Here is a 57,671-nt window from a genome sequence, read left to right on the forward strand (position 1 = left end):
TCGTCGGGCAGGGAGGTGACGTGGAAGAAGAGCGCGTGGTTGAACCAGGTCCGTTCGCCGGTGACCGGGTGGCGGCGGACCGCCGGGCGGACCTGCCGGGTGCGTAGCTGCCGGTCACCGACCCACTCGACGTCGACCAGCGCGCGGGCGCAGTACGCCTCGACGTCCTCGCGCCGCTCGGTCTGGAACGCGGTCTGCCAGGTGAGGCTGATGCCGGGCAGGTAGTTGCGCCGGTAGAGCACCCCGCGCCGCTCAAACTCGGCGACGGTCTCCGGGCGGAGCCGGGCGAGCACGCGGCGACTGTCCGCCAGCGGCGTACGCCCTCCCGCGGCCGGTTCCACCTCGCAGTGGAACACGATCCGCAGCGGCCAGTTCACCGTGTACGACTGCTCGTTGTGCAGCACGATCGGCTGGTCGGCCGGGTGCTCGGTGGAGGTGTAGACGCCCTCGGTGACCTCGCTGCGCGGCGAGGAGCGCTCGCCGTAGGAGAGCACCTCGTCGGAGAGGGCGGCCATCACGGTGCGGAAGTCGGCGGCGCCGGCCACGGCGAAGCCGCGGAACAGCACGGCCCCGTGCCGACGGGCCAGCTCGTCCACCTCGTCGCGGTGTCCGGCCAGCCAGCCGGCCAGGTCGACGTCGGGCACGTTCGCCCGGACCAGCGCCGGCAGCGGACCGCCGGGCCAGTCGGGGCGGACGTCCACCAGGTTCCGTTCGCGGCCGCGACGGGGAATGGTCCGCGCGACCCGGGTCTGCTCAGTCATCGGATTCTCCCAGGGTGTCGACGCAGTCGGCCAGACCGCGTCGGGGGTCGGCGGCGGCGGTGCGCAGCAGCGCCGTGAACCGGCGGTGCCAGGCGACCACTCCGTCGCGGTCGAACAGGTCGCTGCGGTACGTCCAGAGCGCCGCCAGCCCGTCCCGCCGCTCGTCGAGCCAGAGGGTCAGCTCGAGGCGGGCGGTGTCCGGGGTCAGTTCCACGCCGGTGAACCCGACGCCGGACGCGGCGCGGTGCCGGGCCGGCGGGGCGTTCTGCACGCCGAAGGCGACCTGCACCAGCGGGGTGCGGTCCGGCCGGCGGGTCGGCCGCAGCCGTTCCACCAGCACGTCGAAGGGGACGTCCTGGTGGGCCGCGGCGAAGAGGGTGACCCGGCGGGCCTCGTCGAGCAGGTCGGCGAAGGTGCGTCCGGGTGCGGGGCGCAGTCGCAGCGGCACGGTGTTGACGTGACAGCCGACGCTCTCCTCGGCGGCGACGCTGGTCCGGCCGGCGAAGGCGACCCCGACCAGCAGGTCGGGCCGACCGGTGGCCGCGCCGAGCAGGGTGGCGAAGGCGGCCAGCCCGACCATGTGCAGGCTGACCCGTTCGGCCCGGGCCAGCGCCCGGACCGCGTCGGCGGTGGCGGGGTCCACGGTGGTCCGCAGCGCCCCGCCGCCCGGCCGGCCACCGGGCCGTGGCGCAGCCGGTCCCGGGTGGGGCTGGTCCACGGAGCCCGACCCGGCGAGCCGAACGTGGTCGGTCCGCTGCCGATCGGGTGTCGAGGCGCCGACGGACGCACCCGGATCACGAGCGCCGGCCTTCGAGCCGGGTGGGACGGCGGGCAGGTCGAGCAGGTCGGGTGCGCCGCGCAGCTCGTCGAGCACGTCGGCCAGTGCCCGCTGCCCCGCCGGCCCGGCCAGCCACTCCCGCTGGGCCAGGGCGAACGCCGCCGGCCCGACCGCCGGGGACTCCGGCGCGGCGGGGTCGTCGTACGCCCGGGCCAGGTCCCGGACGATCAGGCCGAACGACCAGTCGTCGCAGACGATGTGGTGCACGACCAGCAGCAGCGCCACCGCGCGACCGGTGTCGTCGGGCACCAGGTGGGCGCGCAGCAGCGGCCCGGTGGCCAGGTCCATGGGGGCCCGGGTGGCCTCGGCGGTGAGCCGGGCGAGCCGCTCGTCCAGGGACGTGCCCGGTGCGGGCGGCGCGACGACCGGCGGTGGGCCGACGGCGGGCCGGACGAGCTGCACCGGCCCGTCCGGCCCGGACGGGAACACCGTGCGCAGGGCCGGATGCCGGTGCACCACCCGACGCAGCGCCCGCGCCAGCCGGTCCGGGTCCAGCGGCGCGTCGAACCGCACCGCGAAGGCCAGCAGGTAGGAGGTGTCGTCCGGGTCGAGCCGGTGCAAAAACCACAGCCGGGTCTGCGCGGCCGACAGCGGCGCGGGACCGGCCGGTGCCGGCCCGGCCCATCCCGGTGTCGCCCCGCCGGTCAGCCGGCCCGATCCGGCTGCCGGCCCGACGGGCGCGGTGGCCGTGGCGTCGCCGGGCGCGGTCGGCGCGTCGAGGTGGGCGGCGAGCGCCGCGACGGTCGGGTGGGCGAAGAGGTCGCCCGGTCCGACCGGCCGCCCGGTCGCGACGGCCAGCCGGGTCGCGCAGCGGACCGCGAGCAGCGAGTCGCCGCCGAGAGCGAGGAAGTCGCCGTCGGCGGTCACCGGCACCCCGAGCACCTCGCGCCACACCGCCGCCACCGTGCCGGCCGTCCCGTCGAGCGCTCCAGCGTCGGGCCCGGCGTCGGCGCCGAGGGTGGGGGAGGGCAGTGCCGACCGGTCCACCTTGCCGTTGGGCAGGGTGGGCAGCCGGTCCAGCCAGACCAGGGTCGCCGGGACCAGCGGCGCGGGCAGCACCTCGGCCAGCCGGGCCCGGACGTCGTCGCGCCGCTCGCCGACCAGGTAGCCGACCAGCAGCGGGTCGCCGCTCGGTCCCTGCCGGACGGCGGCGGTCGCCTCGCGTACGTCGGGCAGGGCGGCGAGGCGGGCGGCGACCTCACCCAGCTCGATCCGGTAGCCACGCAGCTTCACCTGGTCGTCGAGGCGACCCAGGTAGGTCAGCTGCCCGTCGGGGCGCAGCCGGACCCGGTCGCCGGTGCGGTACATCCGGTCGCCGGGGCGGAACGGGTCGGGCCGGAAGCGGGCCTCGGTCTCCGCCGGCCGGTCGAGGTAGCCGCGGGCCAGGCCCGCCCCGGCCAGGTGCAGCTCACCCGGTTCGCCGGGTGGCACGGGTCGCCCGTCGGCGTCGAGGACGTACGCCCGGGTCTGCGGCAGCGGGCGGCCGATCGGCGGGTCTCCGCTGTCGGGCGGCACCTCCGCCCAGGTGGAGTAGGTGGTGTCCTCGGACGGGCCGTAGAGGTTGCAGAGCCGGCGTACGTGCGGGCGGGCCCAGACCCGGGCCGCCAGCGCGGCGGTGAGCGGCTCACCGGCCAAACAGACCGTCCGTACGCTCGCCGGCAGGGCACCGGCGGTGAGCAGTTCCCCCATCGCGGAGGGCACGGTGTTGACCAGGGTGACGGGCAGCCGGTCCGCCCCGGGGGCGGCGAGGGCCAGCACGTCGTCGACGAGCAGCACCCGGCCGCCCCAGCAGAGCGGACCGAAGATCTCGAAGACCGACAGGTCGAAGCAGACGGAGGTGGCGGCGAGCATGCCACCGAGTTCGGTGTCGTCGAAGGTCTGCCGGGTCCAGTGCAGCAGCACCGACGCCGAGCGGTGTTCGATGGCCACGCCCTTGGGGCGCCCGGTGGAGCCGGAGGTGTAGATGACGTACGCCAGGTCCTCCGGCGTCGCGGGCACCGCCGGGTCGGTGCCGTCCCCGCCCGCGTCGAGCCGGTCGATCGGGACGGCCAGCTCGCCGAACCGGTCGGCGAGGTCGGTGCGGGTGAGCACCAGCCGGGTCCCGGAGTCGGCGGTCATGAACGCCACCCGGGCCGGTGGGTACGCCGGGTCCAGCGGCACGTAGGCGGCGCCGGCCTTGAGCACCGCGAGCAGGGCGACCACCAGCTCGGGCGTACGCGGCAGGCAGACGCCGACGCGGTCCTCCCGGGCCACCCCGCGCGCCAGCAGCACCCGGGCCAGCCGGTTCGCCGCCTCGTCCAGCTCGCGGTACGTCAGCACCCGGTCGGCGTGCCGTACCGCCTCCGCCTGCGGGGTCCGGGCGGTCTGCGCGGCCACCATCCGGTGCAGGCACTCCACGGTGGCGGGTGCGGCGGCGCGTCGGCCGCCGCTGCGGCGGGTGGGCCCGGCGGGGCGGGCGGGTGCGCTCATCGGCGACCACCGCGCCCGTTCGCCGGAGCCGGGCCGGACGCGGCCTTCGCCGCGCCGCGGTGCAGCGCCAGCCGGCGGTCGGCTTCGGCCTGGAGGCGGTCCTTGTCGGCGACGATGATCGTCCCGGGGTCGTTGTCGGGCAGCTCGTCCTCCACGTCGCGGATCGGTCGGTAGGCGATGCCGACGGCCGCGAGGGCGAGGGCGCAGAGGCCGGCCACGATCGCGGCGAGGGCCATGCCCCGGCCCGGTCCGGTGCCGACGACGGCGGCCAGCGCGCTGCCGGGCGACGCCAGCGGGGCGAAGACGTGCTCGGCGAGCGGCCCGGCGGAGAGGAAGCCGGCCGGCACCATTAGCCAGGACAGCATCTGCCCCATGGACAGCACCCGGCCCTGCAGTTCCAGCCCGACCTTGGCCTGCACGATGGCCAGCCAGTGGGTGTTCACCAGGGCGGTGGCCAGGCCCATGCCGAACAACCCGAGGGCCGGGAAGAGCGGGTCGGGGCGCAGGCCGACCGTGAGCAGCGACGCGCCGAGGAGCACGACGCTGGCCAGGATGCCGGTGGTACGCCGGGCGGTGCCGCCCCACACGCCCATCAGGACCGAGCCGACGAGCATGCCGACGCCGCTGGCGGCGAGCACCCGGCCGAGCACCGCCGGGTCCCCGAAGGACAGGGTCAGCGGGGTGACCAGGACCTCGACCATCGCGAAGAAGTAGTTCAGCGACGCGGTCAGCACGACCAGCGCGACCAGGCCGTGCCGGCGGACGATGAACCGCCAGCCACCCAGGACGGCCCGCCGGAACGACTCCTCGCGCTTGACGAAGAGCGCGTCCGGGAAGCGCACCGACAGGGTGACGACCACCGCGAAGGCGAAGGTGAGCAGGTCGATGACGACGATCCCGCGCAGCCCGACCGCGATCACCAGCGCCCCGCCGAGCAGCGGCGCCAGCACCGTGCTGGTGGCGGTGCCGAGGGAGACGATGCCGTTGGCGCGCCCGTAGTACCGCTTCGGCACCAGTTGCGTGACGGCCGCCAGGTAGGCGGGTTGCTGGAAGGCGGTCGCCACCGCGCTGACGGTGATGGCGGTGAAGACGTGCCAGAGGTGGAGCTGGCCGAGCCAGAGCAGCAGGGCGAGGCTCACCGTGCCGGTGGCGGCCAGACAGTCCGCGACGATCATGATCAGTCGCCGGTCCCACCGGTCGGCCAGCGCACCGGCGACGGGGGAGAGCACCACGGCCGGCAGCAGCGCCAGGACGGTGGCCGTGGCGAAGAGCGAGACCGACCCGGTCCGCTGGTAGACCCACAGGCCCATGCCGAAGCCGGTCAGTCCGCTGCCGATCAGCGACACGAGCTGACCGATCGCGATCAGGTAGAACACCGTGAGGCTGGGCGCCGCCCGCCGGGCGACCGGCTCCGGCTCCCGTACCGCGGCCGGGGCGGCCTCGGTCGGCGGGGGCGGGTCGGCGGCGGCGGTGGCCGGGGCCGACGGGTCGCAGTTGGCGAGGATGATCCGGGCCACCTCGTCGGGCTGGTGCTTGGCGAAGTAGTGGCCGGCGCCCTCGATCACCTCCAGGGACACCCGGTCGGAGAAGAACTCCCACTCCAGGTAGCGCTCCTGGTACAGCTCGGTGGCGCGGTCCCCGCCGCCGACGACGCAGACGATCGGGGCGGACAGTTTCCGGGCCAGGCCGTCGGCGTAGACGTCGGTGTAGTAGTCCTCGCCCATCATCGCGTCGGCGAGGACCACGCGCATCACGAAGTCCTTCTCGCGCTCGTCGAAGACCTCGGTGAAGAAGCCCATCGCGCGCAGCGCCTCCAGGGTGCGCCGCTTCGACGTCCACCGCTCGGTCGGGAACCACCGGCGCAGCCAGCTGAACAGCCGGCCGGGCAGCCGCGGGGCGGGGAAGTGCGCGCCGATGACCACGCCGGTCAGCTCGACGCCGGCCGCTTCCAGCCGGCGACCCAGCTCGACCGCTTCGGCGCCGCCCATGCAGTGCCCGTACACCGCGACCGGTCCGCTGATCCCGGCGACGACCTCGGCGACACAGCCGTCGACCAGCTCGTCCAGGCCGAGCAGGGGTTCGTCGGGGCGGTTCAGGTCGTGTCCGGGCCGCTCCAGGGCGAACAGCCGGACCCCCGGTGGGAGGGCGTCGGCGAGGGGCTGGAAGGTGATCGCGCTGCCGGCGGCGAAGGGTACGCAGACCAGCGTGAGCCGGGTCGGCGTCGCCGGTCGTGCCGGGGTCAGCTCGTGCAGCAGCCGCCCGGCGGAGCCACCCGTGCTGTCCAGGTGCTCGGTCAGCGCCCGGATCGTCGGGTGGCGGAACAGGTCGAGGACGCTGATCGGCGGGTCGTTCCCGGCGAGGGCCTTGATCGCCTTGAAGGAGTCACCACCGAGGGCGAAGAAGTCGTCGTCGATGCCGACGCTGTCGTAGCCGAGCACCTGCGCCCAGCGTGCGGCCAGCGCCGTGCGCAGCGGTGTGTCGGGTGGCGCCGCGCCGACGGCGGTGCCGCCGCGGACCGGGGCCGGCAGGGCGGCCCGGTCGACCTTCCGGTTGGCGCTCAGCGGCATCCGGTCGAGCACCACGAACGCGGACGGGATCATGTAGTCGGGCAGGTAGGTGCGGGTGAACGTCCGCCACGGCGTCGGGTCGACGTCGAAGTCCGGCACCGGCTCGGGTGCCGTACCGGCGTCGGGTGACTCGGGAGCGGCACCCAGCGTCAGGTAGGCGACGATGCTCTTCTCACCGTCGTCCTCGCGGACCACCACCGCGGTGTCCCGGACCTCCGGGTGGCGGCGCAGCACCGACTCGATCTCGCCGAGTTCGATGCGGAAGCCGCGCACCTTGACCTGCGAGTCGCCGCGGCCGACGAATTCGATCCGGCCGTCCGGGAGCCACCGGGCGAGGTCGCCGGTGCGGTACAGCCGGCCCGGACCGTCCGGGTCCGGCACGAACCGCTGTGCGGTGAGGTCGGGGTCGCCGAGGTAGTCCCGCGCCAGCCCCGCGCCGCCGAGGTACAGCTCACCCAGCACGCCCACGGGGACGGGGGCCAGCCGCGGGTCGAGGACGTAGGCGCGTACGTTGCCGATCGGGCGGCCCACGGTGACCCGGGTGACATCGGGACCCAGCCGGTCCATCGTGGACCAGACGGCGGCCTCGGTCGGGCCGTACAGGTTCCACACCGTGCCGACCCGTTCGGCGAGCTGCCGGGCCAGCGGCGCGGAGACCGCGTCGCCGCCGCAGACGGCGGTCAGGCCGGGCAGGCCGGTCCAGCCGGACTCGATCAGCAGCCGCCAGGTCGCCGGGGTGCCCTGGGCGAGGGTGACCCGCTCCGCGGCGAGCAGCGCCGCCAGTCGCGGCGCGTCGTAGCCGACGTCCCGACCGACCAGCAGCATCCGGGCGCCGACCACCAGGGGCAGGAACAGCTCCGGTACGGACATGTCGAAGGCGAAGCTGGCCATCGCGAGCATCGTGTCGTCGCTGGTCAGGCCCGGCCGCTCGCGCATCGCGGCGAGGGTGTTGACCACCGCGCCGTGCGTCACCCGGACCCCCTTGGGGCGACCCGTCGACCCGGAGGTGTAGATGACGTACGCCAGGTGGTCCGGCCCGGCCAGCGGCTCGGGATCGGTCTCCGGCTCCGCGTCCGACGTCGCGCCGGGCAGCAGCACCTCGCCGGCGTACCCGGCGAACCGGTCGGCGAGCTCCGGCGCGGTGACCAGGACCGTGGCGCCGCTGTGCGTCAGCACGTACCGCTGCCGGTCGATCGGGTAGTCGGGGTCGACCGGGACGTACCCGCCGCCGGCCTTGAGCACGGCCAGCAGCGTGACCGGCAGCTCCTCGGAGCGGTGCAGGCAGACGGCGACCGTGCGGTCGGGCCCGACGCCGGCCCGGCGCAGCCGGTGCGCGAGCCGGTTCGCGCGGGCGTTGAGCCGGGCGTAGCTGAGGGTGGTCGCGCCGAACGTCACGGCCGGTCGGTCGGGGTGCGTGGCGACCTGGTGGGCGAACAGGTCGACCAGGGTCGGCGTCCCCCCGTCGCGGCCGGGCACGGCCCAGCCGAGCGGGGTGGCGGTGTCGTTCCACTCGGCGACGCGGGCCAGCTCGGCGGGGGTGAGGACGGTCAGGTCGGCCAGCCGGACGCCCGGGTCGGCGACGGCGGCGGCGAGCAGCGTCTCCAGGTGCCCCATCATCCGCTCGGCGGTGCCCGGGTCGAAGAGGTCGGTGTTGTACTCCAGCCGGAACCGCAGCCCCTCGTCCACCTCGTACGCGTACAGCGCCAGGTCCTGCTGGGCGATGCCGGGCTCGACGGCGAACGGGACCATCCGCAGCCCGGTGCCGCCCAGGTCCCGCTGCTCGGGGAGGTTCAGCAGGTTGAACATCACCTGGAACAGCGGGTTGCGGCTCAGGTCGCGGGGCGCGTCGACGAGGTCCACGAGTCGTTCGAACGGCACCTCCTGGTGGTCGTACGCCCCCAGCGCGGTGTGTCGCACGTGCCCGAGCAGCTCCGCGAAGGTCCAGTCGCCGTCGAGGGTGGTCCGCAGCGGCAGCATGTTGACGAAGAAGCCGACCATCGGTTCCAGTTCGGCGCGGACCCGGCCGGCGACCGGGGTGCCGACGCAGATGTCCCGCTGGCCGGTGTAGCGCCACAGCAGCGTCTTCAGGGCGGCCAGCACCGTCATGGCCAGGGTGGCGCCGTGGGCCTGGCTGAACCGGCGCAGCTCGTCGGCGACCGCCGGGGGCAGCACCCGGGCGTGGACCGCGCCGTGGAAGGTCTGCACGGGGGGCCGGGGCCGGTCGGTCGGCACCTCCAGCACGTTCGCCACCCCGGCGAGCTGCTCCCGCCAGTAGCGCATGTCGGCGCTGTCCGGGTCCGCCAGCCGGCTGCGCTGCCAGCGCGCGTAGTCGCCGTACTGGACGGCCAGTTCGGGCAGCGGTGAGGGGCGACCGGCGCGGGCGGCATCGTAGATGGTGGCGACCTCGCCGGCGATGATCCCGAGCGACCAGCCGTCGGAGACGTTGTGGTGCATGGTCAGCGACAGCACGTGCCGGTCGTCGGCGATGCGCAGCAGCACGGCCCGGAACAGCGGCCCCTCGGCCAGGTCGAACGGGCGGCGGACGTCGGCGGCCAGGGCCGCGTGGGCCCACTGCGGGACCGCGTCGGCGACGGCCGACTCCACGATGCTGCCGGCGACCGGTGGCGCGTCGTGCGCACCCGCGGGCGCGGTGACGATCGGCAGGTCGACCGGGCCGGGCGGCAGCACCCGCTGGACGGGGTCCCCGTCGGGCCGGAGCGGGAAGACGGTCCGCAGCGACTCGTGCCGCCGCACCAGCTCGGCGAGCGCCCCGCGCAGCGCGTCGACGTCGAGCGCGCCGTCCAGCAGCAGGGCCGTGCCGACGGTGTACGCGTTCTGCCGGTACGCCTGGTCGAGGAACCACAGCCGGTGCTGCCCGGAGGAGAGCGGCGCCGGCCCGGCGTCGGGGTCGGCGCGGGGAATGGTCGGCGCGGGGGCCTGCGGCGGGGCGGCGGGCTCGACGACGGCGACGGCGGTGGGGGTGCTGTCGGTCGCCGGCAGCGCCGCCGCGATCCCGGCGACGGTCGGCGCGGCGAAGATCGCCTCCAGCGGCAGCGTGACGCCGAGCCGGGCCCGCAGCCGGACGACGAACTGGGTGGCCAGCAGCGAGTGCCCGCCCAGCTCGAAGAAGTTGTCGTGCGCGCCGATCGGCCGGATGCCGAGCAGCTCGCTCCAGAGTTCGGCCACCCGCTCCTGCGCGGGGGTGCCCGGGGCGACGTAGCTGGTGCTGACCGCCGGTCGGTTGCCGGCGTCGACGGGCGCGGGCGCGTCCGGCGCGGCGTCGAGCGGGGCCGGCGCGGCGGCGACCGGGCCGGTACGCGGCACCGGGTCCACCCAGTAGCGGTGCCGCTCGAACGGGTAGCCGGGCAGGGCCAGGCGGCGGCGCGGCCCGCCGTGGAACCGATGCCAGTCGACGGGTACGCCGGCCAGCCACAGCCGGCCGACCGCGTCGAGCATCGTGCCGAGGTCGTCGGCGTCGACGCGGGGGTGCCGCATCGCCGCCACCGCCTGACCGGGGCGCAGTCCGGCCAACCGGGCCAGGCCGCCCAACGCGTGCCCGGGGCCCAGCTCGGCCAGGACCACGTCCTGCTCGGCCAGGAGCGCGGCCGACTCGGCGAACCGGACCGGCTCCCGCATGTGCCGCACCCAGTACGCGGGGTCGGTGACCTGCCCGGGGGTGACCGGGCCGCCGGTCAGGTTGCTCAGGTAGGGGCGGTCCGGCTCGTGGTAGGTGACCTGGCGGGCGTGGGCGGCGAACTCGTCGAGCACCGGGTCGAGCAGGGCCGAGTGGTAGCCGCGGCTGACCCGCAGCGGCCGGCACTCGACCCCGTCGTCGGTGAGCCGTCGGCGCAGCTGCTCGACGGCCTCCTCGGTGCCGGAGAGCACGCAGAGTTCGGGGGCGTTGACGGCGGCCAGCGACAGGCCGTCGGTCAGCAGCCCGGTGACCGTCGCCTCGGGCAGGCTCACCGCGAGCATCGCCCCGGCCGGGGTCCGTTCGACCAGCGCGCCGCGGGCGGTCACCAGGCGCAGCGCGTCGGCCAGGGAGAAGACGCCGGCGAGGCAGGCGGCGACGTACTCGCCGAGGCTGTGCCCGACCATCAGGTCGGGGGTGACGCCGCGGGCGAGCAGCGTCCGGGCGAGGGCGTACCCGGTGACGAAGAGCGCGGGCTGGATCAGTGCGGGCCGCGCGAGCAGCCGCTCCGCCTCGGCCTCGCCGCCCGCTTCGGGGCAGAGCAGCGTACGCAGGTCGAGGCCCAGGTCGTCGCGGAGCAGGTCGGCGCACTCGTCCACCACGGCCCGGTAGGTCGGCTCCGCGCGGTAGAGGCCGGCACCCATCGCCACGTGCTGGGCGCCGTGCCCGGGGAAGGCGAACACCAGGGCCCGCCCGCCGCCGGGATGGCTGCCGCCGAACTGCCGCTGCGGCGCGTCGAGGGCGGCCAGCGCGTCGGCGTGGTCCGCCGCGACGAGGAACCGCCGGTGGGTCATCGGCTGACGCCGACCCAGGTTGGCCGCCACGTCGGCGAGGTCGACCCCGGGGTGGGCGTCGAGCCAGTCGCGGAGCTGACGCGTCTGCCGGTCCAGCGACTCCACCGTACGGGCCGACACCACCAGCAGCTGCGGTCCGGCGGCCGGCGGGGCCGGCGTGCGGTCCACGGTGGCGGGCGGCTCCTCCAGCACGACGTGCGCGTTGGTGCCGCCCATGCCGAACGAGCTGACCCCCGCCCGGCGCGGGCCGTCACCGGGCCACGGCCGGGCGGTGTCGTTGAGATAGAACGGGCTGTTGTCGAAGTCGATCGCCGGGTTGGGCCGGCTGACGTTGATCGTCGGCGGCAGCGTACGGCTGTGCAGTGCCATGATCGTCTTGAGCAGGCCGGCGATCCCGGCGGCGGCGTCGGTGTGCCCGATGTTGGCCTTGGCCGAGCCGAGCGCGCAGAAGCCCCGGTCGTCGGTGCCGCGCCGGAACGCCTCGGTCAGCGCGGCCACCTCGATCGGGTCGCCGAGGCTGGTGCCGGTTCCGTGCGCCTCCACATAGCTCACCGAGCGGGGGTCCACCCCGGCCGAGGCGAGGGCGCTGCTGACCACCGCGACCTGCCCGTCGACGCCCGGTGCGGTGTAGCCGGTGCGGCGGGCGCCGTCGTTGTTGACGGCGGAGCCGCGGATCACGGCGTAGACGGTGTCGTGGTCGGCGACCGCGTCCTCCAGCCGCTTGAGCGCGACGATGCCGACCCCGCTGGAGGCGATGCTGCCGCGCGCGTCGGCGCTGAACGGGCGGCAGTGCCCGTCGGGGGAGTAGACCCCGCCGTCGTGGTAGAGGTAGCCGCGCCGTTGCGCCGGGAAGACGCTGACCCCGCCGGCCAGGACCAGGTCGGACTCGCCGGTCAGCAGGCTCTGCCGGCCGAAGTGCACGGCCACCAGCGAGGTCGAGCAGGCCGTCGCCACGGTGACGGCGGGGCCGGTCAGGTCGAGCTTGTAGGCGACCCGGCTGAGCAGGAAGTCCTTGTCGTTGCTGATCGACAGCTGGTGCTCGCCGATGGTGTGCAGCAGCTCCGGGTGGCTGCTCAGGTGGTCGAGCAGGTACGTGCTGCGCCCGGAGCCGGCGAAGAGCCCGATCCGGCCGGGGTGGGCGGCGGGGTCGTAGCCGGCGTGCTCCAGCGCGTGCCAGGCGCACTCCAGCAGCATCCGGTGCTGCGGGTCGAGGGTCTGCGCCTCCCGGGGCGTGATGCCGAAGAAGGCCGCGTCGAACTCGTCGATCCCGGGCAGCCAGGTGCCGGAGCGGACGTACGCCGGGTCGTCGAGGCGGGCCGGGTCCGCGCCGTCGGCGAGCATCTCCTCGACGGTGAACTCCCGGACCGACTCGACCCCGGTGCGGATGTTGTGCCAGTACTCGTCGATGGTCCGCGCGCCGGGGAAGCGGCAGGCCATGCCGACGACGGCGATCAGCCCGCTGGGCTGGCCGGTACCCGTGCCGGTGCCGGTCCGGGGGCGCGCGACGCGGGCCGGGGCGGCGGCGGGTGCGGTCGCGCCGGTGGTGGCGGTGGTCAGGAAGGTCGCCAGCGACTCGACGGTGGGGTTGCGGAACAGGTCGGTGACGGTGAGGACGTCACCGAGCTGCGCGCGTAGCCGTTCCAGGACGGCCAGCAGGCGCATCGAGTGGCCGCCGAGGTCGAAGAAGTTGTCCCGGGTGCCGACCGACGCGACACCGAGCACGTCCTGCCACACCTGCACGATCAGCCGCTCCAGACCGATCCGGGTGGTGTCCCACTGCGCCGGCGCGGGGACGGTGGTCGGTGACGCGGGCCGGGGTGGGGCGGCGGCGGCCCGCTGCCGGGGCACGTCGCGCCCGGGCGCGGGCAGCGCGGCGGTGTCCACCTTGCCGTTACCGGTCAGCGGCAACGCGTCGAGGAAGACGAATGCGGCGGGCACGAGGTAGGCCGGCAGTTCGGCGGCCAGCGCCGTCCGGAGCGTCGCGGCGTCGCTTCCCGCCCCGCCCGCCACGTACGCGACGAGCCGCGGGTCGTCCGGGTCGTCCCGGCGCAGCTGCACCGTCACGTCGCTCTCCGGCAGGCACCGCCGGACGGCCGCCTCGATCTCGCCGCACTCGATCCGGTAGCCGCGCAGCTTGATCTGGTTGTCGGTGCGGCCCAGGTATTCCAGGTTCCCGTCGGGGCGGCGGCGCACCAGGTCGCCGGTGCGGTAGACCCGCGCGCCGGGGTCGGCCGAGAACGGGTGCGGGACGAACCGCTCGGCGGTCAGCGTCGGCTGGTTCAGGTAGCCGCGCGCCACCCCGGCGCCGCCGACGTACAGCTCGCCGACGACGCCCACCGGGACCGGGTTGCGCCAGGCGTCGAGGACGTACAGCTCGGTGTTGGCGATGGGCCGGCCGATCGGGACGGAGCCGTCGGTGGGCGAGGCCGGGTCGATCTCGTACGCGGCGCAGCCGACCACGGTCTCCGTCGGCCCGTACTCGTTGACCAGCGCGGTGTCGGGCGCGTGGGTCCGCCAGGCCGCCACCTGGTCGGCGCGCAGGTTCTCGCCGCCGATCACGAAGCACCGGGTGCGGTCGGCCATCTCGGCGGGGCTGAGCTGGTGGCTGACCAGGTCGAGCTGGGCCGGGGTGATCTTGACCAGGCCGAAGGCCGGTCGCTGCCGGCGCAGCGCCTCGCCGAGCGCCTCGGGGCCGAGGTTCTCGCCGATCATCAGCACCGTCGCCCCGGCGACCAGCGGGACGAGCAGGCTGGTGACGGTCAGGTCGAACCCGACCGACGAGTGCAGCGGGACGGTGTCCCCGGGGCGCAGCCGGTAGGCCTGGGCGGCCCAGCGCACATAGTTGCTGACGCCCCCATGGGTGACCAGGACGCCCTTGGGGCGACCGGTAGACCCGGAGGTGTGGATGACGTACGCCAGGTCGTCCGCCGTCGGCTCCGGCCGTCGGCGCGCCCGGCGGCGTGGACCGCCGCCCGAGCCGCCGGCGGCCCGGCCGGGCGCGGCGTCCGGGACCGGCGTGTCCAGCTCCGGCACCAGCAGCGTCGCGCCGTCGGGCACCAGGTGCGCCAGCTCGGCGCAGGTGAGCACGACGGGGGCGGCCGTGTCCTCGATCAGGTAGCGCAGCCGGGCGGGCGGGTTGGCCGGATCCATGGGTACGTAGGCCGCGCCGGTGCGCAGCACGGCGAGGACCGCCACCGGGAACGCGACGGTACGCGGTAGCAGCACCCCCACCAGGCTGCCGACGCCGACGCCCCGCCCGCGCAGCGTCTCCGCCAGCGCCTCGGCCCGCGCGTGCAGCTCGTGGCAGGTCAGCGCGGTGGTCCCGTCGGTCACCGCCACGCCGTCGGGGGTGCGGCGGGCCTGCCGTTCGATCAACAGGTGGACCAGGTCGTCCGGTTCGGCGGGGGTGGCGGTGCGGTTCGCCTCCAGGACGAGCTGCCGGTGCTCGTCCGGGGTGAGCATCGCGGCCGAGCCGACCGGTGCGCCCGGGTCGCCCACCAGCGAGCGCAGCAGCGTCTGGAAGTGTCCGGCGAGGCGGACCATCGCCTCGTCGTCGAAGAGGTCGGTGCGGTACTCCAGCACGGTCCGCAGCCCGTGGGCGTTCTCCCGTACCGAGACGGTGAGGTCGAACTTGGCGGTGGTGCCGGGCACCTCGACCGGGGTGACCGCCAGGCCGTCGAGGCGGGGCGGGGTGGCCTCGCGGCCGTACACGAACATCACCTGGAACAGCGGGGTGACGCCGGGCCGGCGGGCCGGGCGCAGCGACTCCAGCAGCGTCCCGAAGGGCAGCTCACCGTTGGTCAGGGCCTCCAGGGCGGCGGTGCGCACCCGACCGAGGAGCGTCTCGAAGGACGGGTCGTCGTCCAGCCGGGCCCGGACGGCGACGGTGTTGAGCAGCAGTCCGACGAGCTTCTGCGTCTCGGGGCGGCGGCGGTTGGCCAGGGGCGTGCCCACCACGATGTCGCGTTGCCCGCTCCAGCGCGCCAGCAGCACGTGCAGCGCGGCCAGCATGACCATGTACGGGGAGGCGCCGACGCGCTGGCACAGCGCCATCAGCTCGTCGGTGGGCACGTCCAGCGGGAACGAACACGTGTTGCCGGCGGCGGACGGCGCGGTGGGTCGCGGCCCGCGGGTCGGCAGCTCCAGGACGGCCGGCGCGTCGGCGAGCTGGGCGTGCCAGTAGTCGCGCTGCGCCGCCGCCTCTGCCCCGCGCAGCCACTCCCGCTGCCAGGCGGCGTGGTCGCGGTGGTCGACGTCGACCGGGTCGAGCTGCGCCGGGCGGCCGGCGCGGTGCGCGGCGTAGAGCCGTTCCCACTCGTCGTGCAGGAGGGCGAGGGACCACTCGTCGACGGCGACGTGGTGGATGGTCAGCAGGAGCACGTGCTCCTCGGGCGCACAGCGCAGCAGGTCGGCGCGGAGCACCGGTCCGCGTTCCAGGTCGAGCGGGACGCGGGTCTCCGCGTGCATCCGGGCCCGGAGTTCCTGGTCGCGTTGCCAGCCGGGCAGTCCACTGAGGTCGTGCATCCGCAACAGCCCCGGGACCGGGTCGTGGACCACCTGGACCACACTCTCCACCCCGGCGGTCGGATCGGCGGCGAGGGTGGTCCGCAGCGCGGCGTGCCGGGCGACCAGCTCGTCGAGCGTGGCGGCCAGCGCCGCCACGTCGAGTGGCCCGTCCAGCCGGTACGCCAGCGGCACCAGGTAGCTGGCCGGGTCGGGATCGAGGCGGCTCAACGACCACATCTGGCGTTGTTCACCGGTGGCCGCGACCGGGTCGCCGGCACGGGCGGCGTCGCACCGCGGCGGCGTGCCGGGCGTCGCCTGCCGGGACCTCAGGACGTCGGTCATCGCGTCCGCCTCCTCCTTCGTGCGAGCACCGGCCGGCGGGCGCCGTCGACGCGGCGGCCCGGTCCCGACCGGCGCTCGTGATCCGTTTCCCCGAACCTGTCGCTGGCGGCCGGTCGACGGGTGTCCTCCCGGCCGCTGGAGCGCGGCCACGGGCGCGGTCGGGCATCCGGTGCCACGACCGCCCGGCGGGTGGAACCCGCTGCTCGGAAGCTACTCAGGGGAGTGCCGGTGAACAGTCGTTCATGCGACAGGTGTCGGTGTTCCGATGGGGTTGCCTGTCACATCATGGCACTGATGATCTTTAATGGGATCCCCGGATCGTGTCGGCCGTCGATGCGTTCGGCCGAAGCCCTTGCACGTTCGTCTATTGCCGAGCGCGACGGCGGAAGTGCGGACAGCCACCGTCGCGGCACCGGCCGGCACGGCCCGTTCGCCGGCCTCGGTGGTGCGGTTGACATATGTTCACGGTCATGAGCGCCGACGAGAAGCAGCGCCGGGTCTGGGACCGGCACGCCGCCGGCTACGACCGGCAGATGAGCGTGCTCGAACGGCGGTTCCTCCGCGACACCCGGCCCTGGCTGTGCGGGCAGGCGCACGGCGACACCCTGGAGGTCGCCATCGGCACCGGGCGGAACCTGCCGTACTACCCGGGGGGCGTCCGGCTCACCGGCGTGGAGCTGAGCCCGAAGATGCTGGACATCGCCCGCCGACGCGCCGCCGACCTGGGGCGGGACGTCGACCTGCGGCTGGGCACCGCCCACCGGCTGGACTTCCCGGACGCCGCCTTCGACACCGTCGTCTGCACCCTCTCGCTCTGCGCGATCCCCGACGACGCCCGGGCCGTCGCCGAGATGACGCGGGTGCTGCGCCCCGGCGGCCTGCTCCTGCTGGCCGACCACGTCGTCGGCGCCACCCGCCCGGTACGCCTGCTCCAACGCCTCGTGGAGCTGGTCAGCGTGCCGACCGCCGGTGAACACTTCCGCCGGCGCCCGCTGCACCACGTCGAGGCGGCGGGACTGCGGGTCGAGCGGCACGAGCGCTTCGCCCGTGGCGTGATCGAACGGCTCGCCGCCCGCAAACCCGGCTGACGGATTCCGCTTCACCGGTCACGCGGCGACGGTCATCGACATCTCCGGACGAGATCCATAGACTCCGGTCTTTCTGGTACCACGAGTCCAGGGAGGACCCACGTGTCGAGCGAAACCCGACCGCACGCCGCCCCGCCGCTGTTGTCCCGCCTCGCGGGCGTGGCGGTGGTCTCCGCCGCGCTGGTCGCCGTCGGGGGCACCGCCGCCACCGCGGCGCCGGCCGCCGCGCCCGAGCCCACCCGGGGGCCGTGCGCGTACACGCCGACGCCGGACGAGCCGGCGGCCCGGCCGGTGCCGCTGCCGCCGGACCCCCGACGGACGCCCGACCACGGCACGGTCCGGGTCACGCTGCGTACCAGTCAGGGCCCCATCGGGCTGACCCTCGACCGGGAACAGGCCCCGTGCACCGTGCAGAGCTTCCTGCACCTGGCCCGGCACAGGTTCTACGACCGGACGCCCTGCCACCGGCTCACCGCGTACCCGACGCTGAAGGTGCTCCAGTGCGGCGACCCGTCCGGCACCGGCGAGGGCGGCCCCGGCTACCGGTACGCCGACGAACTCCCCACCGACCTGCCGCCCGCGCCGACCGACCCGACCGGGGTGCGCCGCCTCTACGCCCGCGGCACCCTGGCGATGGCGAACGCCGGCCCGGACACCAACGGCAGCCAGTTCTTCCTGGTCCAGTCCGACTCGGCGCTGCGGCCGAACTACACCGTCTTCGGCACGATCGACGAGGCCGGGCTGGCCACCCTGGACCGGATCGCGGCCGGTGGGATCGCCGCCACCCCGGAGGACCCCGCGCCGATCGACGGCGCGCCGGCCCTGCCGGTGGAGATCTGCCGGGCCACCCGGGGCCGCTGAGACCGACCCGGCGGGGCGGACCGCCGCCCCGCCGGGTGCCGGCTCACCCGCCGGCGAGCAGCTTCTTCTGCACCTTGCCCATCGCGTTGCGGGGCAGCTCCTCGACCAGGTGGACCCGGCGCGGGCGCTTGTGCGATGAGATCCGACCGGCCACGAACTCGATGAGCTGCGCCTCCGTCGCGGCGTCCGCGACCACGTACGCGACGACCTGCTGCCCCAGGTCGGGGTGGGGCGCGCCGATCACCGCGGCCTCCCGCACCCCGGGGTGGGCGAGCAGCGCGTTCTCGACCTCACCGGCGCCGATCCGGTACCCACCACTCTTGATCATGTCGATGGAGGCGCGGCCCATGATCCGGTGCCACCCGTCGGCGTCGACCGTGGCGATGTCCCCGGTCCGGAACCACCCGTCCGGGGTGAACGACTCCGCGTCGGCCGCCGGCCGGTGCAGATAGCCGCCGAACACCATCGGCCCGCGCACCTGGAGTTCCCCGGGGGACTCGCCGTCGCGTCCCACCTCGGCGCCGTCCTCACCGACCAGCCTCGTCTCCACCCCGGTCACCGGGGTGCCGACGAAGCCGGGACGACGCTCGCCGTCGGCGCGGGCACTCACCGTGATCAGCGTCTCCGTCATCCCGTACCGCTCGACGGGCTCCCGTCCGGTCAGCTCGGTGAGCCGACCGAAGACGGGCAGCGGCAGGGGCGCGCTCCCCGACACCAGCAGCCGCGCCGAGGCGAGGGCCCGGGCCGAGGACGGGTCGGCGCAGACCCGCGACCAGACCGTCGGGACCCCGAAGTAGAGGCTGCCGCCGGCCGCGGCGTACGCCTCCGGCCGCGGCCGCCCGGTGTGCACCAGCCGGGACCCGACCCGCAGCGCCCCCAGCACGCCCAGCACCAGCCCGTGTACGTGGAACAGGGGCAGGCCGTGCACCAGCACGTCCTGCGGGGTCCACGACCAGGCGTCCGCGAGCGCGTCGAGGTCGGCGGCGATCGCCCGGCGGGAGACGGGGGCGCCCTTCGGCGCTCCGGTGGTGCCGGAGGTGTAGAGGATCAGCGCGGTGCTCTCCGGTGCGGGTTCGGGTCGACCGGTGCCCGCCCGCGCCGCCGGGTCGACGACGACGACCGGCGTCCGTACCCCTGCCAGCGCCGCCGTCCCCGCGCTCGCGGCGGGGACGAGCAGCAGCGCGGCGGCGGAGTCCCGCAGCACGTGGTCCCGTTCGGCGGGCCCGGAGTCCGGGGCCACCGGCACCACGGGGACCCCCGCGAGCAGGCCGGCCACCACGGCCACCACGGTCTCCATGCTGGCGGTCGCCCAGACGGCCACCGCGGCAGCGCCGGCGATCCGGTCGGCGAGGGCGGTGGCGGCGGAGAGCAGCACCTCCCGGGAGGCCCGCTGGTCCCCGACCCGGATCGCCTCCGCGTCGTCCCCGTACGCCCCGGACAGCGCCGGCAACAGCATGTCTCGCTCCCTCGTCGTGGCCCGACCGGTGTCCCGGCCGCCCGGCCGCGACGGACCCGGCGGGCCGAGCCTACAAGCGACGGTCGACCAGCGGTGCGGCCCGACGGAGACGGTCAGCGTGCCCTGCTTCGCCGCGCCGGTGTGAACACCCGGACCGGGTCGCCGCGTACGAGTTCGTCGTGCAGGCGCCAGCGGGCGGCGGTCACCGCCCGGCCGGCCGCCTCGTCACCCGCGTCGAGACGCTGCCGCAGCAGCTCCAGCGCGGTCCGGCGGTTGAGGGCGAAGTGCCGTTCGGTGTCGACCACGACGACGATCCCGGAGGGGCGGTGGGTGGCCCGTACCGCCGTGCTGGCCTTGTTCCGGTGCTGACCGCCGGGGCCGCCGGTGCGGCAGGCGACGACGTCGACGTCGGCCTCCCGGAAGACCGTCCGCGGGGTGTCGACCTGGCACGGCCGGGCGGTGACGTACCAGTTCTTCCGGCCCGCGCCGGCGCGGTAGGGGCTCGGCGCCTGCCAGCAGAGGGTGCCGCTCCACGACTCGGCGAACGCCCCGGCGTCCGCCCCGGAGATCCGGACCAGGACCGACCGGTAGGTGCCGGGCTGGTCCCCGGGAACGGTCCGCACCCGCCCGGTCGTCAGCTTCCGCCGTGCGGCGTCGGACTCCAGGCGGGGCAGCAGCCGGGCCAGCGCCCAGGCGCACTCACGCGGGCCCCGCCCGGCCGACAGGAGCAGGTGGACGATCATGAGCGGCCCCGTCCGTGTCGCTGGTCCCGGCGGTCCCGTCGGGGACCGGACCCCGGATCGGCGGTCTTGTAGGTGACCAGCGGGACCGTGGTGGCCACGGGGGTGGCGAGGTCGTGGTCGACGAGGTCGGTGATCACCTGCTCGATCCGCTTGTAGGCCGTCGGTGCCTCCTCGAAGAGCAGCTGCCGGTCACCGCACACCACCACCGACCCCACCGGCGTACGACGCAGTTCCTCGACCGTGTGCTTGGCCCGGCCACGGCGCAGCGCGTCGGCGCGCGACATCTTCCGTCCCGCGCCGTGCGCCACCGAGTGGTTGGCGTCCGCACCGGCGTGGGCGGCCACCAGGTACGAGGGGGTGCCGCGCGTGCCGGCGATCAGCACGTCGCGGCCGTCACCCGGTGCCGCGCCCTTGCGGTGCAGGTAGACCCCGTCGCGGACCTCGACCAGGTTGTGGCACTGGTCGACGATCGGCGCGGTCGGCTCGGTCCCCAGCGCGTGGGCGATCCGGGCGGCCATCAGTCGCCGGTTGAGCGACCCCCAGCGTACGGCGGCGTCATGCCTGGCCAGGTAGGCGGCGGGGTCGGGGGCGGGGCCGGCGCCGTGGCGCTCGGTGTGTTCCCGCAGGATCCGTTCCCCCAGTCCCCGCGAGCCGCTGTGGACGATGAGCACGAGGTCGTCGGCGGCGAGCCCGAGACGGTCGGCGTGGTCCGGGTCGAGGACCGTCCCGATCCGCGCCAGCTCGGCGAAGTGGTTTCCGCGGCCCACGGTGCCCAGGCCGTCGAGGTGGTCGGCGGGAACCTCGCCGTCGAGCACGGCCCACGCCGGGTCGTCGGCGTCCCGCTCCGGGTCCAGCGGGCGGTCGAGGTCGGGGAACCGGGCGGCGAGCCGTTCCGGCACGGCCCGCCTGAGGCGGAGCGGGAACACGGCGATGCCGCAGCCGATGTCGGAGCCCACCAGGAACGGGTACAACACGGTCGAGGTCATGGCGGCCCCGATCGGGGCCCCCTTGCCGGGGTGCAGGTCCGGCATGCCGGCGACGTGGATCATGCCGTCGAGCGCGGCCACCCGGTGGCACTGCGCGACGGCGTCGGACTCGATCCAGCTCGTGGGGGAGGCTAAGACGGTGACGGTGGCCGGGATGGACTCCGGCCGGAGGTGACGTGCGGACACGGACGCTCTCTCATCGGGCAGCGGGGACGGACGGCACGACGGCGCGGGTCGGCGCCGGGGGGCCTTCGGAGATCGGGGTGATGTCCGTCAGAACGTCATGGCCCCACTCTCGCCGGGCCCACCGGCCACGGCAAGCCGTTTTCGGGCCGCGTCCGCACGAGTCGGTCACCGTACGTGAGATTGGTCGGCACCGTCGGTGGGATTCTGTCCTGGTCGGACAGTGGGAGCGGTGCGGGACTTGACTGTGAGCTGGCGCACACCATTGAATGACGGGATGTGAAGACGCCTGGTCAGGCCGGCCTCGGGCACCGAGCCGACCGCGGTCGGACCACCGGCGTCTCTCCGTCGCCTGAAGCTGTCGTCAGGGAGCCGTCGTGGCGGTGGGCCATCGGATGAGTGAGCGTCGACGACGGATGGCGCTCAGCGCCGCGCTGCACGTCGTCTCCCACGCGCTCGCCATCGTCTACTGCCTCGTCACGCTCGGCGAACCGCACCGGAGCCTCATGCTCACCGCCTTCGGCTGCGGAATGGCGGCCGGCATCCTGGGGCTGTGGGCGGCGCGGACGGTCACCACGAAGGCCGTCGGATACCGCGTCTCGTTCTCGATCCTGCTGGTCACGCTCGTCGTGGTGGCGCTGGGCGCGTACTGGGACGGCGGCGCCGCCTCGCCGGCCAGCCTCGGGTTCGTCAGCACGGCCGTCTTCGTCGCCAGCTACACGCCGCCGCTGCGACTGATGATCGCGTTCGAGGCGCTCATCGTCGGCTCCTACCTCGCCGTCGCCGCCGCCGGGCAGCCGCCGCGCCCCGGTCACGTCTTCCTCTACGTCGCCGGCATCCTCCTGCTCACCTCCGTCTGCGCCGCCCAGGCGCGGATCGTGGCGCGGCAGCGTACGCAGTTGCGCTCCCTCGCGTCGCTGGACCCGTTGACGGGCGCCCTGAACCGGCGCGGTCTCGCGGACTTCGCCGGACCGTTGTTCCGGGGCTGCCGTCCGCCCGAGCTGTCCCTGCTCTGCCTGGACCTGGACGACTTCAAGCTGGTCAACGACCGCCTCGGCCACGCGGCCGGCGACGCGCTGCTGCAACGGACGGTGGCGGCGGTACGGCAGGTGCTGCGCGTCGACGACGCCATCGCGCGGATCGGCGGCGACGAGTTCGTGGTCGTGCTGGTGGACGCCCCGGAACCCGTCGCGCGGAGCATCGCGCTCCGCATCGACGAGACGGTGCGGGAGTTGACCGGGGTGAGCATCGGCGGTGCCACCGCCCCGGCCGACGGGGTCACCCTGGAGGCGTTGCTGCGGGTCGCGGACCAGCGCCTCTACCGGGTCAAGCAGGAGCGCCGCCGCGCTGGCGGAGCCTCGTCGTGTGCCGGGCACGTCGTCACCACCGGCGGCCCGGGCACCTTCTGACCGTACGCCGACGACGCGACGGCCGGGCGGGGTGACCGCCGTCCGTGCGCGCGGTGCCGACCCGGTGCGGGGGTGACAGTGCGGCGTGGACGTGCCACCATACCGACCAGTCGGTTTCCCGACGGGAAGGGGCCATCGATGCCGGAGACGTCCGCGACCCGCACGGCGTACCGCACCTGTCCGCTCTGCGAGGCCACCTGCGGCCTGACCCTGACCATCACCGACGACCGGGTGACCCACGCCCGCGGCGACCAGGAGCACGTGTTCAGCCAGGGTTTCGTCTGCCCGAAGGGGGCGGCGTTCCCGGAGCTGCTCAACGACCCGGACCGGCTGCGCCGGCCGCTGCTGCGGGTCGACGGCACGCTGCGCGAGGTCGGCTGGGACGAGGCGTTCGCCGCGGTCGAGGCGGGGCTGGCCGCCGCGCGCGGCGGCGGCCGGGACGCCGTCGCCGTCTACCTGGGCAACCCGAACGTGCACACGATGTCCGGCGGCCTCTACGTGGGCCCGCTGGTGCGGGCGCTCGGCACCCGCAACGTCTTCTCCGCCAGCACCGTCGACCAGATGCCCAAGCACGTCTCCTCGGGCTACCTCTACGGCGACCCGAACGCCGTCCCGGTGCCCGACCTGGACCGCACCGACCTGCTCGTGCTGCTCGGCGCGAACCCCTGGGAGTCCAACGGCAGCCTCTGCACCGCGCCCGACTTCCCCGGTCGGCTCCGGGCCCTGCAGGAACGCGGTGGCCGGTTCCTGGTGGTGGACCCGCGGCGCACCCGGACGGCCGCCGCCGCCGACGAGCACCTGCCGATCCGGCCCGGCACCGACGCGCTGCTGCTCTTCGCCGTCGTGCACACCCTCTTCGACGAGGGCCTGGTGCGGCTCGGCCCGCTGGCGGCGCACGTCACCGGCCTCGACGAGGTGCGCGAGCTGGCCTCGGCGTTCGCCCCGGAGCGGGTCGCCGACCGCTGCGCGGTGCCCGCGCCGCGCATCCGCCGCCTCGCCCGCGAGCTGGTCGCCGCCCCCACCGCCGCCGTGTACGGACGCCTCGGCACCAGCACGGTCGCCTTCGGCACCCTGACGAGCTGGCTGGTCGACGTGGTCAACGTGCTGACCGGCAACCTGGACCGGCCGGGCGGGGCGATGTTCCCCCTCGCCGCCCACCAGCGCACCCGCGCCGCCGGCCCCGGCAAGGGCTTCCGCACCGGACGCTGGGCCAGCCGGGTGCGGGGCCTGCCGGAGGTCAAGGGCGAGCTGCCGGTCGCCACGCTGGCCGACGAGATCACCACGCCGGGGGAAGGGCAGGTCCGGGCGCTGATCACGATCGCCGGCAACCCGGTGCTGTCCACCGCGAACAGTGAACGGCTGGACCGCGCCCTCGCCTCGCTCGACTTCATGGTCAGCGTCGACCCCTACCTGAACGAGACCACCCGGCACGCCGACGTGGTGCTCCCGCCGCCCGACCCGGCCCGCGTCGGGCACTACGACTTCGCCTTCCTCGGCCTGGCCGTCCGCAACGTGGCCAGCTATTCGCCGCCCGCGCTGCCGGCGCAGCCGGACGGCCTCGACGAGTGCGACATCCTGGCCCGGCTGACCCTGATCGCCGCCGGACAGGGTGCCGACGCCGACCCGCAGGGGCTGCACGAGCACCTGCTCGGGCAGGTCCTGGCCGAGGCGGCCGGGGAACTGGACCGGCCGGTGGCCGAGCTGCGGGCGCTGGTCGTGGGGGACCGGCCGGCCGAACGCCTCCTCGACGCGCGGCTGCGGCGCGGCGCGTACGGCGATCTGTTCGGTCAGCGACCGGACGGTCTCAGCCTGACCCGGCTCCTCGACCACCCGCACGGCGTGGACCTGGGGCCGCTGCGCCCCCGCCTGCCGGAGGTGCTGCGGACGCCGAGCGGCACGGTCGAACTCTGTCCACCGCCGATCGCCGCCGACGTGGCCCGGCTCCGCGCGGCCCGCGACGCGCCGCCGGAGGGCTTCGTCCTCGTCGGTCGCCGGCACCTGCGGTCGAACAACAGCTGGATGCACAACGTGCCGGCGCTGGTGAAGGGGCGGGACCGCTGCACGCTCCAGCTGCATCCGGACGACGCGGCGAAGCTCGGGCTGGCCGCCGGGGACGCCGCGCGGGTCTCCTCCCGGGTCGGCGCGATCGTGGTCGCCGTCGAGCCGACCGCCGACACCATGCCCGGCGTGGTGAGCCTGCCGCACGGCTGGGGCCACGACGTGCCGGGCACCCGGCAGTCGGTGGCCCGGGCGCACCCGGGCGTGAACAGCAACGTGCTCACCGACGAGACGGCGATCGACCCGCTCTCGGGCAACACCGTGCTCAACGGCATCCCGGTCCGCGTCGAACCCGCCTGAACGGGCCGTCAGCGGGTCGGGCCCGGCTGGGTCGTCCGGAGGGGGAGGAGGTGGGGCGGCCGGTTCACCGTGCCAGCCGTTGCCGCACCCAGCCCGGCGCGGGATTGACGTACGCCTTCCCGTCGACCACCACCGTAGGCACTGTCTCGTCACCGCCGGTGGCCGCCCGGACCGCCGCCGCGCCGTCGGGGTCGCGCCAGATGTTGACCCAGTGCGCCTGCCGCGCCGAGCGGCCGAGCCGCAGCCGCAGCCGCAGGCAGTACTGGCAGCCCGGCCGCCAGTAGACGATCGGACGGCCGTTCTCGCTGCTGGGCTGGTGCGCTGGTGCGGCAGGCAGCGAGCGCGGGAAGACCAGTGGCGACATCAGCCAGGCCAGGGCCGCGAAGACCACGAACTCGATGACGCCGATCCAGGGCAGTTGTTGCGTGACGGCCACGATGACGCCGCAGGTCAGTGCCAGGCAGGCCAGGATCCAACTACGCACCATGCCGCCGAAGGTTACCCCTGGGAAGCGGTGCCGTTCTCGCGAGCCCGAGTCAGCAGTGGACCGTGAACGCCAACGGCCCGATCAGTGGGTGCAGTCGGGGTGGTGTCCGGACGCGTACGACCGGGGGACCACGAACGGCACGAAGATCGCGTTGTGGACCTGCCGTCGTTGCGGGTCCAGTGGGTGATCCGGGCACCGTCGGTGGTGGACTTCGCGTGGAAGTCGAGGGCCTTGAGCGCCGTGGCATCGGCGTTCACGCTCAACGGCGCTGTCTGCTCCCGGGGGTAGCGCCCGTCGCCGCCTCCCGCGGGCCGGCGGGACCGGCGTCGTCCGCCGACGATCCGGAGCGGTCGGGGTCGGCGGCGGTCGGGTCGGGGGCCCGCATCCGCCACGCGTCGGTGACGAGTTCCTCGAGCCGCGCGACGCTCACCTTCGCCAACCGGACCATCACCAACGGCAACCCGTCGTACGCGGGCGTGGTGAAGAAGAGGTCGGGCTCGCCGAGCAGGAGCGCCTGCTTCTCCGCCTCGTCGCCGACGTAGAGCACGGCGATGTCGGTCCGGAGGCGGCGCGGCCCGCCCGGTCGACGCTCGGGATAGGACCAGACGATCCCGTGGTTGCCGACCCGGAAGTCGAAGCCCGCGCTGTCGATCTCCACCACGTCGGGCAGCGCCAGCGCCAGCCGACGCACGTCGTCGGCGTCAGCCATCGAGGTCGCTCCCGGACGCCGCCCGCTGCATCCGTACAGCGTAACGAGCACGGGTCGCCGCCGGTCCGCAGGACGCGACAGTGAACCGGCCCGGGGACGACGTGAGAGCCGCCGGGGGACCGGGACGGTCAGGCGGGTCGTCCCTCGGCTCGCCGGGCACGGCAGAATGCGGTCATGCCGACGTCGACGCCCATGCACGAGCGACAGATCGAGCTGACGGAAGGCGACCTCGCCGCCCTCGTCGCCGACCAGTTCCCGCAGTGGGGAGAGCTGCCGGTCCGCAGGGTCCGGTCGGACGGTACCGACAACGCGCTCTTCCGCCTCGGCGACGAGCTGGTCGCGCGCTGTCCCCTCCTCGGGGACGATCCCGCCGAGAAGCTCCGGCAGCTCCGGGCGGAGGCCGACGCCGCCGGGACGATCCGACAGGCCACCCGGGTGCCCACCCCCGAGTTCGTCGACCTGGGCCGGCCCGGGCCGGGCTGTCCGCTGCCCTGGGCGGTCTACCGGTGGATCCCGGGCACCACCGCGACCGCGGCGGACGTCTCGGACTCGGTCGGCCTCGCCGAGGACGTCGCGCGGTTCGTCCTGGAGGTCCGCGCGATCGACCCGCGGGGGCGCACCTTCCAGGGCACCAGGCGGGGTGGTCTCCTCACCCGGCACGACGAGTACGTCGCCGACGGACTGAAGGCCGGTGCCGACATGATCGACACCGGTGCGCTGGCCCGGTTGTGGGAGCGGCTACGGGAGACACCGCGTACCGAACCGGACGGGTGGACGCACGGCGATCTGATGCCGGGGAATCTCCTGGTCGACGGCGACCGGCTCGCGGGGGTGCTCGACGTGGGTCAGGCCGGTGTGGCGGACCCGGCCCTCGACCTGCAACCCGCCTGGAACTTCTTCGGCCCGAACGCCAGGACCGCGTACCGGCGGGCACTGGAGGTCGACGACGCCGCGTGGGACCGCGGGAAGGGGTGGGCCTTCGCGCAGGCGATCGGCTGCCTGGCGTACTACCGGACCACCAACCCGGTCATGTCGGGCATCGCCCGGTCGACGCTGCTCGCCCTGCTGGCGGACGAGCAGCGCTGACCGCAACGCCCCACGGATCGCGCCGGCTCGGGGCGAGCGTCGTTCAGCCTCGGACCGGATAGCCGATCAGGGCGAGGTCGTCGCGCAGCTCGGCCACGGTGAGTCGCGGGTTCAGCGTCCGTACGACGGCGTCGGTGAGCGGCCGGTGGGCGACGACGTGCGCGACCGTCGCCCGGTCCACCGCCATCTCGTAGTAGTCCTCGGCGAACGCGACGTACCGGTCGACGATGTCGTCGAGCAGGATGTCCAGCAGGTCGGACCCGTCCGGCGCGTCGGCCCCGGACGGCCCGCGCGGTGGCGGGAAGTCGATGCCGTCGCCGACGTGCCAGCGGTCGTCGTCGGCCAGTCGCCAGAGCACGGCGGTGGCGAGGAACTGGTCGGTCTCGTCGCAGAACGCGGGCTCCTCGACCCAGGGGCGCAGCGCCGGGGGAAGACCGTCGAGCAGGCCCGGCCACAGCTCGTGGTCCGGATCGCCGTACGGCGACATCGCCGACTCGTGGTCGAAGACCCGGATGAACGCGCCGTCGGCGGTGAACACGGCGGCCCATTCGTCGCCGCTGCCGTTGCTCATCAGCGCGGCCTCGTTGCCGCCCCAGCGCGAGGTGTAGCCGTAGTAGGGCTCGCCACGGTCGATGATGCGGTCGAGCACGGCCAGGGCCTTGCCGCGTTGCCGCAGCCGGTCGATGGTGGGCAGCCGGGCGGCGATGTCGTACGCGGTCACCCGGCGACCCTATCCGGGAGACGACGAGGCTCCGGGTCGCGGCCGGCCCCTGCCACCGGGTCGATGGCAGGGGCCGGCCGGGCGCCGGTCAGCTCAGCGGCACCTGGCGGGCGAGCGCCGCCCCGCCGGCCTCGAAGGCGGCCAGCACGGAGTGGGGCGTACCTCCGGTCACCGGCACCACCACGGTGACCGGACGGCCGGAGCGGACCTGCACCGTACGCTCACCGAGCGAGCGGTCACCGTCGAAGGTGTGCAGGTACACGGTGCCGGTGCGGTCGGCCCGTACGGTCACCTGTACGCCGCCGGTCACCTGACGCTGGCCGGTGATCCGCAGCGCCCGCTCGGGGAGCCGGGCCACGGCGGCCGGCGCCACCCCGTCCATCGCCGACTGCGCGATGGTCTGTGCGCTGTGCACGCTGCGCGCGGCGGTGGCCGGGAAGACCGGGGCGCTGGGCTGCCGCGCGGCCGGGGTGAGACCGGGCAGGGTCACCAGGCCGTACCGGTACGGGTCGGCCCGGACACCGGTGAAGGTGGACCAGCCCAGCCGGGACTGGGAGCTGAGGTCCTGGGTGTCCGAGTCGTACACCAGCACGTTGAAGCCCATCCGGGCCGGGTCGATCGCGTCGGGCAGCACCGCGAACGGGATCCGCGCCTCGATGGTGTAGCCGGTGTACGGGGCGGTGACCTTGCTGACCACGGTCATCCCCGGCGCGGTGGTGGCGCCCGGTCCCTGCCGGTTGTCGGCGTCCCGCTGCCAGCACGGCGGGTCGCCGTTGGCGGGGTCGTCGGTGACCGGGAAGATGCCCGCCTTGAACACCGTGGAGGTGTCCGTCGAGTTCCCCTTCGGGTCGACGATGATCTCCACACTGTCGGTGCGGCGCTGCCGCTTGCAGTCCTGCGGCACCACCTTCCTGCCGAGCACGTCGTCGGTGACCTGCACGAGGACGACGAGCGCGTCGTCGGTCCAGGCGATCCGGCCGGTGGCCGAGGCGTCCTGCGGCGTGGTGGCCTGTCCCTCCCAGATCCGGGACAGGTCCAGCTCCTCGCCCGGGTACTCGCCGGGGGAGGCGACCCCGTCGACGGCGTGGCCCGCGCCGGCGCGCGGCACCTCGCTGGTCGGCACGATCTCCAGGGCGCCGGTCTCCACGGTGCTGCCGGCGGCGCTGGTGGTGGTGATGGTGATCCCGTAGTCGCCGCCCTCGTTGGCGGTCTTCAGCGTGGCGTCGCTGTTGGTGACGGTGAAGGTCACCGCGCCGGTCGCGCCGGGTGCCAGGTCGGCGTAGCTCTTCGTCGCGGCGTCGGCGGTGAAGCCGGCCGGCAGGCCGAGGGCCACCGTGCCGCTCTGCGGGGTCTCGCCGGTGTTGCGCAGGTCGATCCGGACGCTCCGGCTCCTGCCCGAGCCGATGGTGAGCACCGGGTCGATCAGGGTGTCCAGCTGCGGGTACCCGCTGTCGCCGGCCCAGCTGCGGAAGAGTCCGACCTCGGGCAGCGGCTCCAGGGTGCCGCGCACGTCGGCGACCACCCGGACCGCCCGGTCCGTACGGCCGGCGCCCTGGCCGGTGGTGAGGGACGCGCCGAGCAGGTGCTGGGCGTTGGTGGCGGTGCCGGCGGGCACGGTCACCGTGAAGGTCACGGTGCGCTCCGTGCCGGCCGGTACGGCGCCGCGCAGCGCGCCGGAGCCGGTGGCGGTCCAGCCCTGCGGCAGCCGCAGGGAGACCCGGGGCGCGGTGAGGGCCCGGTCGCGGGGCGCCCGGACGTGGGCGGTGACCTCGACGTGCTGCCCGGGGGCCAGGTCGAAGCGGTCGGCGGTGAGATAGAGCTCGGTGCCTCGGGGCAGGCCGCCGGTTGCCGGGGGCAGCACCGAGCCGCGCAGGATCGCCTCGGGTGAGGTGTCCGTCGGGTCGTACGGGACGCGGCTGTCGACCAGGGTGTAGAAGTCGCAGCGGATGGCCGCGGGGTCGGTGGGCGCGGCGGCGGTGTTCGCCCAGCCTTGGGTGACGTACTCCCGGCGGGCGTCGACCTCGACCTCGGCCCAGGTTCGGCCGTCGGCGCTGCGGGTGCCCTCCCAGACGCCGAAGACCTGGTCGGTGGGGACCGTCGGTACGAAGCTGGAGGCGCACTGCGGCCCGGCGGACGAGCTGCCGGTGCCGCCGGTACGCAGGAACTTGGCGGCGCGGAACGGGGTGAGCCCTTCCCGGGTGAGCTGCTCGGGGAAGGCCTTCGGGTCGGCGGCGGCGTGGAACGCCTCGGCGGCGAACCGGGCGGCCTGCTGGTGGTTGCCGTGGTTGCCGGGGGTGGGGGAGGGGTTCATCGTCATGATGATCTCGGGCCGGGTCTGCCGGATCACCCGGACGATCTGGGACAGGGTCTCGTCGTGCCCCCAGATCTGCTCGGACAGGGGTGCCGACGCGGTGTACCAGAAGTCGACGTGGTCGAGGTTGTAGAGGTTCTCCACCCCGGCGCGGCCGATCGCGGTGCGCTCCTCGCGCTCCCGGATGATGCCGAGCGGCGGGCCCTCCTCCAGGCCGACGGCGTTGCCGCCGCCCTCGCCACGGGTGATGGTGACGACGCCGGCCTTGGCGCCGGACCGTTCCTTCCACTGGCCGAGGGTGGCGAGGCTGCCGGCCTCGTCGTCGGGGTGGGCGCTGACGAAGAGGACGTCGAGGTCGACGGCGTCGGTCGACGGGGCGTGGGCGGGTGCGGCGAGGGCCGTGGCCGGTGTCCCGGTCAGGGCGAGGGCGAGCGCGGTGGGTAGCAGGAACGCCTTGAGACGCATGCGGATCCTTTCGCGGTGTTGCTGGTGTCCGGGCGGCAGCCATCGACGTCGGACGCGTACGGCGTCGACGTGAGGTCGCGTTCGGACGGTGGCGGGATGGGCGGGGACGCCGGGCCCGGCGGAGTGCCGGGGTCACCGGGTGCGCAGCGGCACGGGGGTCCGTACACACTGGAAGGCCTTCGCCCGGTGACGCTAGGGACCGGCGCGGTGGCCCGTCAATGCTTTGCAAGACCTTTCTTTCTTTGCGAAAGAAAATAACTTCCCGGCACGGCGGCGGAGGCGATGCCCATGCAACCGGCCGACCGGTGCGCAGAAGTGGGCATTCCGCCTGGTGGGAAGCGGCACGGCGGGGGCCTGAGACGCATTCGTTACTTGACTCGATAGTTCGTTCGCCGTAGGAAGGAAATGTGACTGACGTGGTGACGCCACCAACCAGCCCCGTGAGCCGGGAGCGGTCGAAGGAGATCAAGCGGTTGTCCGTGATCTCCACCGCCCGGCAGGTGCGGGTGCTCTCGCGCGCCGAGCTGACCGAGCTGACCGGGCTGAGCCCGGCCACGCTCACCCCGCTCGTGCGGGAGCTGATCGCCGAGGGCTACCTCATCGAGCGGGGCCCCGGCACCTCCCGTACCGGCCGGCCGCGGGCGATGCTGGAGTTCAACCCCCGGGCCGAGCTGGTCGCCGCCGTCTCCCTGGAGCCGTCCCGGCTCAGCTGCGAGATCGCCGACAGCGACGGTGCCGTCATCGCCCACCGCTCGGTCCGGCTGGCCGGCGACATCGTCGACACCATCTGCCGCTCGGTGCCCGAACTCGCCGGTGACGGGCTGCCCGCCCTGCGCGGGGTGGCCATCGCCGCGCCCGGCGTCTCCTCCGGCGGCGCGGTCCGCCTGGCCCCCTCGGTCGGCCTGGTCGAGGGCCGGCCGGTGGGGGAGTCGGTGCAGCGGCGGCTCGGCGTACCGGTGGTGGTGGACAACGACGTGAACCTGATGGCCGCCGGCGAGCACGCCGCCGGGGCCGGCAGCGACGTGGCCGACCTGCTGCTGCTGCACGTGGCCGACGGCATCGGCGCCGGCCTGGTGCTGGACGGCCGGGTCCGTCGGGGTGCCGGCGGCGCCGCCGGTGAGGTCGGCTTCCTGCCGCTGGACCCGAGCGACCGGGGCCGCGACGGGATCGGGCCGTTCGAGGCGCGCTGGTCCGAGAACGCCATCGCCGAGCGGATGGTGGCCCTGGCCCCCGGCCGTCGACCCGAGTCACCCGTCGCCGAGCTGGTCGCGCTGGCCGCCGCCGACGAGCGGGCCGCCGCCTACCTCGACGACGTGCTCACCGCCTGGGCGCGGCTGATCGTCTCCTGCGTCTGCGTCGTCGACCCCGGCCGGGTCCTGCTCAGCGGCGCCGCGGCCCACCTCGACGACGCCGCCGTGGGCCGGCTCCAGGCGCGGGTCACCGCCGCCGCGCCGAGCGCCACCGAGGTACGCCGCGCCGTGCTCGGCGACCGCGCCGTGCTGCACGGCGCGGTCAGCTACGCCCTCTCCGCGGCCGCCGCCGGCATGCCCGTGCTGCTGCCCACCCCCTGACCATCCACCTGCACCGCAGTTCCCCCCACACCCCTCGGAGGTACCCCATGAGACGTCGACTCCTGCTCGCCGGCGCGCTGGCCACCGTGCTCGCCGCCGGCACCGCCTGCGGTGGTGGCGGTGACGACGCGGCCGGCGGCGCGAGCGCCGAGAAGCTGACCATCTACACGGCCCGCGACAAGAAGGTCTCCACCTACGTCGTCGACCAGTTCACCGCCAAGCACCCGGAGTACAAGGGCAAGGTCGAGATCCTCAACCTGGGCGCCCAGGAGATCCTGGAGCGGGTCCGCGCCGAGAAGGCCAACCCGCAGGCCGACGTCTGGTGGGGCGGCACCCAGCAGGGGCTCGCCGCGGGCGCGTCCGAGGACCTGCTGGCCTCCTGGCAGCCGGCGTTCGCCGGCAAGATGGACGCCAAGTACAAGGACGCCGAGGGCCGCTGGTTCGGGGAGATCCTGCTGCCCGAGGTCATCATGTACAACAACAAGGCGCTCACCCCGGAGCAGGCCCCGAAGGACTGGGACGACCTGCTGAAGCCGGAGTGGAAGGACAAGGTCATCATCCGGGACGTGGCCGCGTCCGGCACGATGCGGTCGATCTACGCGTCGATGATCATGCGGCAGTCCCCGGACGGCAGCAACCCGCAGCCCGGCTACGACTGGCTCAAGAAGCTCGACGCCAACACCGGCGCGTACGCGGCCAACCCGACCGACCTCTATCTCAAGCTCTCCCGCCAGCAGGGCGTGCTGAGCGCCTGGAACCTCCAGGACATCCTGCTCCAGGCCAACCAGTCGAAGATGCCGTTCGGCTACGTGATGCCCGCCTCCGGCGCCCCGGTGCTGGTCGACGGCATCGCCGCGGTCAAGGGCGGCAACACCACCGGCGCCCAGAAGTTCATGGAGTTCCTCTTCGACGACAAGCTCCGTGGTGACCTGGCCCGGGACTACTTCCAGATCCCGGCCGTCGACATCGCCGAGAAGCCGGAGTGGCTGGCCCAGCTCGACCTCAAGCCGCTGGACGTCAACTGGGACGTGATCGGCAAGAACGAGACCGAGTGGATCAACCACTGGAACAGCCAGATCAAGAACAAGGGCTGACGCCCGGGCAGGCGGGGGTGGGCACGTCCCGCCCCCGCGCCCCCATCCCACGACCGTCCAGGTCCGGTACCGCACGAAGGAGAGGACCTCATGATCGATGTCACGCTGGAGTCGGTGAGCAAGCGCTTCGCGCGCGGCGGCGACACCGCAGCCGTGGACGACGTCGACATCACCATCGCCGCCGGGGAGTTCTTCACGCTGCTCGGCCCGAGCGGCTGCGGCAAGACCACCACCCTGCGCATGGTTGCCGGGTTCTACTTCCCCACCTCCGGCCGGATCCGGTTCGGCGCGGAGGACGTCACCCGCCGCCCGCCGAACAAGCGTGACACCGGCATGGTGTTCCAGAACTACGCGCTCTTCCCGCACATGAGCGTCGCGCAGAACGTCGCGTACGGGCTGAAGATCCGCAAGGTCGGCCGGGTCGAGGCACGGCGGCGGGTCGAGGAGGCACTCGGTCAGGTGCACCTCGCCGGCTACGGCGACCGGCGCATCGACGAACTCTCCGGCGGCCAGCAGCAGCGCGTCGCCCTGGCCCGGGCCCTGGTGATCCGGCCCCGCACCCTGCTGCTCGACGAGCCGCTGTCGAACCTCGACGCCAAGCTGCGCGAGGAGACCCGGGTCGAGATCCGTCGGATCCAGCGCGAGGCCGGCACCACCTCCATCTACGTCACCCACGACCAGGCCGAGGCGATGGCCATGTCGGACCGGATCGCGGTCATGCAGTCCGGCCGGGTGCAGCAGATCGGCGCCCCGCAGGAGATCTACCACCGCCCGGCGACCAGCTTCGTGGCCCGCTTCATCGGGCGCAGCAACGTGCTGAGCCTGCCGGTGGTGACCGCCGACGGGCGGACCGTCACCGTGGCGCTGCCGGGCGGCGGTGAGGTCACCGCGCCCGCCCCGGCCGACCACGGCCTGCGCCAGGGCGACACCGCGCTGGTCTCCGTCCGGCCCGAACGCATCGGGCTGACCTCCGCCACCGAGACGGGCGCGCTCTCCGGCCGGGTCACCGAGGTCGAGTTCACCGGCATGGCCACCAACCTCGTGGTCGACGTGGCCGGCGAACCGGTGCAGGTCGCCGCGATCGACGTACCGGCCGGGATCGCCGTCGGTGACCAGGTCGGGCTGCGCCTGAACCGGGACCGGATGTGGGTGGTGCGGCCGTGAGCACCATCCCCGCCACCCCCGGTCCGGCCACCGTCGCCCCGGTCACCCGGGAGCCGGCGCCGCCACCTCGTCCCCGCCGCCGCCTCGCCGACCGGTTCGCCGGCGGCACCGGCTCGCGCTGGTTCCCGTACGTGCTGGTGCTGCCCCTCGCGCTGATCCTCTTCGGGTACGTGGTGCAGCCGATGTTCGCCACCTTCGCCGAGAGCGTCGGCGTGGACGGGCCGGCCAACTACGCCAGCTTCCTCACCGGCGACGGGGTCGCCCGGTCGTCCCTGGTCACCTCGCTGATCATCTCGGCGGCGAGCGTGTTGCTCTGCGGCGTCGTCGGCGTCGCGATGGCCTTCCTGCTCAAGCGCTTCTCGTTCCCCGGTCGCAAGCTGATCGAGGCGATCATCCTGGTGCCGGCGGCGCTGCCGCCGCTGATCGGGGCGATCTCGTTCCAGCTGCTCTACAGCGAGACCGGCATCCTGCCGCGCGGGCTCCAGCAGCTCTTCGGCGCCGAGGACCCGGTCCTGCCGTTCACCGGCATCGCCGGGGTGCTGGTGGTGCACACCTTCACCATGTACCCGTACTTCTACCTCTCCGCCTCGGCCGCGCTGGCCGGGATGGACCCGTCGGTGGAGGAGGCGGCGTACAACCTGGGTGCGGGGCGGGTGCGGGTGTGGCGCACGGTGCTCCTGCCGATGCTCACCCCGGCGCTGGTCTCCGCCTCGCTGCTGGTGTTCATGACCTCGCTGGCGTCGTACACCGCTCCGCTGCTGTTCGGGGTGGACCAGACGATGACCATGCAGATCTACATCAACCGCACCAACGGCGACCTGCCGATGGCCTCCACCTACGCCTCCGTGCTCGGGGTGGTCTCCGTGCTGTTCCTGCTCGGGATGCGCTGGTACGAGGGGCGGCGCAGCTACCGCTCCCAGTCCAAGGGCGTCGCCGCGCACCGCCGCGAGATCACCAACCCGCTGGGCAAGTGGCTCGCGCTGGCCGCCTCGGTGCTGGCCACCGCGGTCCTGCTCGCCCCGGTGGCGACCATCGCGCTGGTCGCCTTCTCACAGGACGGCTCCTGGACCACCGAGGTCGTCCCCGCCGCGTACACCACGCAGAACTTCGTCACGATCTTCTCCGAGCCGGCGGCGTTCCAGCCGATCCTCAACTCGCTGCAGATGAGCCTCATCGCGACCGTCGGCTGCGTCGTGGTCGGCGTCCTCATCGCGTACGCGGTGCGCCGGCTCGACTTCCGTGGCCGTGGTCTGCTGGACGTGGCGGTCATGCTGGCCTGGGCGCTGCCCGGCACGGTGGTGGCGATCAACCTGATCTCGGCGTTCAGCACCGGCAACGCGTTCAGCTTCGGGCAGGTGCTGATCGGCACCTTCTGGATTCTGCCGCTGGCGTACTTCGTGCGGTTCCTGCCGCTGGTGTTCCGGTCCAGCTCGGCCACCCTGGCCCAGCTCGACCCCTCGCTGGAGGAGGCCGCGCGGAACCTGGGCGCGTCCTGGTGGCGGGCGTTCGGCACGGTCACCCTGCGGCTGATGCTGCCCGGTGTGCTGGCCGGCGCGCTGCTCGCCTTCGTGCACGGCGTCGGCGAGTTCGTCGCCTCGGTGCTGATCTACACCTCCGAGACCGCCCCGATCTCGGTGGAGATCAACAACCGGATGTACTCGTTCGAGGTCGGCACCGCCGCCGCGTACGGCATGCTCCAGGTCGTTCTGATCTTCGTGGTGATGGTGGTCTCCGGCCGGCTCGAAGGCGGCCGGCGCGCCGGCCGCGAGGCGGCCCGGTGGACGGCGTGAGCGCGGCCTGGCCGGCGGGCGGCGGGCTGCTGCCCGCCGCCCGGATCCCCGGCGGCGAGCTCGCGGCGGTCGCCGGGGCGGCGGACTTCGCGGTGCTGCCGGTCGGCGCGGTCGAGTGGCACGGGCCGCACCTGCCGCTGGGCACCGACCTGATCCTCGCCGAGGGCTTCGCCGCCGAGAGCGCCGTCGCCGACGCCCCGGCGACGCCGTCCGGCGACGCCGGCACGACGACGCGGGGCGCGACGCAGCGCCCGCGCGGGGTGCTCTTCCCCGCCGTGCCGTACGCGGCCTGCCCCGGCCAGACCCGGCCGTGGCCCGGCACCGTGGCGATCCGGCCCGAGATCGCGGTCGGCTATCTCGCCGACGTGATCGAGGGGATCGTCGCCGCCGGGTTCCCCCGACTCCTGATCGTCAACGGACACGATGCCAACATGTCGACGGTCCGGGCCGCGATGGAGTGGGTCTCCGGGCGGCGCCCGGCGAGCCTGTTGCTGGTCAACTGGTTCCAACTGGTCACCCCGGCGGAGACCACCGAGCTGTACGGGCCGCTGCCGGCCCGCGGGCACGGCGGCGCGTACGAGACCTCCGGGGTGCTCGGCTTCGACCCCGGCGCGGTCCGCCTCGACGCGGTCGACGACCTGCCGCCGCGGCCGAAGCTTCCGGTCACCCACCCGTACGTGCTGGTGGAGTCCCGGCCCGACCCGTGGCAGGGCTGGTCCGGGCACATCTCCCTGGCCGACGAGGGGATCGGGCGGCAGGTCCGGGAACTCGCCGGCACCCGGCTGCGGGAGGTCGTCGCCGCCTGGGTCGCGGCCCCGCTCCCCGCGCCGCCCACCGACGCGCCCCTGCCCGCCGACGCCCCGGCCCGCCGACCCGGCGGACCCGAGCCCGAGGAGGCGCCGTGACCGTCGACCGTGGACTGGACGTCGTCGACTTCCACCTGCACTTCCGCATCGGCGCGGACGAGACCGTGCGCGGCTGCGAGCACGCCGCCGGGATGCACCCCGGCGGCGAGCACGAGCGGGCCGTACGGACCGCCGCCTCCGCCCCGTACGCCCGGCAGTGGCGGCAGGCGTGGGGCTTCCCCGACCCGGAGCCGCCCGCCCCGCGCTGGCAGGACGAGGCCGACCGGTGGGCCGCCGAGCTGCGCGCGGTCGGCGTACGCCGGGCCGTCTTCGTCACCGGCGGCGGCAACGACGCGGTCGCCGACGTGGTGGACCGCCACCCCGAGCTGCTGCTCGGCTTCGCCCACCACGACCCGTACGCCCCGGACGCCGCCGCCGAGCTGGAACGCGCGGTGGTCGAGCGGGGCCTGCGGGGGCTGAAGCTCTTCGCCCCGCTGCTGCGCGGTCCGTTGGACGACGAGGACCTCGACCCGCTCTGGGGCACCGCGCAGCGCCTCGGTGTGCCCGTGCTGATCCACATCGGTCACTACGGCAGCGCCGGCGGCCTGTCCCACGGCCGGTACGGCGGCCCGGACGAGCTGGCCCGGATGGCCCGCCGCTTCCCCGAGCTGCCCGTGGTGGTGCCGCACTTCGGCGTCCAGCACGTGCAGGACCTGCTCTTCGCCGCCTGGGGCTGCCCGAACATCCACGTCGACACCTCCGGGTCCAACCAGTGGGTGCGCTGGATGCCGTACAAGCTGACGCTGGAGGAGCTGTTCCGGCGGTGCTACGAGACCATCGGGCCGCACCGCATCGTGTTCGGCAGCGACTCCTCGTGGTTCCCACGCGGCTACGTCACCCGTTACCTGGACGACCAGCTGCGCATCTGCCGCGAGCTGGGGCTGCCCGACGACCACCTCCGCGCCATCTTCGCCGGGAACGCCGAGCGCCTGCTCGGCCTGCACGACTGACCGGCTGACCACCCGGGTGCGGCGCGCGGCGCCCGCCCGGCACGGAAGGAAGTAGAGACCGTCATGAGCACACCCGCGCTGACCACCTACCAGCGGCACCACCTCAAGCCGACCTATGACCACCACGTCGGGCTCCTCTTCCCGGCGATGGTGCGGGCCAGCCAGGCCCACGTGGTGATGCTGACCGAGCAGGGGCTGGTCCCCGCCGATCGGGGCGCCCGGCTGCTGCGCGGGCTGGCCGAACTGCGCGCCGACACCAGCGGCGCGCCCGAGTTCGACGGCACCGTCGAGGACACCTACTACCTGATGGAGAAGCGGCTGGCGCAGGCGTGCGGCATCCCCACCTCCGAGCTGGACGTGCAGATGGCCCGCAGCCGCAACGACCTCGACGCCGGGGTGTTCCGGATGCTGCTGCGCGACCAGCTCCTCGGCGTCCTCGACCGGGTGCTGGCCGCCGGCACCACCGCGCTGGACTCCGCACACCGGTACGCCGACGTGGTGATCACCGGGTACACCCACCGCCGGCCGGCGCAGCCCACCACCATCGGGCACGCCCTCGCCGGCTACGCCGAGGCCCTCGCCGGGCAGGCCGTCGCCTACGCCGAGCTGATCGACCAGCTCAACACCTCGCCGCTGGGCTCGTGCGCCTTCGCGGGCACCGACCTGGACATCGCCCCCGCCCGGGTGGCCGAGCTGCTCGGCTTCGACGGCCTGGTCACCAACTCGTACGAGGCGGTGGCCGGCGCCGACCACCTGGTCCGGGTGGGCACCCTCAACGCCCAGGCCCTGGCGACCGGCGCCCGGCTGGCCCGCACCCTGATGGACTGGTTGAGCTGGCGGTGGGTGACCACGCCGGGCGACTTCACCCAGGGCAGCAGCATCATGCCGCAGAAGCGCAACCCGGTGGTGCTGGAGCACCTCGTGTCGATGGCCGGCGCCACCGCCGCCGACGCCGCCTCGGTGCTGAACAACGTGGGTGCCGCCTGGTGGGAGGACTCCAACAACGCCACCACCGACGTGCAGGTGCGGCTCTGGGACAGCAACGACCGCACCGACCGCTTCTTCGCCCTGCTCGGTGGCTTCCTCGCCGAGATCGCGCCGCTGGAGCCGCCGTCGGCCGAGGAGATCGTCGCCTCCGGCGCCACCACCACCGCCGCAGCCGATGCGCTGACCCGGCACGGGGTGCCGTTCCGGGCCGCGCACTCGGTGGTCGGCCGGCTGGTCCGGGGCGGCGCACCGGGCACCTGGACCGCGCAGGGCGTCCGGGCCGCGGCCGAGGGGATCGCCGACGGGCTCGACGACGCGGCCGTCGCCGACCTGATCGCCGCTGCGGTCCGCCCCGAGCTGGTGCTCGACCGCGCCCAGGTCGACGGTCCCGGCGCCGCCGCCGTACGCGCCCAGGTGGCGGTGCTGCGCGGCACGTTCGACACGGTCGCCGGCCGGCTGGCCGGGGTCCGCGCCCGCCTGGCCGCCGCTGACGAGGCGCTGGACGCGGTCGCCGCGCAGGGGGCGGCCCGATGAGCGGGCGGCACGTGCCCGCCGGCGCCGCCGGGGTGGTCCGGTGAGCGTACGACTGGCCGGTCGGGCCACCCGGTCCGCGTCGCCGGACGGCGAGGCGGCGGTGCTGCTCGGCATCGACTTCGGCGGCACCAAGATGGCGGTGGGGGTGGCCGACGGCGAAGGTCGGCTGCTGGCCCGCGAGCGCGTCCCGACGTACGCCGAGCGGGGTGCGCCGCAGGCCCTGGAGCGCGCCCTGGACCTGGCCGCGCGGCTGGTGGGGGAGGTCGGCGCGCCGGTCGCGGCGGCCGGGATCGCCTCGCCCGGCGTGGTCCGCGCCGACGGCATCGACCTGGCCCCGAACGTGCCCGGGTGGGACGGGCTGCGCCTCGCCGACGCCGTCCGTGACCGGCTGAGCGTGCCGCTGGTGGCGGTCGACAACGACCTCAACGCCGCCGCCCTGGCCGAGCTGCGGCTCGGCGCGCTCCGCGACGCCGACCCCGGGCTGGTGGTCGGCCTGGGCACCGGTGTCGCGGCGGCGGTGACGGTCCGGGGAGCGGTGCTCGCCGGTCACCACGGCGCGGCCGGCGAGATCGGATACGCCGTGGCGGGCGGCCCGTGGCCGGGCACCATGCTGGAGCTGGACTTCTCCGGCCGGGCGCTGGACCGGCTCGCCGACTCGCTCGGGGTGCCGGGCGGTGCGCCGGGTCTGGCCGCCGCCGCCGAACGGCCCGGACCGGCCCGCGACGCGCTGACCGCCCGGGTGGACGAGCTGGCCCGGCACCTGGTGACCTGCTGCCTGCTGCTCGACCCGCAGCGGGTGGTGCTGGTCGGTGGGGTGGCCGGCAGCGCGCTGATCCGGGGCATGCTGGGGGAGCGGATGGCGGCGGTGCTGCCGTATCCGCCGGAGGTGGTGCTGTCCCGCTTCGCGGACGACGCCGCCCTGCTGGGGGCGGTCATCCTCGCCCGGGAGGCGGTGCCGACCCCCCGCTGACGGAACCGTCGCCCGGCTGCCCGGCCGGGCAGCCGGGTCAGGGTGTCCAGTCGCGGCGGAGCAGGCCGTAGACCACCATGTCGGCGAAGCCGTCGCCGTCGTACTCGCGTTCCCGCTGGGTGCCCTCGTGCACGAAGCCGCACGCCTCGGCGGTCCGCCGCATGGCGGTGTTGCTCGCCAGCGTCTCCAGTTCGAGGCGGCGCAGGTTCCGGTTGCGGAAGCCGTACCGGCAGAGCAGCCGGATCACCTCGGTCCCGTAGCCCTGGCCGCGGACCTCGGGCAGCAGGGTGATGCCGAGGTGGGCGTACCGGTTGAAGGCGTTGATGCCCCAGAGCGAGCAGTTGCCCAGGAACCTGCCGTCGGCCACGGCCTCGGCCAGCAGCGGCACCCGGGTCTCGCCGTTCGGGGGCTCGGTGACCTGCCGGAGCAGCCGGGCCCGGACCTGCTCGACGTGGTGCGGCACGAACGGGTCGCCGTCGGTGATCAGGTGCAGTTCGGGGTCGGCGTGCAGGCGGAACAGGTCGGGCGCGTCGTCGGGGGTGGGTGGACGCAGCCGCACCCGTTCGCTGGTGAACACCGGCGTGACGCTAACAGCCGGCGCGTCGGTCCTCGACCGGATTACGGGCGCGGGGAGAGGTCCCGCAGGACCGCCGCGAACGCCCGCGTCTGCTCCCGCCGCCGCCGCGCGGAGGCGTCCGGGTTGGCCAGGGTGATGGCCGCCTTCCACAGGGCCCAGCCCCGGGCGCGCCGCCAGGTGTCGTCGTCGAGACCGACCGCCCGGCGGAACCCCGGTCGCGTCCCGTCGTCGAGGTGGGTGAACGCGATGACGAGGTCGCACGCCGGGTCGCCGACACCGGCGCAGCCGAAGTCGAGCACGCCGGCGAGGCGGCCGTCGGTGACCAGGATGTTGTCGGCGGCCAGGTCGCCGTGGAACCAGACCGGCGGGCGCGGCCACCGGGAGGCCACCGCCTCGTCGAGCACCCGGTCGGTGGCGGGGGACCGCGCGTCCAGCGCCGAGACGGCCGCCCGCGCCTCGGTCGCGTAGAACGCGAAGGGCCCGCCGCGGTGTGCGGTCTCCGGGCCGGGGCGGGGCGCGTCGTCCGTCGGCACGCCCCGCAACTCGACCAGGAAGGACGCCAGCTCGGTGGCGAGCGCCGCCGGGTCGGCGACGTCGGCCCGGGAGAGCACCTCCCCGTCCCGCCACGCGTTGACCGACCAGGCGAACGGATAGCCGAGTGCGGGGCGGCCGAGGGCCACGGGCTCCGGCACCGGGACCGACAGGTGCCTCGCCAGGTACGGCAGCCAGCGGCTCTCCTTGCCGATCTGGTGCGCGTAGCCGGCGGCGCTGGGCAGCCGGACGCTGAGCCGGTCACCGAGCCGGAAGGTGCGGTTGTCCCAGCCCTGCGGTGACGCGGCGACGACCGGCAGGTCGGCCCACCGGGGGAACTGGTCCGCGATCAACCGGGCGGCGAGCGTCTCGTCGAGCGCGGGTCCCAGGGCCATGTCCGGGTCAGCCCTTCTCCGCGCCCTCGTTGGCGCCCCGCACGAAGTACCGCTGGAAGATCACGAACAGGACGGCCACCGGGATGGTGGCCAGCAGCGCCGCGCCGAGCTTCAGCGGATACTGGGTGCCCTTGCCGAGTGAGCCGCTGACCAGGTCGGCCAGGCCGCGGGGCAGGGTGAACAGCCCCGGGTCCTGCACGGCCACGAGGCTGTGCGGGAACTCGTTCCAGGAGCCCTGGAACGACAGGATGGTCAGCGTGATCAGCGCCGGCCGGGCCATCGGCAGCACCACGGACCAGAAGGTGCGGAACACGCCGGCCCCGTCGATCCGGGCCGCCTCCTCGACGCTGGCCGGCACCGACTCGAAGAACTGCTTCATGATGAACACCCCGGCCGCGTCCGCCAGCAGCGGCACCACCAGGCCCGCGTAGCTGTCGTAGAGGCCGAGCTGCTTGAGCACCAGGAACTTGGGGATCAGCAGCACCACGCCGGGCACCGCCATCACCGCGATGACGGCGGCGAAGAGCCCGTTGCGGCCCCGGAAGCGCAGCCGGGCCAGCGCATAGCCGGCGAGCGAGTCGAAGAAGACCCGGCCGAGGGTGACCAGCACGGTGACCAGCAGCGAGTTGCCCAGCCAGAGCGGGAAGTTGGTGCCTTCGAAGATCCGTTCGAAGCCGGCCAGCGAGAGCGGGTGCGGCACCGGCGAGAGCGGGTTCGCCGCCGCGTCCGGCTCGGTCTTGAGGGAGTTGCCGATCTGGATGACGAAGGGATAGAGGAAGACCAGCCCGAAGAAGATCAGGGTGGCGTACCCGAGGAACCGGTTGACCAGGACGCGGGACCCACGGCCCGCGCGGGGCCGGGTGGCCGCCGGGGCCGGCGGCCGGTCTGCCAGGACGGCCATGTCAGGACCCTTCCGGTACGCGTCGCCGCCACCAGCCGCGCCGAGGGCCGTCGGTGTCCCGGTCGGCCATCACCCGCCGCTGGACCAGCGTGAGCACGATGATGATCAGGAACAGCACGAACGAGATCGCCGCGCCGGAGCCGTAGTCGAAGTCGCGGAACGCGGTCCGGTACGACAGGTAGGCCGGGGTGAGCGTGGTCTTGGCCGGCTCGCCCTGGCTCATCACGTACACCTGGTCGAAGACCTGCCAGGAACCGATCAGGCCGAGGGTGAGCACCAGGAAGGTGGTCGGCTTGATCATCGGCAGGGTGACGTACCGGAACCGCTGCCACCGGGACGCCCCGTCCAGAATGCTCGCCTCGTCCAGCGCCTCCGGGACGTTCTGCAGCGCGGCGAGGAACATCAGCATGAAGGTGCCCGAGGTGGTCCAGACGACCAGGCTGATGATCGAGATCATCGCGACGCTCGGTCCGGAGAGCCAGTCCCACCAGCTCAGCCCGAACGGGCCGCCGCCGGTCAGCGCGGCGGGCGGGGAGTCCACCCCGACCGTGCCGAGCAGCAGGTGCAGCACCCCCCGGGAGTCGGCGAACCACTGCGGCCCACGGATGCCGAAGATGCTCAGCAGCGCGTTCACCGCGCCGGAGTTGGCGAACAGGAAGAGGAAGACCACGCTGATCGCCACCGAGCTGGTGACCGACGGGAAGTAGAACGCGGTCCGGAAGAACCCCTTCCCCTTGAGCATCCGGTTGTTGACCACCAGGGCGAGGGCGAGAGCGAGCACCGTCTGCGTCGGCACCACGAGCGCCACGTAGTAGATGTTGTTCCGGATGCTGGTCATGAAGTCGCGGCGGGCCAGCCCGTCCTCGGTGAACAGCCGGGTGTAGTTGTCGGCGCCGACGAGCGGCACCTTCGCGGTGAACGGGCTGCCCTGCCCGTTCCAGTCGGTGAGGCTCACCCATGCCGCCATCAGGATCGGCAGCAGCAGGAACAGCCCGAGGATCACGATCACGGGTGCGACGAAGAGCCAGCCGGCGACGTTCTCGTTGCCGCGGATGCCGCGTCCCCGGCGGCGCGGGGGGCCGCCCCGCGCGGTGGCGGGTGCGGTCAGTGCTTCGGTTGCCATCTCCCCTCCTCCCTCCGGTCGGAGGTGGAAGGAGGGGCCCCGGTGGACCGGGGCCCCTCCTCACACCTCAGCCGCCGAGCGCCGCCTTGGCGTTCTTGTCGAAGTTCTGGAGCACGGTCTTCGGGTCCTTGGTCGCCAGCCCCTGCAGGCCGGTGTCCAGGTCACCGAGGACGCTGTCCATCTTGGGGGCGTTCACCGGGCCCTGGGCATAGCCGGCGCCGTCGATGAACGGCTTGTCGGCCGGGAACGCCGAGGTGTACTCGCCCTGGACCGACTGCCGGGAGGGCATCACGCCGAACGCCTTGGCGAAGCTCATCTGCTGCTCGCCGCTCGTCATCGCCTCGACGAACTTGATCGCCTGCTCCTTGTGCGTCGACTTCGCGGCGATGCCCCAGCAGTTGGTGAAGGAGAGCGTGCCCGGCCCCTTCGGGCCGGCGGGCAGCGGGACGACCTTGTACTTCACGTTCGGGAAGTCGTTCTGCAGGGCACCCTTGATCCAGTTGCCCTCGATGGTCATCACCGCCTTGCCCTTGCCGAACGCCTCACCGGACCAGCCGGCGTCGAGCTGCTTGGGGAAGCGCGCGTAGCCGCTGGTGAGCAGGGACTTGACGTACTGGAGGGCGGCCAGGTTCTCCGGGCTGTCCGCGGTGGGCTGCTTGCCGTCCTTGCTCAGCAACCAGCCGCCGTTCTGCACCAGGAACGCGCCGATCCGGTCCCGGGTGTCGCCGAGCGCCAGCGGCACCAGGCCCTTGGCCTTGATCTTCTGGCTGGTCGCGGTGAGCTGGTCCCAGGTGGTCGGCACGTCGGCGTCGGTCAGCCCGGCCTTCGTCCAGAGGTCGGTGTTGATCTCCAGCGCGAGGGTGGAGAAGTCCTTGGGCGCGCAGTAGAACTTGCCGTCGTAGGTGAAGGCGGTGCGCAGGCTCTCGTAGAAGTCGTCCGGCTTGCTGATCTTGTCGCCGTACGGCTCCAGCGCGCCCACACTGGCGTAGTCGGCGAACCGGCTGGCGTCGACGTAGAAGACGTCCGGCGGGGTGCCACCGGCGAGCGCCTGGCCGAGCTGCTGGGTGAGGTCCTGGGCCGGGGTGACGGTGGCCTGGTTGCCCGAGGAGGACGCCCACTTCGCCGCCGCCGCCTGGACCGCCTTGGTCTCCGCGTCGCCGGAGGAACCGATCAGGATCTGCAGGTTCGCCGGGCCGCTGGACTGCTTGGCGTCGCCGGAGGAGTTGTCGAAGCCGTTGCCGCAGGCGGCGGAGGCGAGCAGGGTGACGGCGGCGAGGCCGGCCACCGCCGCCCGGGTGAGGGATCGGGATGCCATCTGAATCTCCTGGTGGGGGATACGGGGGGTCACGCGGTGTGCCGCAGCACCAGCGCGGGCTGGAGCAGCACGTGGGGGTTGGTCGGTTGGCCGTCGAGCACGCCGGTGAGCAGCTCGACGCAGCGGGCGGCGGCTGCCGCGAGCGGTTGGCTGACGCTGGTCAGCCCGACCGCGGCGGCGACCGGGGTGTCGTCGAAGCCGATGACCGCGGCCGGGGTGCCGGTGTCCCGGACGGCCTGGAGGGCGCCGAGGGCGAGCGAGTCGCTGGCACAGACCACCGCGGTCGGCGGTTCGGCGGTGGTGAGCAGGGCGCGCATCTCCCGCTCGCCGGCCGCGATGCCGTCCTCGGTGGACCGGCGCAGGTCGGCCGCGTCGATGCCGGCCGCCGCCATGGTCGTACGCCAGCCGGTGTGCCGGTCGTCGCCGACGCCGGAGCCGGTCGGCCAGCCGATGAAGGCGATCCGGCGGTGGCCGGTGTCCAGCAGCCGTCGGGTGGCCTGGGCCGTGCCGTCGGCGTTGTCCACGTCGACCCAGGGGTGGCTCTCGGGGGCGTCCCAGGGGCGACCGAACGTCACGAAGGGCACCTCCCGGCCGGCGAGCCAGGCCGTGCGGGGGTCGCCGTGCTTGGTGCCGGTGAGTACGAAGGCGTCCAGGTCGTACGCGCCGAGCAGGTCGTCGTAGGTGGCGATCTCCTGGTTGTCGTCGCCGGCGGTGTAGAGCATGACCCGGTAGCCGGCCGCGTCGGCGGTCTCGGTGAGCCCGTGCAGGAACCGGTCGAGCACCGAGCCGTTGATGCCGTCCCGGGTCGGCTCGATCCGGACGGCGATCAGTCGGCTGCGTCCGGTGCGCATCTGCCGGGCGGCCTGGTTGGCGCGGTAGCCGAGGGCGGTGATCGCCTCCTGCACCCGACGCCGGGTGTCCTCGCGGACGATGTGCGGCGCGTTGAGCACGTTGGAGACCGTCTGCCGGCTCACCTGGGCATGCCGGGCCACCGTCGCGATGGTCACCTTTTCTGACACTTGATCCCTCTCGCCGCCTTGAACGATCCAACTCCGATGAGGCAGGATTAGATCGTTCAAAGTTTCTGGAATGTTTCGCACTTTGCACCCCGCCGGGACGATCTGTCAAGACATCCGTTCCGGGCACCTCGCACCACCGAGCACCCCTGGAGCCCCCCGTGTCCGAACGCCACCTGCAACCCCTGCTGAACGACCTGGTCGGCGCGGTCCACGCCCCCACCAGCGCGCTGGGTGACGCGGCCGGGCAGATCCGCCCGGCCGGCGTACAGGGCGTCTTCCACGCCGACGCCCGGGTGCTCTCCCGGGCCGAGCTGCGCGTCGACGACCGGGAGCCCGAAGCGCTCGCCCAGGGCGCGGCCGGACCGCACGGCACCCGCTTCGTCGCGCTCGCCCGCTGGCTCGGCGACCCGGGACCCGACCCGACCGTCCGGATCGAACGCACCCGGCACGCGGACCCGCACGGCGTCACCGAGGAACTGCGCGTCGTCTCCACCGCCGCGCTGCCGGTCCGCGCCACGGTCAGCGTCGACCTCGGCTGCGACCTCGCCCCGATCGAGCTGGTCAAGTCCGGCGCGACCGGCACGCCGCTGACGGCCCGCACCGAGGGGCCCGGCCGGCTGGACTGGACCGGCGACGGCATCACCGTGACGGTCACCGCGCCGGCGGCCACCGTCGACGCCACCGACGGACGCGCCACCGCCCCCCGGCTCAGCTGGCCCGTCGCGCTCGCGCCGCGCGGCGAGGTGACCCTGCGCTGGGGGCTGACCGTGACCGACCCCCGCGCCGTGGTGGTCGCCCCGCCCGCCGAGCCGGCCTGGTCGCGCCCCGAGGTCCGCGCCGACGACCGCCGCCTCGTCCGGCTGCTCGACCGGTCCCTGGCCGACCTGCGCGGGCTGCGCCTGGCCGACCCCGCCCACCCGCAGGACGTCTTCCTCGGCGCCGGTGTGCCCTGGTTCCTCACCCTGTTCGGCCGGGACAGCCTCTGGGCCGCCCGGATGATGCTGCCGCTCGGCACCGAGCTGGCCGCCGGCACGCTGCGGGTGCTCGCCCGTCGGCAGGGCACCCGGGTCGACCCGGCCACCGGCGAGGCACCCGGCAAGATCCTGCACGAGCTGCGCCGGCACGAGTTCGCCCCCGGCGAGGGCCTGCGCCTCCCACCCGCCTACTACGGCACGGTCGACGCCACCATGCTCTGGGTCAGCCTGCTGCACGACGCGTGGCGCTGGGGCCTGGCCGCCGACCAGGTCGCACCGCTGCTGCCGCACCTGGAGGCCGCGCTCGGCTGGCTCGGCGAGCATGCCGACGCCGACGGTGACGGCCTCGTCGAGTACGTCGACACCACCGGACACGGCCTGGCCAACCAGGGCTGGAAGGACTCCGGCGACGCGGTCCGCTTCCGGGACGGCCGGATCGCGCAGTCGCCCATCGTCCTGGCCGAGGTGCAGGGGTACGCGTACCAGGCGGCGGTGCACGGCGCCGACCTGCTCGACGCGTTCGACCGGCCCGGCGCCGACCGCTGGCGCGGGTACGCCGACCGGCTGGCCCACCGGTTCCGCGCGGCGTTCTGGGTCGACGGCCGGTACGGCCCCCAGCCCGCGCTCGCCCTGGACCGGGACAAGCGCCCGGTCGACTCCCTGACCAGCAACATCGGCCACCTGCTCGGCACCGGCCTGCTGTCGGACGAGGAGTCGGCACAGGTGGCGGCGCTGCTGGCCACCGACGCCCTGGCCGGTGGGTTCGGGCTGCGCACCATGTCCCGCGACGACGCCGGGTTCAGCCCGCTGTCGTACCACTGCGGCTCCGTCTGGGCGCACGACACCGCGATCGTCCTCGGCGGCCTGGCCCGGGCCGGCCACCACGGGCCCGCCCTGCGTCTCGCCGACGGCCTGCTCGCCGCCGCGGAGGCGTTCGACTACCGCCTCCCCGAGCTGTACGGCGGCGACGACCGGGACACGCTCGGCCGTCCCGTGCCGTACCCGGCGGCGTGCAAGCCGCAGGCCTGGTCGGCCGCGGCCGCGGTGCTGCTGCTCCAGGCGGCCACCGGCGTCTACCCGGACGTGCCGGCCGGCACGGTGCACCTCGCCCCGCTCGCCGGGTCCGACCTCGGCGCGATCGCCGCCGCCGGGCTGCGCATCGCCGACCGGGCGGTCACGGTCACGGTCGACCGGACCGGCGCCGCCTCGCTCACCGGCCTGCCCGCCGACGTCCGGGTGACCGGCGGTGAGCGGACGGCGATTCCCGCCCCACGGTCGGCGCCCACCCACGCGCTGCGCTGACTCCCCGCCGCCGGCACCTCCGGCCCGGAGACTTGAAGAATTCCGGGCCGCGGTGTCGGATCGGGGCAGCCGTGTTCGTGGCAGGGGTGAGCGGCCGCCCACGAGGGGCGCCGGCGAACCGCAGGAGATGACGCGAGATGCAGTACCTGTTTTCCGTGATCTACGACGCGTCCGACCTCGCCACCGAGGACGAGATGGCGGCCATCGACGTGTTCAACGACCGGCTCCAGGCCGACGGGCACTGGGTCTTCGCCGGTGGCCTCGCCGCGCCGGAGTCGGCCACCGTCATCGACAACCGGGGCGGGGAGCCGCTCTTCACCGACGGGCCGTACCTGGAGTCCAAGGAGTTCCTCGCCGGCTTCTGGATCATCGAGGCCGCCGACCTCGACGTGGCGCTCACGCTCGCCGCCGACGGGTCGAAGGCCTGCAACCGCAAGATCGAGGTACGGCCGTTCCGGTGAGCCCGACCGACGCCCGGGAGGCGGTCGTCCGGGCCCACCGTGCCGAGTGGGCCCGGGTGGTCGCCACCCTCACCCGGCGGTTCGGCGACCTCGACATCGCCGAGGAGGCGACGGCCGAGGCGTTCGCGACCGCGGTGCAGCGGTGGCCGGTCGACGGCGTACCGCCCAACCCGGGCGCCTGGCTGACCACCACCGCCCACCGCAAGGCCATCGACCGGGTCCGCCGCGAGAGCAAGCGCGACGACAAGCAGCGGGAGGCCCAGCTGTTGTACGACGAGGACCCCGGCGAGCCGGTCGGCGCCATCGACGACGAGCGGCTCCGGCTGATCTTCACCTGCTGCCACCCGGCGCTCGCGCCGGAGACCCGGGTGGCGCTGACGCTGCGCATGGTCGCCGGCCTCACCGTCGCCGAGATCGCCCGCGCCTTCCTGGTGCAGGGCACCACGATGGAACGACGGATCACCCGCGCGAAGGCGAAGATCACGGCGGCGCGCATCCCGTACCGGGTGCCGTCCGAGGAGGATCTCCCGGCGCGGGTGTCCGGCGTGCTCGCCGTGCTCTTCCTCGTCTTCAACGAGGGCTACCTGGCGAGCGGCCCGGACAGCGCCCCCGTACGGCACGACCTGACCGCCGAGGCGATCCGGCTCACCCGCCTGGTGCGTGCCCTCCTGCCCGACGACGGCGAGGTCGCCGGGCTGCTGGCGCTGATGCTCCTCACCGAGGCCCGCCGCGCCGCCCGGGTCTCGGCCGACGGCGAACTGGTCACCCTCGCCGAGCAGGATCGCGCGGCCTGGGACGGGGCGCTGATCGCCGAGGGTCATCAGCTCGTGCGCGAGCGGCTGGCCACCGGGGTGGCCCCGGGTCGCTACCAGATCCTCGCCGCCATCAACGCCGTGCACACCTACGCCCGCGACGTCCGCGACACGGACTGGTCACAGGTCGTCGCCCTCTACGACCAGCTCGTCCGCGTCGACCCCTCGCCGATCGTCGCCCTCAACCGGGCCGTCGCGGTGGCCGAACTCGACGGCCCGCAGGTGGCCCTGGCGGCCGTCGACCGCCTCGGGGACGCGCTGGCCAACTACCACGCCTACCACGCGACCCGGGCCGAGCTGCTGCGCCGGCTGGGCCGCGGTGGCCCGTCCCGCACGGCGTACGACCGGGCCATCGAGCTGGCCGGCAACACCGCGCAGGTCGCCTACCTGACCCGCCGCCGCGACCAACTGGGACCGGCCTCCCCGCGGTGACGATCCCTGCCACGGTCGGGCCGACGCCCCGGGGGAACCGCGTGGCGCAGATCTGGTGCAAGGTTTGTCGGGCACCGTTGTCGGATCCGGGGCAGGTCGTTCGTGGCACAGGTGAGAGGCGGCGGACGACGCCGCCGGAACAGAGGAGTGGTGGCATGCGGTACCTGATCTCGTTCAACGACGGCGCGATGGACCACATCCCGGCCGAGGACCTGCCCGAGGCGGGCAAGGCCGCGCACGCGGTGATCCAGGAGGCCGTGGACGCCGGCGTGTTCGTGGTCGCCGCGGGTCTCGAACGCCAGCGGGCGAGCGTCGTGGCCACGGACGGCCTGGTCACCGACGGCCCCTACCCGGAGACCAAGGAGGTCCTCGGCGGGTTCGTGGTCGTCGACGTGGCCTCGCGGGAGGAGGCGCTGGGGTGGGCGGCGAAGGTCGCCGCCGCCTGCCGCTGCGCGCAGGAGGTCCGGGAGCTCATGCCCGACCCGGAGGTGGAGGCGATGCTCCGCCGCGCCGGCAGGTGACGGTGACGCCCCGGTGACCTGTCGGGGCGCGACGCTCAGCAGTCGAACGCCGACCAGCAGATGTCGTTGCGCAACCGCTGGTCGTCGAGGACGAGGTCGCGGATGGCCTCGGGGAGCTGGTCACGCTGCCATCGGCACTCCAGTCTGCCCGCGGCGTCGCTCCCGCCGGCCGGCGCCGCGGCACGCGCCGCCTTGATCGCATAGGCGGCCGCGCCGAGTTCGTGCGCGGCGACGTGTGCCACGGCGCCGGCCTGGCCGGCGGCGTACGCGGCATGTCGTGCCGCCCCGCGCAGGTCCCGGGCCGCGCCCATCGCGTGGCCGCCGGCGGCGCGGGCCTGCATCATGGTGACCTCGCCGCGCACCCAGGCCCGGGCGTGGGCGATCGCGTCACGGGGCCGCGGGTCGTCGGGCCGGACCGACTCGAACAGGTGCAGGACATGCTCGGCGCAGGACGCCGCCCAGAGCGCGAGCAGGTGATGGTGCGCGTCGGTGAGGGTGCCGCCGCGGCGGAGGGTGATGAAGCGCGGGTCCCGCGCCTTCGGGAGGATCATGCCGGTGCTCCTCAGGGGAGGGCGGCCTCGGCCGTCGACGCGGTCGGCCGTCAGGACGCCTGGGGGACGGGCATGTCGGCCAGCCAGACCTCGGCCAGGTCGTCGAGGGGGAGGTCGAGGGCCTGGCTGAGGCGCACGACGGTGCCGAAGGCCGGCGCCGGCAGGCGGCCGGCTTCGATCTTGCGGAGGGTCTCGGGGGAGATGCCGGCCGCCAGGGCCACCTGGACGAGGCTGCGGCCGGCCCGGGCGGCCCGCAGGGCGGCTCCGAGGCGCTGGCCCGCGGCGATCTGTTCGGCGGTGAGCGGTTGGCGAACCATGGGGGCAGGATATCCCTTCGGGGGCGGCCGGATCCGGTGTGGTATAAAAATACCGCATCGGAGAGGGAGGCTGTCGTGATCGAGCTCAAGTCCGCCGAGGAGATCGGCCGGATGGCGGTGGCCGGCCAGTTCGTCGGCGAGCTGCTCGACGAGTTGAGCGGCGTCGCCGCCGTCGGCGTCAACCTGATGGACATCGAGCACCACGCCCGCCGCCGGATCGCCGAACGCGGCGCCGAGTCCTGCTACTGGGACTACGCCCCGTCGTTCGGCCGCGGCCCGTTCCGCAACGTGCTGTGCCTGTCGGTCAACGACGCGGTGCTGCACGGCCTGCCGCACGACTACGTCCTGCGCGACGGTGACCTGCTCAGCATCGACATGGCGGTCGGCATCGACGGCTGGGTCGCCGACTCGGCGCTCTCCTTCGTCGTCGGCACCCCCGACCCGGCGGACCTGACGCTGATCGAGGCCACCGAGGTCGCCCTCGCCGCCGGCATCGCCGCCGCCCAGCCCGGCGGCCGTCTCGGCGACATCTCCGCCGCGATCGGCGCGGTGGCCCACTCCTACGGCTACGGCGTCAACGCCGAGTTCGGCGGCCACGGCATCGGCCGCACCATGCACGAGGCCCCGCACGTGGCCAACGACGGTCGCCCCCGTCGTGGCCTGAAACTCACCCCCGGTCTCACCATCGCCATCGAGCCCTGGTTCTGCCGCTCCACCGACAAGATCAAGGTCGACGACGACGGCTGGACGATCCGCTCCGCCGACGGTTCCCGCACCGCCCACTCGGAACACACCGTCGCCATCACGGAATCCGGGCCCGAGGTGCTGACCCGCCGGGGGTGACCGGCGGCGGCCGGTCAGGGCAGGATCTCGACGTACCCGTCCGTGCCGTGCACGCGGATCCGCTGTCCGTCGCGGATCAGCCGGGTCGCGTTCGCCACGCCGACGACGGCCGGCAGGCCGTACTCCCGGGCCACCACGGCCCCGTGGGTCATCAGGCCGCCCACCTCCGTCACCAGCCCGTCGATCGCCACGAACAGGGGTGACCAGCTCGGGTCGGTGAAGGCGGTGACGAGGATGTCGCCGGGGGCCAGCTCGGCCTCGGCCACGTCCCGGATGACACGGGCCCGCCCTTCGACGAGCCCGGCGGAGACCGGCAGGCCGACCAGCGCGCCGGCCGGCACGCCGCCCCGCCGGTACGCGCCCGCGAGGCCCTCGCCGTCGGAGGTGAGCACCCGGGGCGGGGTGAGCGCCTGGTACGACCGGAACTCGGCCTTCCGTCGGTGGATGAGCTGGTCGTCCACCCGGTCGGTGCGGACGACCTCGTGCAACTCCGGGAAGGTGAGGAAGAAGATGTCCTCCTCCTCGCGCAGCACGCCGGTCCGCACGAGGCGGGCCGCCTCCTCCAGCAGCGCCTGCTTGTAGACGAGGTAGCGGCTGACGATCGCGTACTTGGGATACTCCCGGTAGCCGATGAAGGTGCGGACCCGGTCGATCATCCGCTTCGTCTCCTCGGCCTTCCGCGCCCCGTCCGGCAGGGTCCGCAGCCGCTCCAGCACCTCCCGCTCCTTCTGCTCCGCCGCCTGCCGCCCCTGCGCGAAGCGCCGCTCGCGGGCGCCCGGCGCGAAGTTCCGGACGTTGTCGAGGATCAGCGGTACGAGCGCGCTGGGGCGTTCGCTCCACCGTGGCCTGGTGATGTCGATCTCGCCGACGCAGCGCATGCCGTACGCGTCGAGGTAGGCCCGGATGGCGTCGCGCGCCGCCGGTCCGCCCGGGAGGTCGGCCAGCTCGTCCAGGAAGCCCTCGTCCCGGACCTGTTTGAGGAACGCCACCACCTCCGGGTACGGGCGGATGACGTCGGCGACGTCCAGCAGTGCCAGTCCCATCTCCGAGGTGACGTTGCCGGGCGCGGACAAGGTGAGCGTGTCAGCCACGTTCCGCTCACCCAGCCACGCCGCCAGGTGCTCGTTGAGCCACCAGGAGGCGTCCATTCCCGCCATGATCGCCTGGATGCTCAGCGGCTCGCTGAGGAGCCGTTTGTGCTCCTCGAAGGCGGCCAGGAGGAAGTCGAACCGCGCCGGCCCGGCGGTCGTCCGGATGTCCCGCCGCAGGGTGGCCAGGGCCGCCTGGCTGCAAGCGACGAGTTCGGTGACGATGGCCGGATCGGTGTCGATCGGGGCGGGCGCTCCGCCGGGAAGTGGCGCCGCCGAGGGCTGTTCGGGCAGCGCCGGAATGAAGTCGCCCCGGTCGATGAGGGTCTCCAGCGCGTCCCGGATCAGCGGGTCGCCCCTGCCCATGATCTCCAGGAGACCGGCACGGCTCGACGGTGACCCCAGACGCCGGGTGACATCGACGAAGAGTCTTCCGCCGGCGCCGTGCATCGGCGCGAGGGCGGTCAGCTGCCACATGGAGAGCCCGAGTGGCCGCATCGGGTCCGTCATCATCTGCTGGTGCCCGACGGAGACGTAGACGTGGTTGGCGTCGTCGCCGCTCTCGGGGACGGGGAAGAGCGTGGTGATCGGCCGGCTCTGGACGATGTGGAAGCCGTCGTCGGCCAGGCACCATTCGATGTCCTGGGGGTGGCCGACATGGGCCTCGATCCGCCGGCCCAGCCGCACCAGCCGCAGCACCTGGTCGTCCGTCAGCGCCGGCTGCTCCTGCCGCGCCGGGTCGATCGCCTCCTCGGTCGTCCCGCCGGTCGGCACGGCGCGGACGGCGAGCCGCTTGGCGGCGATGGTCCGGTCGACGACCGCACCGTCCCGGACGGTCCAGGAGTCCGGGTTGACCAGCCCGGAGACCAGCGCCTCGCCGAGGCCGAAGCTGGCCTCCACGACGGCCGCCTTCCGGTTGCCGCTGACCGGGTCGGCCGTGAACAGGACGCCCGCCACCTGCGGCACCACCATCTCCTGGACGACGACGGCCATCTGCACCGATCGGTGGTCGATGCCGTGGCGCTGACGGTAGGTCACCGCCCGTTCGGTGAAGAGCGAGGCCCAGCACCGGCGGACGTGCTCCAGGATCGCCGTCGGCCCCGTGACGTTGAGATAGGTGTCCTGCTGGCCCGCGAAGGAGGCCGAGGGCAGGTCCTCCGCCGTCGCGCTGGACCGGACGGCGTACGCGGCGTACCGGGTGAGCGCCCCGGTGATCGCCACCGCCACCTCGTCCGGGAGGACCGTCCCTTCGATGATCCGGCGGAGCTCCGCGCTGAGCGTGCGGATCGACGGCCGGTCGTCGGGGTCCAGGTGGGACAACTCGTCGAGCCGGTCGCCGATCGACGGCGCCTCGGCCATGATCCGCCGGAAGGCGGCCGTCGTCACGCAGAAGCCGGCCGGCACGCGTACGCCGTCGATCCGCGACAGCACGCCGAGGTGCGCGCCCTTGCCGCCGACGATTCCGATCTGCGTCTCGTCGACCTCGTCGAGACCCGACACGTACCGCTCATGCACCGTCGTCCCCGTTCGCTCGTTCGCAGGTCAGGCGGACGATTCTGCGGCAGGACGGGGGTCTTGCGGCAAGCCCCCCGGTGCGATATACGTTGAAGTGGGACGAGTTACCTGAGTCGCTGTTCGCTCCGGCCGACAGCGACGTTTTTCTTCTATCGGCAGGACCCGGGCTCCTGGTCCCGTCAGCGCGGGCGCTGCCCGGTTCAGGTGAGCCCGTAGAGCCGGTTGAGGTCGAGCAGGTGGTGGCCGAGGACCGAGCCGGCACGCAGGTCCAGCACGAGGACCAGGAACACGTTGGGCGTCTCGCATTCGACCAGGACGTGTTGGTGCACGCCGTCCGGCATCTGCCAGACGTAGGGGACCCGGCCCTCGGAGAAGTCGTGCCCGTCGAGGTCGTCCTCCGGGACGGAGTCGACATAGGGCCAGAAGTCGAAGGGCGGCTCCTGGTCCGTACCCACCCTGACGGGGTCGGGGCCCATCGTCGCCTTGTACTCGTCCTCGGTCAGCAGCGGTGCCACCCGGCCAGGATGCCTGATCGCTCCGGCCGATCGTCGCCACCGGCCCGGCTCGTGGTGACGTCGATCCTCCGGAGGATCTGACGCCACCACGGGCCGGTCACGTTACGCGGTGGTGTAGACGGAGTTGTTGCTGACGGGGATGTCGTGGCAGCCGCCGTAGCGGTAGCTGGAGACGATGCTTCCGCTCAGCCGGACGTTGTACATCTGCCAGGTGGAGCCGTTGGTGCAGTCCTGGCGGTAGAGGACGAGGTCGGTGTAGCCGTCGCCGTTGACGTCGCCGGTGGTGGGGATGTCGTTGCAGCCGCCGAATCGGAGGTCGGTGCGGATGGTGCCGCCCAGGCGGACGTTGTACATGTTCCACACCGAGCCGTTGGTGCAGTCCTGCCGGTAGAGGACCAGGTCGCTGTAGCCGTCGCCGTTGACGTCGCCGGTGGTGGGGATGTCGTTGCAGCCGCCGAATCGGAGGTCGGTGCGGATGGTGCCGCCCAGGCGGACGTTGTACATGTTCCACACCGAGCCGTTGGTGCAGTCCTGCCGGTAGAGGACGAGGTCGCTGTAGCCGTCACCGTTGACGTCGCCGGTCGTCGGGATGTCCTTGCACCCGCCGAACCGCAGATCCGTGCGGATCGTGCCGCCGGCGCGGACGTTGTACATGTTCCACACGGACCCGTTGGTGCAGTCCTGTCGGTAGAGGACCAGGTCGGTGTAGCCGTCGCCGTTGACGTCGCCGGTGGTGGGGATGTCCTTGCAGCCGCCCCAGCGCAGGCCGCCCTCGATCTGGGTGCCGGTGGCGCCGCTCTTGATCCACCAGGTGGAGCCGTTGGTGCAGTCACGGCGGTAGAGGGCCATGTCGGCGGTGCCGTCGCCGTCGAAGTCACCGGTCAGCGGGATGTCGTTGGCCCCACCCCACCGGTGGTCGTTCCACAGGTCGGCCTTCGCGGTCCAGGATCGTACGTCCCACACCGACCCGTTCACCGGGTCCGGCCGGTACAGCGCCAGATCGCTGGAGCCGTCGGCGTCGAAGTCCCCGACGACCCGCCCGGCCCAGGCCGCTTCCGCGATCCGGGCACCGTCGGCCGCCTCGTCGCCGTACCGGGTCGGGTAGGCAGAATTCTGGACCGTCTGGCACACCACGCCGATGTCAGCGGTCATCCAACTGTTGTTCGGATACTTGCTCAGCATCGCGCTGAGGAACGAATTGGTGGAGTGGACCGGATCGAGGATCTCGCTCGCGGTGCCCCAACCCTGGCTGGGGCGTTGCTGGTAGAGGCCCAGGCTGTCCTGGTCGCCGTAGTTCAGGTTCTGGATGCCGGTCTCGACGATCGCGGTGGTGATGGCGATGGTCGCCGCGCGAACCGGCAGGCCGCGGGACTTGACCGTCTGCACGATGACGCGGACGCAGGCGGCCCGGCTGGCCGTGAAGTAGCCCGCCAGCTTGCCGGTGAGGGTGGGATTGACCTGCGCGGCGAAGGTGGCGTCGCCGCTGGTGGGGGCGGCGGTGGTGCAGTCGGGTACGACTGCGGCACTGGCGGCGTGGGGGAGCACCAGAACGGCGCTGAGGGTGACCACCGCCGCCAGGACTGGCAGCAGGGCGCGACGGAAGGATGTCATCAAGAACTCCTCGGATGGACTGGCTGAGGCGACCGCTGCGAACCGGGGGTGACACCGGTGAGCCGCCCGGCG

General features: G+C 73.9%; 38 protein-coding genes and 1 pseudogene (1 of these 39 only partly in view). 18 read left to right on the forward strand and 21 right to left on the reverse strand.

Annotated features, from left to right (window positions below; genetic code table 11):
* The 3 genes in view from ABUL08_RS07255 to ABUL08_RS07265 are tightly spaced (each overlapping or abutting the next) and all read right to left on the reverse strand, a layout consistent with a single transcriptional unit that may run on beyond the window.
* Positions 1-761, reverse strand: the 5' portion of a protein-coding gene (locus ABUL08_RS07255; protein ID WP_350935728.1) for a TauD/TfdA family dioxygenase. Its footprint begins 298 nt before the window's first position; the window shows 761 of its 1,059 coding nt (coding positions 1-761); the start codon lies at positions 759-761; the stop codon falls past the left edge of the window.
* Positions 754-4,068, reverse strand: coding sequence for an amino acid adenylation domain-containing protein (locus ABUL08_RS07260; protein ID WP_350935729.1), 3,315 nt, complete (start codon positions 4,066-4,068; stop codon positions 754-756). The genes ABUL08_RS07255 and ABUL08_RS07260 overlap by 8 nt, the downstream gene beginning before the upstream one ends.
* The gene (locus ABUL08_RS07265; RefSeq protein WP_350935731.1) at positions 4,065-15,968 is read right to left on the reverse strand and encodes a non-ribosomal peptide synthetase/type I polyketide synthase; all 11,904 of its coding nucleotides are present in this window, start codon (positions 15,966-15,968) and stop codon (positions 4,065-4,067) included. The genes ABUL08_RS07260 and ABUL08_RS07265 overlap by 4 nt, the downstream gene beginning before the upstream one ends.
* Positions 15,969-16,438: 470 nt before the next feature.
* Between ABUL08_RS07265 and ABUL08_RS07270 the strand changes: the two genes are divergently transcribed.
* On the forward strand, positions 16,439-17,056 hold the full coding sequence (locus tag ABUL08_RS07270; protein ID WP_350935733.1) for a class I SAM-dependent methyltransferase: 618 nt from the start codon (positions 16,439-16,441) through the stop codon (positions 17,054-17,056).
* 102 nt (positions 17,057-17,158) lie between these two features.
* Positions 17,159-17,917 (forward strand): peptidylprolyl isomerase, encoded by a 759-nt coding sequence (locus ABUL08_RS07275; protein ID WP_350935735.1) that lies wholly within the window; start codon positions 17,159-17,161, stop codon positions 17,915-17,917.
* Between the two features lie 43 nt (positions 17,918-17,960).
* Here ABUL08_RS07275 and ABUL08_RS07280 read toward each other — a convergent pair whose 3' ends face one another.
* From ABUL08_RS07280 to ABUL08_RS07290, 3 genes are all read right to left on the reverse strand, one after another.
* Positions 17,961-19,373, reverse strand: coding sequence for an acyl-CoA synthetase (locus tag ABUL08_RS07280; protein WP_350935737.1), 1,413 nt, complete (start codon positions 19,371-19,373; stop codon positions 17,961-17,963).
* Between the two features lie 113 nt (positions 19,374-19,486).
* Entirely contained in the window at positions 19,487-20,116 is a 630-nt protein-coding gene (prfH, locus tag ABUL08_RS07285) for a peptide chain release factor H (protein ID WP_350935739.1), read from the reverse strand.
* Positions 20,113-21,288 (reverse strand): RNA ligase RtcB family protein, encoded by a 1,176-nt coding sequence (locus ABUL08_RS07290; protein WP_350935742.1) that lies wholly within the window; start codon positions 21,286-21,288, stop codon positions 20,113-20,115. Before ABUL08_RS07290 ends, prfH begins: the two co-directional genes overlap by 4 nt.
* Before the next feature lie 392 nt (positions 21,289-21,680).
* On the opposite strand from ABUL08_RS07290, the gene ABUL08_RS07295 reads away from it, so the two are divergent.
* Complete coding sequence (locus ABUL08_RS07295; protein WP_350935744.1) at positions 21,681-22,694, forward strand: GGDEF domain-containing protein; 1,014 nt, start codon at positions 21,681-21,683, stop codon at positions 22,692-22,694.
* A 138-nt stretch (positions 22,695-22,832) separates the two neighbouring features.
* Positions 22,833-25,052, forward strand: a complete 2,220-nt coding sequence (locus ABUL08_RS07300; RefSeq protein ID WP_350935746.1) for a molybdopterin oxidoreductase family protein — start codon at positions 22,833-22,835, stop codon at positions 25,050-25,052.
* Between the two features lie 64 nt (positions 25,053-25,116).
* Here ABUL08_RS07300 and ABUL08_RS07305 read toward each other — a convergent pair whose 3' ends face one another.
* On the reverse strand, positions 25,117-25,539 hold the full coding sequence (locus ABUL08_RS07305) for a glutaredoxin domain-containing protein (RefSeq protein ID WP_350935749.1): 423 nt from the start codon (positions 25,537-25,539) through the stop codon (positions 25,117-25,119).
* Between the two features lie 355 nt (positions 25,540-25,894).
* Positions 25,895-26,248, reverse strand: a pseudogene (locus ABUL08_RS07310) (MmcQ/YjbR family DNA-binding protein); the annotation flags it as partial.
* 174 nt (positions 26,249-26,422) lie between these two features.
* Here ABUL08_RS07310 and ABUL08_RS07315 point away from each other — a divergent pair.
* Positions 26,423-27,334: an aminoglycoside phosphotransferase family protein gene (locus tag ABUL08_RS07315; protein ID WP_350935751.1), complete on the forward strand. Its 912-nt coding sequence runs from the start codon at positions 26,423-26,425 to the stop codon at positions 27,332-27,334.
* A 43-nt stretch (positions 27,335-27,377) separates the two neighbouring features.
* Here ABUL08_RS07315 and ABUL08_RS07320 read toward each other — a convergent pair whose 3' ends face one another.
* Positions 27,378-28,055 carry a hypothetical protein gene (locus ABUL08_RS07320; protein ID WP_350935753.1) on the reverse strand — a complete coding sequence of 226 codons (678 nt, stop codon included), beginning with the start codon at positions 28,053-28,055 and terminating at the stop codon, positions 27,378-27,380.
* A gap of 88 nt (positions 28,056-28,143) precedes the next feature.
* Positions 28,144-30,831 (reverse strand): sugar-binding protein, encoded by a 2,688-nt coding sequence (locus ABUL08_RS07325; protein WP_350935755.1) that lies wholly within the window; start codon positions 30,829-30,831, stop codon positions 28,144-28,146.
* Positions 30,832-31,238: 407 nt separating this feature from the next.
* Between ABUL08_RS07325 and ABUL08_RS07330 the strand changes: the two genes are divergently transcribed.
* The 8 genes from ABUL08_RS07330 to ABUL08_RS07365 all read left to right on the forward strand — a co-directional run bounded on the left by ABUL08_RS07330 (position 31,239) and on the right by ABUL08_RS07365 (position 40,796).
* Positions 31,239-32,402: an ROK family protein gene (locus ABUL08_RS07330; RefSeq protein WP_350935757.1), complete on the forward strand. Its 1,164-nt coding sequence runs from the start codon at positions 31,239-31,241 to the stop codon at positions 32,400-32,402.
* A gap of 47 nt (positions 32,403-32,449) precedes the next feature.
* Entirely contained in the window at positions 32,450-33,496 is a 1,047-nt protein-coding gene (locus ABUL08_RS07335) for an extracellular solute-binding protein (protein ID WP_350935760.1), read from the forward strand.
* A gap of 90 nt (positions 33,497-33,586) precedes the next feature.
* On the forward strand, positions 33,587-34,660 hold the full coding sequence (locus ABUL08_RS07340; protein ID WP_350935762.1) for an ABC transporter ATP-binding protein: 1,074 nt from the start codon (positions 33,587-33,589) through the stop codon (positions 34,658-34,660).
* A complete protein-coding gene (locus tag ABUL08_RS07345; RefSeq protein WP_350935764.1) occupies positions 34,657-36,450 on the forward strand; it encodes an ABC transporter permease in 1,794 nt (597 codons plus the stop codon). Before ABUL08_RS07340 ends, ABUL08_RS07345 begins: the two co-directional genes overlap by 4 nt.
* Positions 36,447-37,355 (forward strand): creatininase family protein, encoded by a 909-nt coding sequence (locus ABUL08_RS07350; RefSeq protein ID WP_350935767.1) that lies wholly within the window; start codon positions 36,447-36,449, stop codon positions 37,353-37,355. Before ABUL08_RS07345 ends, ABUL08_RS07350 begins: the two co-directional genes overlap by 4 nt.
* On the forward strand, positions 37,352-38,305 hold the full coding sequence (locus ABUL08_RS07355) for an amidohydrolase family protein (protein WP_350935769.1): 954 nt from the start codon (positions 37,352-37,354) through the stop codon (positions 38,303-38,305). Before ABUL08_RS07350 ends, ABUL08_RS07355 begins: the two co-directional genes overlap by 4 nt.
* A 63-nt stretch (positions 38,306-38,368) precedes the next feature.
* On the forward strand, positions 38,369-39,826 hold the full coding sequence (locus tag ABUL08_RS07360) for a lyase family protein (protein WP_350935772.1): 1,458 nt from the start codon (positions 38,369-38,371) through the stop codon (positions 39,824-39,826).
* 40 nt (positions 39,827-39,866) lie between these two features.
* The gene (locus ABUL08_RS07365; protein ID WP_350935774.1) at positions 39,867-40,796 is read left to right on the forward strand and encodes an ROK family protein; all 930 of its coding nucleotides are present in this window, start codon (positions 39,867-39,869) and stop codon (positions 40,794-40,796) included.
* Between the two features lie 37 nt (positions 40,797-40,833).
* Here the strand turns inward: ABUL08_RS07365 and ABUL08_RS07370 are convergent, their stop codons facing one another.
* The 6 genes from ABUL08_RS07370 to ABUL08_RS07395 form a co-directional block, all read right to left on the reverse strand.
* The gene (locus tag ABUL08_RS07370; RefSeq protein ID WP_350935776.1) at positions 40,834-41,373 is read right to left on the reverse strand and encodes a GNAT family N-acetyltransferase; all 540 of its coding nucleotides are present in this window, start codon (positions 41,371-41,373) and stop codon (positions 40,834-40,836) included.
* A gap of 41 nt (positions 41,374-41,414) precedes the next feature.
* Positions 41,415-42,299 (reverse strand): aminoglycoside phosphotransferase family protein, encoded by an 885-nt coding sequence (locus ABUL08_RS07375; protein ID WP_350935778.1) that lies wholly within the window; start codon positions 42,297-42,299, stop codon positions 41,415-41,417.
* 7 nt (positions 42,300-42,306) lie between these two features.
* The gene (locus ABUL08_RS07380) at positions 42,307-43,200 is read right to left on the reverse strand and encodes a carbohydrate ABC transporter permease (RefSeq protein ID WP_350935780.1); all 894 of its coding nucleotides are present in this window, start codon (positions 43,198-43,200) and stop codon (positions 42,307-42,309) included.
* Position 43,201: 1 nt separating this feature from the next.
* Positions 43,202-44,323 carry a carbohydrate ABC transporter permease gene (locus ABUL08_RS07385; RefSeq protein WP_350935781.1) on the reverse strand — a complete coding sequence of 374 codons (1,122 nt, stop codon included), beginning with the start codon at positions 44,321-44,323 and terminating at the stop codon, positions 43,202-43,204.
* 67 nt (positions 44,324-44,390) lie between these two features.
* On the reverse strand, positions 44,391-45,638 hold the full coding sequence (locus tag ABUL08_RS07390; protein WP_350935783.1) for a sugar ABC transporter substrate-binding protein: 1,248 nt from the start codon (positions 45,636-45,638) through the stop codon (positions 44,391-44,393).
* 29 nt (positions 45,639-45,667) lie between these two features.
* Positions 45,668-46,645: a LacI family DNA-binding transcriptional regulator gene (locus ABUL08_RS07395; RefSeq protein ID WP_350935785.1), complete on the reverse strand. Its 978-nt coding sequence runs from the start codon at positions 46,643-46,645 to the stop codon at positions 45,668-45,670.
* A gap of 170 nt (positions 46,646-46,815) precedes the next feature.
* Here ABUL08_RS07395 and ABUL08_RS07400 point away from each other — a divergent pair, with 170 nt between their 5' ends.
* From ABUL08_RS07400 to ABUL08_RS07415, 4 genes are all read left to right on the forward strand, one after another.
* A complete protein-coding gene (locus ABUL08_RS07400) occupies positions 46,816-48,933 on the forward strand; it encodes an amylo-alpha-1,6-glucosidase (RefSeq protein ID WP_350935787.1) in 2,118 nt (705 codons plus the stop codon).
* Positions 48,934-49,070: 137 nt separating this feature from the next.
* On the forward strand, positions 49,071-49,394 hold the full coding sequence (locus ABUL08_RS07405; protein ID WP_350935789.1) for a YciI family protein: 324 nt from the start codon (positions 49,071-49,073) through the stop codon (positions 49,392-49,394).
* A complete protein-coding gene (locus ABUL08_RS07410; protein WP_350935791.1) occupies positions 49,391-50,638 on the forward strand; it encodes an RNA polymerase sigma factor in 1,248 nt (415 codons plus the stop codon). Before ABUL08_RS07405 ends, ABUL08_RS07410 begins: the two co-directional genes overlap by 4 nt.
* A 155-nt stretch (positions 50,639-50,793) precedes the next feature.
* Positions 50,794-51,159 carry a YciI family protein gene (locus ABUL08_RS07415; protein ID WP_350935793.1) on the forward strand — a complete coding sequence of 122 codons (366 nt, stop codon included), beginning with the start codon at positions 50,794-50,796 and terminating at the stop codon, positions 51,157-51,159.
* A gap of 35 nt (positions 51,160-51,194) precedes the next feature.
* Here the strand turns inward: ABUL08_RS07415 and ABUL08_RS07420 are convergent, their stop codons facing one another.
* Positions 51,195-51,710 carry a putative immunity protein gene (locus tag ABUL08_RS07420; RefSeq protein ID WP_350935795.1) on the reverse strand — a complete coding sequence of 172 codons (516 nt, stop codon included), beginning with the start codon at positions 51,708-51,710 and terminating at the stop codon, positions 51,195-51,197.
* A 50-nt stretch (positions 51,711-51,760) separates the two neighbouring features.
* Positions 51,761-52,027 carry a helix-turn-helix domain-containing protein gene (locus tag ABUL08_RS07425; RefSeq protein WP_350935796.1) on the reverse strand — a complete coding sequence of 89 codons (267 nt, stop codon included), beginning with the start codon at positions 52,025-52,027 and terminating at the stop codon, positions 51,761-51,763.
* Between the two features lie 75 nt (positions 52,028-52,102).
* Here ABUL08_RS07425 and map point away from each other — a divergent pair, with 75 nt between their 5' ends.
* Positions 52,103-52,870, forward strand: coding sequence for a type I methionyl aminopeptidase (map, locus tag ABUL08_RS07430; protein WP_350935798.1), 768 nt, complete (start codon positions 52,103-52,105; stop codon positions 52,868-52,870).
* A gap of 14 nt (positions 52,871-52,884) precedes the next feature.
* Here the strand turns inward: map and rph are convergent, their stop codons facing one another.
* The 3 genes from rph to ABUL08_RS07445 form a co-directional block, all read right to left on the reverse strand.
* A complete protein-coding gene (gene rph / locus ABUL08_RS07435) occupies positions 52,885-55,473 on the reverse strand; it encodes a rifamycin-inactivating phosphotransferase (protein ID WP_350935800.1) in 2,589 nt (862 codons plus the stop codon).
* Positions 55,474-55,673: 200 nt separating this feature from the next.
* Positions 55,674-55,988, reverse strand: coding sequence for a hypothetical protein (locus ABUL08_RS07440; protein WP_350935802.1), 315 nt, complete (start codon positions 55,986-55,988; stop codon positions 55,674-55,676).
* 102 nt (positions 55,989-56,090) lie between these two features.
* Positions 56,091-57,599: an FG-GAP repeat domain-containing protein gene (locus ABUL08_RS07445; RefSeq protein ID WP_350935804.1), complete on the reverse strand. Its 1,509-nt coding sequence runs from the start codon at positions 57,597-57,599 to the stop codon at positions 56,091-56,093.
* Positions 57,600-57,671 lie beyond the last annotated feature (72 nt).

Origin of the sequence: Micromonospora sp. CCTCC AA 2012012 (assembly GCF_040499845.1) — a bacterium.
Classification (GTDB): domain Bacteria; phylum Actinomycetota; class Actinomycetes; order Mycobacteriales; family Micromonosporaceae; genus Micromonospora; species Micromonospora mangrovi.

Excerpts from the sequence above, each read along its gene's own strand:
- ABUL08_RS07360 (WP_350935772.1), top strand. The coding sequence starts at position 38,369 with ATGAGCACACCCGCGCTGACCACCTACCAGCGGCACCACCTCAAGCCG.
- ABUL08_RS07295 (WP_350935744.1), top strand. The coding sequence starts at position 21,681 with ATGAGTGAGCGTCGACGACGGATGGCGCTCAGCGCCGCGCTGCACGTC.
- ABUL08_RS07270 (WP_350935733.1), top strand. The coding sequence starts at position 16,439 with ATGAGCGCCGACGAGAAGCAGCGCCGGGTCTGGGACCGGCACGCCGCC.
- ABUL08_RS07375 (WP_350935778.1), bottom strand. The coding sequence starts at position 42,299 with ATGGCCCTGGGACCCGCGCTCGACGAGACGCTCGCCGCCCGGTTGATC.
- ABUL08_RS07305 (WP_350935749.1), bottom strand. The coding sequence starts at position 25,539 with ATGGTGCGTAGTTGGATCCTGGCCTGCCTGGCACTGACCTGCGGCGTC.
- prfH (WP_350935739.1), bottom strand. The coding sequence starts at position 20,116 with ATGATCGTCCACCTGCTCCTGTCGGCCGGGCGGGGCCCGCGTGAGTGC.
- ABUL08_RS07405 (WP_350935789.1), top strand. The coding sequence starts at position 49,071 with ATGCAGTACCTGTTTTCCGTGATCTACGACGCGTCCGACCTCGCCACC.
- ABUL08_RS07420 (WP_350935795.1), bottom strand. The coding sequence starts at position 51,710 with ATGATCCTCCCGAAGGCGCGGGACCCGCGCTTCATCACCCTCCGCCGC.
- ABUL08_RS07385 (WP_350935781.1), bottom strand. The coding sequence starts at position 44,323 with ATGGCAACCGAAGCACTGACCGCACCCGCCACCGCGCGGGGCGGCCCC.
- ABUL08_RS07325 (WP_350935755.1), bottom strand. The coding sequence starts at position 30,831 with ATGCGTCTCAAGGCGTTCCTGCTACCCACCGCGCTCGCCCTCGCCCTG.
- ABUL08_RS07335 (WP_350935760.1), top strand. The coding sequence starts at position 32,450 with ATGAGACGTCGACTCCTGCTCGCCGGCGCGCTGGCCACCGTGCTCGCC.
- ABUL08_RS07280 (WP_350935737.1), bottom strand. The coding sequence starts at position 19,373 with ATGCTGTTGCCGGCGCTGTCCGGGGCGTACGGGGACGACGCGGAGGCG.
- ABUL08_RS07265 (WP_350935731.1), bottom strand. The coding sequence starts at position 15,968 with ATGACCGACGTCCTGAGGTCCCGGCAGGCGACGCCCGGCACGCCGCCG.
- ABUL08_RS07315 (WP_350935751.1), top strand. The coding sequence starts at position 26,423 with ATGCCGACGTCGACGCCCATGCACGAGCGACAGATCGAGCTGACGGAA.
- ABUL08_RS07415 (WP_350935793.1), top strand. The coding sequence starts at position 50,794 with ATGCGGTACCTGATCTCGTTCAACGACGGCGCGATGGACCACATCCCG.
- ABUL08_RS07425 (WP_350935796.1), bottom strand. The coding sequence starts at position 52,027 with ATGGTTCGCCAACCGCTCACCGCCGAACAGATCGCCGCGGGCCAGCGC.
- ABUL08_RS07445 (WP_350935804.1), bottom strand. The coding sequence starts at position 57,599 with ATGACATCCTTCCGTCGCGCCCTGCTGCCAGTCCTGGCGGCGGTGGTC.
- ABUL08_RS07300 (WP_350935746.1), top strand. The coding sequence starts at position 22,833 with ATGCCGGAGACGTCCGCGACCCGCACGGCGTACCGCACCTGTCCGCTC.
- ABUL08_RS07260 (WP_350935729.1), bottom strand. The coding sequence starts at position 4,068 with ATGAGCGCACCCGCCCGCCCCGCCGGGCCCACCCGCCGCAGCGGCGGC.
- ABUL08_RS07340 (WP_350935762.1), top strand. The coding sequence starts at position 33,587 with ATGATCGATGTCACGCTGGAGTCGGTGAGCAAGCGCTTCGCGCGCGGC.
- ABUL08_RS07380 (WP_350935780.1), bottom strand. The coding sequence starts at position 43,200 with ATGGCCGTCCTGGCAGACCGGCCGCCGGCCCCGGCGGCCACCCGGCCC.
- ABUL08_RS07390 (WP_350935783.1), bottom strand. The coding sequence starts at position 45,638 with ATGGCATCCCGATCCCTCACCCGGGCGGCGGTGGCCGGCCTCGCCGCC.